Source organism: Sphingomonas sp. NPDC092440, from assembly GCF_044754985.1.
GTDB lineage: Bacteria > Pseudomonadota > Alphaproteobacteria > Sphingomonadales > Sphingomonadaceae > Sphingomonas.
Window position 1 is genome coordinate 223884 of sequence record NZ_JBIVQA010000002.1, and the last position, 55028, is coordinate 278911.

Annotated in this window: 60 protein-coding genes and 1 pseudogene (2 of these 61 cut by a window edge); 36 read left to right on the plus strand and 25 right to left on the minus strand. The window is 64.6% G+C overall.

Annotated elements, in window-relative coordinates; translation table 11 throughout:
• The 7 genes from ACIQCS_RS03935 to ACIQCS_RS03965 all read right to left on the minus strand — a co-directional run.
• Window positions 1–161, minus strand: partial view of a recombinase family protein gene (locus tag ACIQCS_RS03935; RefSeq protein WP_345851971.1) — the beginning only. It extends 1537 nt beyond the left edge of the window; only the first 161 of its 1698 coding nucleotides appear in the window; its start codon is at window positions 159–161; the stop codon falls past the left edge of the window.
• Window positions 162–510: 349 nt separating this feature from the next.
• Entirely contained in the window at window positions 511–933 is a 423-nt protein-coding gene (locus tag ACIQCS_RS03940) for a type II toxin-antitoxin system VapC family toxin (protein ID WP_345846493.1), read from the minus strand.
• Window positions 930–1178, minus strand: a complete 249-nt coding sequence (locus ACIQCS_RS03945; protein ID WP_345846495.1) for a FitA-like ribbon-helix-helix domain-containing protein — start codon at window positions 1176–1178, stop codon at window positions 930–932. Before ACIQCS_RS03945 ends, ACIQCS_RS03940 begins: the two co-directional genes overlap by 4 nt.
• Window positions 1179–1928: 750 nt before the next feature.
• The gene (locus tag ACIQCS_RS03950) at window positions 1929–4232 is read right to left on the minus strand and encodes a nitric-oxide reductase large subunit (RefSeq protein ID WP_012115020.1); all 2304 of its coding nucleotides are present in this window, start codon (window positions 4230–4232) and stop codon (window positions 1929–1931) included.
• 18 nt (window positions 4233–4250) lie between these two features.
• Window positions 4251–4715, minus strand: a complete 465-nt coding sequence (locus ACIQCS_RS03955) for a membrane protein (RefSeq protein ID WP_041575668.1) — start codon at window positions 4713–4715, stop codon at window positions 4251–4253.
• A complete protein-coding gene (locus ACIQCS_RS03960; protein ID WP_012115018.1) occupies window positions 4708–5001 on the minus strand; it encodes a DUF1971 domain-containing protein in 294 nt (97 codons plus the stop codon). Before ACIQCS_RS03960 ends, ACIQCS_RS03955 begins: the two co-directional genes overlap by 8 nt.
• A complete protein-coding gene (locus ACIQCS_RS03965) occupies window positions 4998–5411 on the minus strand; it encodes a group III truncated hemoglobin (RefSeq protein WP_401530108.1) in 414 nt (137 codons plus the stop codon). The genes ACIQCS_RS03960 and ACIQCS_RS03965 overlap by 4 nt, the downstream gene beginning before the upstream one ends.
• A 119-nt stretch (window positions 5412–5530) precedes the next feature.
• On the opposite strand from ACIQCS_RS03965, the gene ACIQCS_RS03970 reads away from it, so the two are divergent.
• The 3 genes from ACIQCS_RS03970 (at window position 5531) to ACIQCS_RS03980 (ending at window position 10020) form a co-directional block, all read left to right on the plus strand.
• Entirely contained in the window at window positions 5531–5980 is a 450-nt protein-coding gene (locus ACIQCS_RS03970; protein WP_012115016.1) for an Rrf2 family transcriptional regulator, read from the plus strand.
• A gap of 166 nt (window positions 5981–6146) precedes the next feature.
• On the plus strand, window positions 6147–7568 hold the full coding sequence (locus tag ACIQCS_RS03975) for an IS1182 family transposase (RefSeq protein WP_012115015.1): 1422 nt from the start codon (window positions 6147–6149) through the stop codon (window positions 7566–7568).
• 373 nt (window positions 7569–7941) lie between these two features.
• Complete coding sequence (locus ACIQCS_RS03980) at window positions 7942–10020, plus strand: ParB/RepB/Spo0J family partition protein (protein ID WP_345846508.1); 2079 nt, start codon at window positions 7942–7944, stop codon at window positions 10018–10020.
• 102 nt (window positions 10021–10122) lie between these two features.
• Here ACIQCS_RS03980 and ACIQCS_RS03985 read toward each other — a convergent pair whose 3' ends face one another.
• Window positions 10123–11001 (minus strand): TIGR02391 family protein, encoded by an 879-nt coding sequence (locus ACIQCS_RS03985; RefSeq protein WP_345846510.1) that lies wholly within the window; start codon window positions 10999–11001, stop codon window positions 10123–10125.
• A gap of 304 nt (window positions 11002–11305) precedes the next feature.
• Between ACIQCS_RS03985 and ACIQCS_RS03990 the strand changes: the two genes are divergently transcribed.
• The 4 genes from ACIQCS_RS03990 to ACIQCS_RS04005 all read left to right on the plus strand — a co-directional run bounded on the left by ACIQCS_RS03990 (window position 11306) and on the right by ACIQCS_RS04005 (window position 14054).
• Window positions 11306–11605 (plus strand): DUF736 domain-containing protein, encoded by a 300-nt coding sequence (locus tag ACIQCS_RS03990; protein WP_345846511.1) that lies wholly within the window; start codon window positions 11306–11308, stop codon window positions 11603–11605.
• Window positions 11606–11721: 116 nt separating this feature from the next.
• A complete protein-coding gene (locus ACIQCS_RS03995; RefSeq protein WP_345846513.1) occupies window positions 11722–11997 on the plus strand; it encodes a metal/formaldehyde-sensitive transcriptional repressor in 276 nt (91 codons plus the stop codon).
• Between the two features lie 10 nt (window positions 11998–12007).
• Entirely contained in the window at window positions 12008–12958 is a 951-nt protein-coding gene (gene dmeF / locus ACIQCS_RS04000) for a CDF family Co(II)/Ni(II) efflux transporter DmeF (protein ID WP_345846515.1), read from the plus strand.
• A gap of 253 nt (window positions 12959–13211) precedes the next feature.
• The gene (locus ACIQCS_RS04005; protein WP_345846517.1) at window positions 13212–14054 is read left to right on the plus strand and encodes a DUF932 domain-containing protein; all 843 of its coding nucleotides are present in this window, start codon (window positions 13212–13214) and stop codon (window positions 14052–14054) included.
• Window positions 14055–14202: 148 nt separating this feature from the next.
• On the opposite strand, the gene ACIQCS_RS04010 is transcribed toward ACIQCS_RS04005, so the two are convergent.
• Window positions 14203–14430, minus strand: coding sequence for a helix-turn-helix transcriptional regulator (locus ACIQCS_RS04010; RefSeq protein WP_345846519.1), 228 nt, complete (start codon window positions 14428–14430; stop codon window positions 14203–14205).
• Between the two features lie 169 nt (window positions 14431–14599).
• Here ACIQCS_RS04010 and ACIQCS_RS04015 point away from each other — a divergent pair, with 169 nt between their 5' ends.
• The 11 genes from ACIQCS_RS04015 to ACIQCS_RS04065 all read left to right on the plus strand — a co-directional run bounded on the left by ACIQCS_RS04015 (window position 14600) and on the right by ACIQCS_RS04065 (window position 22972).
• On the plus strand, window positions 14600–14872 hold the full coding sequence (locus ACIQCS_RS04015; protein WP_345846522.1) for a DNA -binding domain-containing protein: 273 nt from the start codon (window positions 14600–14602) through the stop codon (window positions 14870–14872).
• Between the two features lie 145 nt (window positions 14873–15017).
• Window positions 15018–15239: a transcriptional regulator domain-containing protein gene (locus ACIQCS_RS04020; RefSeq protein WP_345846523.1), complete on the plus strand. Its 222-nt coding sequence runs from the start codon at window positions 15018–15020 to the stop codon at window positions 15237–15239.
• Window positions 15133–15801: a DUF2285 domain-containing protein gene (locus ACIQCS_RS04025; RefSeq protein WP_401530117.1), complete on the plus strand. Its 669-nt coding sequence runs from the start codon at window positions 15133–15135 to the stop codon at window positions 15799–15801. Before ACIQCS_RS04020 ends, ACIQCS_RS04025 begins: the two co-directional genes overlap by 107 nt.
• A gap of 129 nt (window positions 15802–15930) precedes the next feature.
• Window positions 15931–16197: an AlpA family transcriptional regulator gene (locus tag ACIQCS_RS04030; protein ID WP_015459426.1), complete on the plus strand. Its 267-nt coding sequence runs from the start codon at window positions 15931–15933 to the stop codon at window positions 16195–16197.
• Window positions 16194–16700 carry a DUF2840 domain-containing protein gene (locus ACIQCS_RS04035; RefSeq protein WP_345846547.1) on the plus strand — a complete coding sequence of 169 codons (507 nt, stop codon included), beginning with the start codon at window positions 16194–16196 and terminating at the stop codon, window positions 16698–16700. Before ACIQCS_RS04030 ends, ACIQCS_RS04035 begins: the two co-directional genes overlap by 4 nt.
• Entirely contained in the window at window positions 16697–17251 is a 555-nt protein-coding gene (locus ACIQCS_RS04040) for a S26 family signal peptidase (RefSeq protein WP_345846549.1), read from the plus strand. The genes ACIQCS_RS04035 and ACIQCS_RS04040 overlap by 4 nt, the downstream gene beginning before the upstream one ends.
• Window positions 17252–17287: 36 nt before the next feature.
• Window positions 17288–17623 carry a DUF736 domain-containing protein gene (locus ACIQCS_RS04045; protein ID WP_345846551.1) on the plus strand — a complete coding sequence of 112 codons (336 nt, stop codon included), beginning with the start codon at window positions 17288–17290 and terminating at the stop codon, window positions 17621–17623.
• A 187-nt stretch (window positions 17624–17810) separates the two neighbouring features.
• On the plus strand, window positions 17811–18539 hold the full coding sequence (locus ACIQCS_RS04050) for a lytic transglycosylase domain-containing protein (protein WP_345851973.1): 729 nt from the start codon (window positions 17811–17813) through the stop codon (window positions 18537–18539).
• 238 nt (window positions 18540–18777) lie between these two features.
• Complete coding sequence (locus ACIQCS_RS04055; protein WP_345846553.1) at window positions 18778–20535, plus strand: DUF3363 domain-containing protein; 1758 nt, start codon at window positions 18778–18780, stop codon at window positions 20533–20535.
• Between the two features lie 19 nt (window positions 20536–20554).
• Window positions 20555–22528: a conjugal transfer protein TraG gene (locus ACIQCS_RS04060; RefSeq protein WP_345846555.1), complete on the plus strand. Its 1974-nt coding sequence runs from the start codon at window positions 20555–20557 to the stop codon at window positions 22526–22528.
• 9 nt (window positions 22529–22537) lie between these two features.
• The gene (locus ACIQCS_RS04065) at window positions 22538–22972 is read left to right on the plus strand and encodes a CopG family transcriptional regulator (protein ID WP_345846556.1); all 435 of its coding nucleotides are present in this window, start codon (window positions 22538–22540) and stop codon (window positions 22970–22972) included.
• Here ACIQCS_RS04065 and ACIQCS_RS04070 read toward each other — a convergent pair.
• A complete protein-coding gene (locus ACIQCS_RS04070) occupies window positions 22969–23505 on the minus strand; it encodes an NYN domain-containing protein (RefSeq protein WP_345846557.1) in 537 nt (178 codons plus the stop codon). The genes ACIQCS_RS04065 and ACIQCS_RS04070 overlap by 4 nt on opposite strands.
• A gap of 289 nt (window positions 23506–23794) precedes the next feature.
• Between ACIQCS_RS04070 and trbB the strand changes: the two genes are divergently transcribed.
• From trbB to ACIQCS_RS04125, 11 genes are read left to right on the plus strand one after another with little or no spacing between them, the layout of a single operon-like run.
• A complete protein-coding gene (trbB, locus tag ACIQCS_RS04075; protein WP_345846559.1) occupies window positions 23795–24781 on the plus strand; it encodes a P-type conjugative transfer ATPase TrbB in 987 nt (328 codons plus the stop codon).
• Window positions 24778–25110 (plus strand): TrbC/VirB2 family protein, encoded by a 333-nt coding sequence (locus tag ACIQCS_RS04080; RefSeq protein ID WP_345846560.1) that lies wholly within the window; start codon window positions 24778–24780, stop codon window positions 25108–25110. The genes trbB and ACIQCS_RS04080 overlap by 4 nt, the downstream gene beginning before the upstream one ends.
• Window positions 25110–25379 carry a VirB3 family type IV secretion system protein gene (locus ACIQCS_RS04085; RefSeq protein WP_345846561.1) on the plus strand — a complete coding sequence of 90 codons (270 nt, stop codon included), beginning with the start codon at window positions 25110–25112 and terminating at the stop codon, window positions 25377–25379. The genes ACIQCS_RS04080 and ACIQCS_RS04085 overlap by 1 nt, the downstream gene beginning before the upstream one ends.
• Window positions 25376–27826, plus strand: coding sequence for a conjugal transfer protein TrbE (gene trbE / locus ACIQCS_RS04090; protein WP_345846562.1), 2451 nt, complete (start codon window positions 25376–25378; stop codon window positions 27824–27826). The genes ACIQCS_RS04085 and trbE overlap by 4 nt, the downstream gene beginning before the upstream one ends.
• A complete protein-coding gene (trbJ, locus tag ACIQCS_RS04095; protein ID WP_345846563.1) occupies window positions 27823–28545 on the plus strand; it encodes a P-type conjugative transfer protein TrbJ in 723 nt (240 codons plus the stop codon). The genes trbE and trbJ overlap by 4 nt, the downstream gene beginning before the upstream one ends.
• A 13-nt stretch (window positions 28546–28558) precedes the next feature.
• Complete coding sequence (trbK-alt, locus tag ACIQCS_RS04100; RefSeq protein ID WP_345846566.1) at window positions 28559–28876, plus strand: putative entry exclusion protein TrbK-alt; 318 nt, start codon at window positions 28559–28561, stop codon at window positions 28874–28876.
• Window positions 28873–30180 carry a P-type conjugative transfer protein TrbL gene (gene trbL / locus ACIQCS_RS04105; protein ID WP_345846567.1) on the plus strand — a complete coding sequence of 436 codons (1308 nt, stop codon included), beginning with the start codon at window positions 28873–28875 and terminating at the stop codon, window positions 30178–30180. The genes trbK-alt and trbL overlap by 4 nt, the downstream gene beginning before the upstream one ends.
• Before the next feature lie 6 nt (window positions 30181–30186).
• A complete protein-coding gene (gene trbF, locus ACIQCS_RS04110) occupies window positions 30187–30870 on the plus strand; it encodes a conjugal transfer protein TrbF (RefSeq protein ID WP_345846569.1) in 684 nt (227 codons plus the stop codon).
• A gap of 8 nt (window positions 30871–30878) precedes the next feature.
• Window positions 30879–31883: a P-type conjugative transfer protein TrbG gene (gene trbG / locus ACIQCS_RS04115; protein WP_345846572.1), complete on the plus strand. Its 1005-nt coding sequence runs from the start codon at window positions 30879–30881 to the stop codon at window positions 31881–31883.
• Window positions 31883–33094, plus strand: a complete 1212-nt coding sequence (locus ACIQCS_RS04120; protein ID WP_345846573.1) for a TrbI/VirB10 family protein — start codon at window positions 31883–31885, stop codon at window positions 33092–33094. The genes trbG and ACIQCS_RS04120 overlap by 1 nt, the downstream gene beginning before the upstream one ends.
• Window positions 33091–33312 (plus strand): DUF2274 domain-containing protein, encoded by a 222-nt coding sequence (locus ACIQCS_RS04125; protein ID WP_345846575.1) that lies wholly within the window; start codon window positions 33091–33093, stop codon window positions 33310–33312. Before ACIQCS_RS04120 ends, ACIQCS_RS04125 begins: the two co-directional genes overlap by 4 nt.
• Window positions 33313–33324: 12 nt before the next feature.
• On the opposite strand, the gene ACIQCS_RS04130 is transcribed toward ACIQCS_RS04125, so the two are convergent.
• The 13 genes from ACIQCS_RS04130 to katG all read right to left on the minus strand — a co-directional run bounded on the left by ACIQCS_RS04130 (window position 33325) and on the right by katG (window position 48526).
• Entirely contained in the window at window positions 33325–33633 is a 309-nt protein-coding gene (locus ACIQCS_RS04130; RefSeq protein WP_345846577.1) for a hypothetical protein, read from the minus strand.
• A 5-nt stretch (window positions 33634–33638) separates the two neighbouring features.
• A complete protein-coding gene (locus ACIQCS_RS04135; protein WP_345846579.1) occupies window positions 33639–34583 on the minus strand; it encodes a LysR family transcriptional regulator in 945 nt (314 codons plus the stop codon).
• A gap of 196 nt (window positions 34584–34779) precedes the next feature.
• Window positions 34780–35730: an MlaA family lipoprotein gene (locus ACIQCS_RS04140; RefSeq protein ID WP_401530130.1), complete on the minus strand. Its 951-nt coding sequence runs from the start codon at window positions 35728–35730 to the stop codon at window positions 34780–34782.
• 10 nt (window positions 35731–35740) lie between these two features.
• The gene (locus tag ACIQCS_RS04145) at window positions 35741–36979 is read right to left on the minus strand and encodes a TolC family protein (protein WP_345846583.1); all 1239 of its coding nucleotides are present in this window, start codon (window positions 36977–36979) and stop codon (window positions 35741–35743) included.
• Window positions 36979–37278: a DUF3240 family protein gene (locus ACIQCS_RS04150; protein WP_345846584.1), complete on the minus strand. Its 300-nt coding sequence runs from the start codon at window positions 37276–37278 to the stop codon at window positions 36979–36981. The genes ACIQCS_RS04145 and ACIQCS_RS04150 overlap by 1 nt, the downstream gene beginning before the upstream one ends.
• The gene (locus tag ACIQCS_RS04155; RefSeq protein WP_345846585.1) at window positions 37271–40342 is read right to left on the minus strand and encodes a CusA/CzcA family heavy metal efflux RND transporter; all 3072 of its coding nucleotides are present in this window, start codon (window positions 40340–40342) and stop codon (window positions 37271–37273) included. The genes ACIQCS_RS04150 and ACIQCS_RS04155 overlap by 8 nt, the downstream gene beginning before the upstream one ends.
• A 9-nt stretch (window positions 40343–40351) precedes the next feature.
• On the minus strand, window positions 40352–41461 hold the full coding sequence (locus tag ACIQCS_RS04160; protein ID WP_345846587.1) for an efflux RND transporter periplasmic adaptor subunit: 1110 nt from the start codon (window positions 41459–41461) through the stop codon (window positions 40352–40354).
• Window positions 41462–41525: 64 nt separating this feature from the next.
• Window positions 41526–42542 carry a HAMP domain-containing sensor histidine kinase gene (locus tag ACIQCS_RS04165; protein WP_345846589.1) on the minus strand — a complete coding sequence of 339 codons (1017 nt, stop codon included), beginning with the start codon at window positions 42540–42542 and terminating at the stop codon, window positions 41526–41528.
• Complete coding sequence (locus ACIQCS_RS04170; protein WP_345846590.1) at window positions 42539–43216, minus strand: response regulator transcription factor; 678 nt, start codon at window positions 43214–43216, stop codon at window positions 42539–42541. The genes ACIQCS_RS04165 and ACIQCS_RS04170 overlap by 4 nt, the downstream gene beginning before the upstream one ends.
• 74 nt (window positions 43217–43290) lie before the next feature.
• Window positions 43291–43980, minus strand: a complete 690-nt coding sequence (locus ACIQCS_RS04175; protein ID WP_345846591.1) for a cytochrome b/b6 domain-containing protein — start codon at window positions 43978–43980, stop codon at window positions 43291–43293.
• Between the two features lie 67 nt (window positions 43981–44047).
• Window positions 44048–44749 (minus strand): VIT family protein, encoded by a 702-nt coding sequence (locus ACIQCS_RS04180; protein WP_345846593.1) that lies wholly within the window; start codon window positions 44747–44749, stop codon window positions 44048–44050.
• Between the two features lie 199 nt (window positions 44750–44948).
• Window positions 44949–46184, minus strand: coding sequence for a DUF4010 domain-containing protein (locus ACIQCS_RS04185; RefSeq protein ID WP_345846594.1), 1236 nt, complete (start codon window positions 46182–46184; stop codon window positions 44949–44951).
• 179 nt (window positions 46185–46363) lie between these two features.
• Window positions 46364–48526 carry a catalase/peroxidase HPI gene (gene katG / locus ACIQCS_RS04190; RefSeq protein ID WP_401530137.1) on the minus strand — a complete coding sequence of 721 codons (2163 nt, stop codon included), beginning with the start codon at window positions 48524–48526 and terminating at the stop codon, window positions 46364–46366.
• Between the two features lie 406 nt (window positions 48527–48932).
• On the opposite strand from katG, the gene ACIQCS_RS04195 reads away from it, so the two are divergent.
• Window positions 48933–49538 carry a hypothetical protein gene (locus tag ACIQCS_RS04195; RefSeq protein ID WP_345846598.1) on the plus strand — a complete coding sequence of 202 codons (606 nt, stop codon included), beginning with the start codon at window positions 48933–48935 and terminating at the stop codon, window positions 49536–49538.
• A 417-nt stretch (window positions 49539–49955) separates the two neighbouring features.
• Here the strand turns inward: ACIQCS_RS04195 and ACIQCS_RS04200 are convergent.
• A pseudogene (locus tag ACIQCS_RS04200) lies at window positions 49956–50069 on the minus strand (IS630 family transposase); the annotation flags it as partial.
• Between the two features lie 349 nt (window positions 50070–50418).
• Complete coding sequence (locus tag ACIQCS_RS04205; RefSeq protein ID WP_345846602.1) at window positions 50419–51174, minus strand: NmrA family NAD(P)-binding protein; 756 nt, start codon at window positions 51172–51174, stop codon at window positions 50419–50421.
• A 115-nt stretch (window positions 51175–51289) separates the two neighbouring features.
• Here ACIQCS_RS04205 and ACIQCS_RS04210 point away from each other — a divergent pair, with 115 nt between their 5' ends.
• The 6 genes from ACIQCS_RS04210 to ACIQCS_RS04235 form a co-directional block, all read left to right on the plus strand.
• Window positions 51290–51685 carry a helix-turn-helix domain-containing protein gene (locus ACIQCS_RS04210; protein WP_345846604.1) on the plus strand — a complete coding sequence of 132 codons (396 nt, stop codon included), beginning with the start codon at window positions 51290–51292 and terminating at the stop codon, window positions 51683–51685.
• A gap of 99 nt (window positions 51686–51784) precedes the next feature.
• Window positions 51785–52474, plus strand: a complete 690-nt coding sequence (locus tag ACIQCS_RS04215) for a YafY family protein (protein WP_345846606.1) — start codon at window positions 51785–51787, stop codon at window positions 52472–52474.
• Between the two features lie 73 nt (window positions 52475–52547).
• Window positions 52548–52982, plus strand: coding sequence for a nuclear transport factor 2 family protein (locus ACIQCS_RS04220; RefSeq protein ID WP_345846608.1), 435 nt, complete (start codon window positions 52548–52550; stop codon window positions 52980–52982).
• A gap of 10 nt (window positions 52983–52992) precedes the next feature.
• Window positions 52993–53973 (plus strand): oxidoreductase, encoded by a 981-nt coding sequence (locus tag ACIQCS_RS04225; RefSeq protein WP_345846611.1) that lies wholly within the window; start codon window positions 52993–52995, stop codon window positions 53971–53973.
• 83 nt (window positions 53974–54056) lie between these two features.
• Window positions 54057–54317, plus strand: a complete 261-nt coding sequence (locus tag ACIQCS_RS04230) for a hypothetical protein (protein ID WP_345846612.1) — start codon at window positions 54057–54059, stop codon at window positions 54315–54317.
• Window positions 54318–54422: 105 nt separating this feature from the next.
• Window positions 54423–55028, plus strand: partial view of a divalent metal cation transporter gene (locus ACIQCS_RS04235; RefSeq protein WP_345846614.1) — the 5' end (the start) only. The gene runs 702 nt beyond the window's last position; the window shows 606 of its 1308 coding nt (coding positions 1–606); its start codon is at window positions 54423–54425; the stop codon falls past the right edge of the window.

Here is a 55028-nt window from a genome sequence, read left to right on the forward strand (position 1 = left end):
CAGCCGCGCGACAGGCAATAGCCTTCGATCTGGCGACGCTGATCGGGAATCGAAAGATCGCTCTCGGCCTGGCGGCCGGTGGAGACGCGCAGATAGAGCGCGGCGCGGGCCGTCGCCATGACCGGCGGTGTGTCCTCGACGCGAAGGGCGGCGTCGTTCATGGCATGATCCTCCTTATCTCACGGCAAGGGTCCGAACAGGTCGTCCAACTCCTTGCGCAAATGGCCCTCGATGACGCGCAACTCGGCGTCGCCGATCGGAACCCGCTCAGGCCAATCGTCCGTGATGACGATCGGTCCGCCGTCCTTGATGACGCGCGTGCGAGACGGCACCCGCCGCGGGGGCGCGTGCATGTAGTCATGAAGGTCTTCGAGACCTTCCGACCAATCGCAGGGTGCGCGGCGGCGGAGCTTGCGAGGAAGGGCCATCCCGACACGCTGCGTCGCGACAGCGCCTCGTGCAAAGGCTCTATCGCGGCGTAGCGCGGATAGGGGCGTGTTGCGGCAGGCGTCATGCTTCGCCCCACGGATCGACAACCGTGATCCCACAATCCGCGAAGTCGCGGACATTGCGAGTCGCCAGCCGCGCGCCGCGTGAGCGCACGATGGCGGCGATCTGCGCGTCGATCTGGCTGATCGGTTTGCCGCCCTGTTTCCGTCCCGCGGCGATCTCGGGAAAGGCAAGCGCCGCGTCAGTGTCAAACGGCAGGACGCGCCCCGCCAGATCGACGTCGAACATCGGACGTGCGGCCGCCAGCAGATCATCGCGGCGGCGTCCTTCGGGAAGCAGCGCCAGCCCGTAGAAGATTTCCGCCTGCGTCAGCGTCGTCGTGAACACGCCCGCCATCGGCTGGTCAGCAATCCACGCCATGACCCTGGGGTCAGGCTCGCGCCGCATCAACTCAGAGATGACGTTGGTGTCGAGGACGATCATTCGCCGAAGTCCGCCGGCTGCCGAATCGGCTCACGCCGAACGTCAAGCAGATCGATTCCACCCAGCTCGCCGAAGCGTTCGTTGATGGCCTGGCCCAGATTGCGAGGGCGCGGGATTTCGGTCGAAAGCGCCGACCGGAGAATGTCGCGCGCCTCGTCCTCCATCGACCGGCCGTGCATTGCCGCGCGCAGACGAAGGCGATTTTTGATCGCGTCGTCGATGTTTCGGATCGTCATGACCGCCATACTGGCCTCCATAAGTCAATGACTTCATGTTAGTCGATGACGCTGAAAATTGCAAGGTCGCGATGGGGAAGCTACATTTCCAGACAGTGAGTTTGACGCTGATGGGAAGATCGCTGACTGCATTATCAGGACCGCCGGGCAGAGCGGTGATCCGGGCGCTGGACAATGCGGCTGCGCTGGCGGCCTGGGCGCGCGGCGTAGGGTTTCGCGATCTACGCCCGTCTTTTTGGCATGTGACGGTTATATTCTCCCGCCACAGCCCTATGGCGCTCGACCCGGATGCTCTCCAGATCGAACCCTGTTCATCCCGGCGGGTTGAACGCATGGGAGGACTGATTACGCTATGTTTTCCGTCGCCCGCTCTGATGACTCGCCACCTTGTTCATCGGCAAGCCGGGGGTGTGTGGGATTTCCCCGCATACAGACCGCATGTGAGCTTCGCGCCTGATGATGGGCGGAATCTGCGAGATGTACGCCCTTTCGATGGAATGTTGATGTTCGGGCCTGAGATCGTCGGCTGAGATTTTGAGGAGGGGAAAGTCTCCCCCTGAGCGGGAGCCGTGGGTCTCCCGCTACCCCCTCTGCGGGGACACCCCCAGGCTGTGCTAAAACCCACGGATCAGGCAAGCCTGTCCGGCGATCCTGAAGCCGTTTCACGGACAAATGGCGTTGGCCGGGAGCGACCAACGCCCGAAATTAGCCGGCCGTCCGTTGAAAACCGGGGTACAGCCGGGAAGCGGAGTGGCGGATCTAAAGCGCCGGCTTTGGAATGGCCGCCGTTTCTGGAGTCGGCTTCCTGCCGTGCATGAACGCCTGAACCATGAACCATGCGAACGCGAAAACGCCGAGAGCGAACACGACATCGCCGGGCACCCTTGCCCAAACCAGCGCCTGCATGATCGGGCTATGGATGAACTCCGCTGAGCGCGCATAGGCATAGCCGTGCTCGATGCTGGCGTAGGTCTGCAGGATGCCCTGCGGGAGCAGCGACAGGAAAGTCATCATGCCAAGGCCGATATTGAGCGACCAGAAGGAGATCCTGATCCATTTTTGGTTCCACCGCGTGACGTCGGTCAGTCCACGCATGCAATAGAGCGTCAGCCCCAGGCCGAGCATGCCATAGACGCCGAACAGCGCGGCGTGGCCATGGTTCGCCGTCGTGTTCAGCCCCTGCATGTAATAGAGCGCGATCGGCGGATTGATGAGGAAGCCGAACAGCCCGGCGCCGACCAGATTCCAGAACAGGACGGCGGCGAAGAACATGAACGGCCAGTGATAGATCCGTTCCCACTCGGCCTCATGCTCGACCTTGTGCCGCGTATAGGCTTCGAAGCCGACAACCAGCAGCGGCACCACTTCGAGCGCCGAGATCATCGCGCCGACCGCAATCACCGACGTTGGCGTGCCGCTGAAATACAGGTGATGGAAGGTCCCGAGCACCCCGCCGAACAGGAAGATGATCGTCGCGAACAACACCATCACGGTGGCGGTGGAGGTTCGCAGGATGCCCATCTGGACGAACAGCAGCGAGATGATGGCCGTGGCGAAGACTTCGAAAATACCCTCGACCCACAAATGCACCACCCACCAGCGCCAATATTCCATGATGGCGATGTTCGTATGCTGGCCCCACATCAGCCCCGCGCCGTAGAGCAGCCCGATGGCGAGCGCTGACACCAGCACGAGATAGATGAGGGACTTTCCGCCTTCCCGTCGCAGCACGGGCCAGAGCGCGCGCACCACCAGCGCCACCCAGAGGAACAGGCCAATCAGGAGGTAGATCTGCCAGAAGCGGCCGAGATCGACATATTCATAGCCCTGATGACCGAACCAGAAATTCGCCGTCAGACTGGTGAAGAAGCGGTGGACGGCCGCCCATTGCCCGGCAAAGGAGCCGATGACGATGACCAGAAGGCTGACGAACAGAAAGTTGACGCCGAGCCGCTGGAACTTGGGGTCGCGTCCCCCGAGCATCGGCGCGACATAGAGCCCGGTCGCCAGCCATGCCGTGGCGATCCACAGCACCGCGAGTTGCGTGTGCCATGTGCGGGTGATCGTGTAGGGAAGATATTCTGCAAAAGGCAGGCCATAGAGCCCTTGTCCCTCGACCGCATAATGAGCGGTGACAATGCCCAGCAGCACCTGCCCCACGAACAACGCGCAGACGACCCAGAAATATTTCGCGGTAGCCCGCATCGACGGTGTGATGACGGCCTGTCCCAGAAGATCAGAGGTCGCCATGCCGCCCTCGGGCAGGATGTCGCCGCGCCAGACGTCGAACTGCTTGGCGTAATAGGCGATGAGTGCGCCTGCCGCCGCAAGCAGCAGGATGACCGACGCAAGGCTCCACAACAATGTACCGGTGGTTGGGCTATTGCCCACCAGGGGTTCGTGCGGCCAGTTGCTGGTATAAGTGATGTTCTGGCCCGGACGATCGGTGGTCGCCCCCCAGGCCGTCCAGAAATAGAAGGCGGTAAGCTGCCGGGCTTCCGCGGCCGACAGCTCGCCATAGACCGGGAAGGCATAGTCGCGGCGGAGCTTTAGCGAGGCAGGATCGCCGCCATCGTACAGGCTTACGAAATGCTGCTGTACCTGCCGGATCGCGCGCGCGCGGGTGTCGCTGACCGTGATGACGCCGGATGCAGGGTCGTAGGTGTTCCTACGCATCTCCTCCTGCAGCCCGGCCCTTCGCATAGCCTCCGCCTGCGTCGCGGACACGCCTGGGAGAGGTTGCGAGGCCGACAGGGCGAGCAATGCCTCCGCCTCGCGGTGCAGCCAGTCGGCGCTCCAGTCGGGCGCCAGATAGCTGCCATGGCCCCAGATCGAGCCCTGTTCCATGCCGCCGATCGACTGCCAGATATTCTGGCCGGTCTCGATGTCCGCGCGCGTGAACAATGTCTCGCCGCTTTGGGATTTCACCGCTTCGGGAATGGGCGGCGCCTGCTGGTAGATCTGCTGGCCCAGCAACAGTAGGATTCCGAACATGACCACCATGCCGACCGACAGGATGATCCACAGCCTTTTGATGCTGAATGTCGTTTGATAGCTCTTCATGCCCCAAACCCCCTCCGTTCAGAATAGTCCGTGACTACCGCCTACCGCGCCCAAAATTGTTATGATGCTGACGGCAAGTAATAACTGATGCAGCCGGATCATTCGAGCGAAATCCGCCTCTGGTGACTGTGTATTGGCGAGGCGGCGATGGAGATGCAGCGGCTCGATGACGAGCAACATCAGCGCAAACACGGTCCAGAGTGCGACCATCAGGTGCATCCACCAGAACCGGCCGTCGAGGAAGCGGCTCCACAGATCGGCGCGCGCCACCAGCCACAGGCCACTTGCGCCGGCAAGCAGAACCCACAGGCGTGCCTGCCAGGCAAAGCGCGCCTCCATCTGCTGAAAACGGCGCAAGCGATCCTGCGGCAGTTCCGTTGCCTTAAGCGTCGGCATCAGCACCCAGGTGACGAAACCGACGCCGCCTATCCAGAACAGGACCGCGACGACATGCACCGTGCGAGCAAGGGCGAAGTCATCCACGGTCCGCGTCTTCGACAAGCTCTGGGCGTTCCCGGTAGAACTCGACCTGCATCGTCATGGGGCCGAGCGGAACGACATGATGGGTTGCTTGCGGCGGGATGATCGCGGGCCTGTCGGGCGTCACGAGCTGCTCGCTCGGCGGATCGACGAAAACGAGCCGCACTTCGCCCTCCAGCATCCGCAGGAGGCCCCAGGTGCCTGCTTTGGTGCGATGATCGTTGCGCAGCGCGTCGGGTAGGCTTTGCTCATCGAAGATCGGCGATGCGCCGTAGGGGACCGGTGTCACGACGCGGCCCTCGCGGAAATGGCGGCCAGGCCGCCGCGGTCGATCTTGATGCCGGTCAGCAAGCTCTCGCCAATGCGCAGTGCCGCTTCGCGAAACCGATCCGCGACCGCAGCGTTCGGCGCGATCCGAGCAAGCGTCTGGTCCCAGAGCGACTGCCAGCGCGCGAAATGCGCCTCATCAAGCTCGCCGATCGCGATATGCTTGCGCATCGGATTGCCGCTGAACCGACCGGATTCGAGCATGATCGAGGCCCAGAAATCCTTCATCCGCGTCAGATGATGCGGCCAGTCGCCGATGCGCTCCGCAAAGATCGGGCCGAGCGTGTCGTCCTGGCGGACGGTGTCGTAGAAACTCTCCACAAGCTGCGAAATAAACGCATCATCGATCCCGCAGGCGAGCGCATCCGCCATCTTGCGTGCCCGCGCTTGCTCGGCATGGTTCGACGTCATTGCCTGCCTCGACTCGATTAAGATGTGTGCATGGTTTACGCGCCTTGGCGGATAAAACCAATATATGATATGCATCTTTTATGAGATTGTCCGTCCAGACCGACTATGCCCTTCGCACATTGATGTTCCTGGCCGTGAAGGACGGCCATCATTCGATCGCCGAGATCGCACACGCTTATGGCATCTCGAAGAACCATCTGATGAAAGTGGCGCAGCGACTGGCCGCGGAGGGATTTGTCGAGGGTGTGCGGGGCCGGAGCGGGGGCCTCAAGCTGGCGCGGCCCGCCAATGCCCTGAACGTCGGTTCGATCATGCGCATCATGGAAGACACCGGGACATTCGTCGAATGCTTCGACGCGGCGACCAACAGCTGCGTCGTGACGCCCGCATGCGGCTTGCGCCATGCCTTGGCAGGCGCGCTGGAAGCTTTCGCGCGACACCTCGATCAGTTCACCATCGCCGATCTCGTACCGGATTCCAAAAGCTACGGGTGGCAGCTCGACGCGCAAGCGGCCACTGCTTCGACGTAACGGAGAACCCGGCGATTCTGACCTCATCCTTCTCGGAAGCCCGCAACATCTGTAATGAGTTATTACGCCACCTAGCGCAGATGTTCAAAGCCAAGAACAAGCTTTTACTAATGAACCTGTCAGTGTAGAATCCAATTATCTTCCCATCTTCCGCGCCGGGGTGTGCATGAGTTTTATTGAGGGACTCGCGCGAGATCAGGTCAACCTGCTTCCTCCTTGTGTTGATGACTATGTTTCCCCGGACGCATTGGTCCGAGTCGTCGATGCTTTTGTTACCAGCTTGAACTTGGCTGAGCTTGGCTTCGGTCGCGCTATCGCTGCGGTCACCGGCCGCCCTGGATACCATCCAGGCGATATGCTCCGGCTGTACATCTGGGGCTACCTCAACCAGGTACGGTCCTCACGCCAATTGGAACGAGCGTGTGTCCGCGACCTCGAAGCGCTTTGGCTAATGCGCCGGCTCGCCCCGGATTACCGAACGATCGCCTCCTTTCGTCATGACAATCCGGAAGCCATTGTCGGCGCCAGCGCTGCATTCATCCAGTTCTGCCGCGAAACCGGCTTGATCAGCGGTCGATTGGTCGCGCTGGACGGGACGAAGATGCGCGCGGTCGCGAGCCCAAAGAACATCGCTGGCGCCGACCGGCTGGCCCGTGACGTTGCGCACACCGAAAAGGAGATCGCCTACTACCTTGAACGGCTCGACATCATAGATGAGGCAGTGGCCCAGGGGTTCGACGATCAGCCCAAACATCGGGAGGCGTTCACCACTGCGATGGAGACCCTCGGGCGCCGCAAGGACAGGCTCGTGCGCCGGCAGGACATCCTGAAGGATCGCGACGAGACGGCTTTGGTCTTTGGCGAGTCCGACGCGCGGCCGATGGGCTATGGACGTTCTCCCAAGACACCCTGCTACAACATGCAAAGCGTGGTCGATGTAGATAGCGGCCTGATCATACATCACGACGTGACCAACGAGGCAAACGACAGCCAGCTCCTGCATCCAATGTCGATGGCGACGATGGAGGTGCTTGAGGTTGACGAGCTCAAAGTCCTGGCCGACGGCGGTTACTCCAACGCCCAGGCGGTCGCGCAATGCGAGCGCGACCATATTGAGGTCGCGGCGCCGATCAAACGCGGCGCCATGAGCACCGACTTTTTCCGGCCAGCGCAGTTCGTGTATGATGAGGAGACCGACACAATCCGGTGCCCCGCCGGCAAGACGTTGAGACCATCCGGCAAACATACCCGCAACCGTGCGATCCGATATAGAACGCCCGCATGCAAAGACTGTCGGCTGAAGAGCCGATGCACGTCCGGCGCCCAACGGACCATCCATCGGTTGTTCGATCAGGCGGCGCTGGATCGTATGGAGGCCAGAATCTACGCGGATCCGAGCTTGATGGTGACCCGCCGATGTACTGTAGAGCACCCCTTCGGCACGATTAAACGGATGTCCGGCGGCGGAAGGTTCCTCACGCGAGGTCTCAGAGCGGTAAAGGCCGAAGCGGCTCTCTCGATTGTCGCCTTCAACATCCTCCATGCAGTAAATGCCTTCGGTGCCGAGCGACTGACGCCAGCGGGGTGAGACGCGCGTCGCGGTGCTGGCGGCGGCGGATTAGACGAATGAGTTTTTGCACAGCCTGCCCCGCAACGCCCCGCAGGCGCATCCGCGCCGATTGATAAATCCGCTGAGGCGGATTTCAGCTGTTCCAATGCTGTGGAGATCGGGCCAGGGCTGCGCCGGCCCGATCGCATGGTTTGTTTCTCTCCCCGTCGGTGGGGTGGGCGACGCTTCCCTTTAGGCCCGCCGCGCCGGGCCGCAACGCGCGGCAAGCCGCGCTTACCTCCTCTTCGTTCCGGCCCTGCGGGTGCTGCCCGGCTCCGCCGGCGGGCCTGCCGGTCCGCTTCTTCGCCGCCCACCCCATTCCGGGGTGAGTGCGGTTTTCAGGAGAAGTGTGATGAACGCTGTTACCGAAACCGTAGCCGCCGAGCCTGTGTCGGGCGTCGAGATTTTCGTGCCGCTCGCCAAGCTCAAGAAGTCCCCGCGCAATGCCCGCAAGGTGCCGCATGGGGAAGCCGCTATCGAGGCGCTGGCCGCTTCGATCCAGCACAAGGGGCTGATCCAGAACCTTGTCGTGGAGCCAGAAACCAAGGAGGACGGGACGCCGACCGGCTATTTCCTCGTCACCGCTGGCGAGGGCCGCAGGCTGGCGATGCTGCTGCGCGCCAAGCGCAAGCAGATCAAGAAATCCGAGCCGGTGCGCTGCTGGCTGGATACGCAAAACGACCCGTCCGAGATCAGTCTGGACGAGAACGTGACCCGGACGCCGATGCACCCCGCTGACCAGTTCGAGCGGTTCGCTGAGCTTTCCAACGACAAGGGTTGGGGCGCGCAGGAGATCGGGGCGCGATTCGGCGTGTCGGCTGGCGTGGTGAAGCAGCGGCTGCGCCTTGGCGCGGTCAGCCCCAAGCTATTGCAGGTCTATCGGGAGGACGGGTTGACCTTGGATCAGCTCATGGCCTTTGCGATCAACGAGGACCATGCCCGGCAGGAGCAGGTGTTCGAGGGTCTGCATCACAACCGCGAGCCGTGGATCATCCGGCGTGACATGACCGCGAGCAATGTTCCGGCGACCGACCGGCGCGCGGTGTTCGTCGGGGCCGACGCCTATGTCGAGGCGGGCGGGAACATCATCCGCGACCTGTTCAGCGAGGACCGGGGCGGATTCTTCGAGGATGCGGGCTTGCTCGACATGCTCGCCGCCGAGCGGCTGCGCGAGGTTGCGGGCGAGGTCGAGGCCGAGGGCTGGAAATGGACCGAGGCGCATATCGACTTTCCGCACAGCCACGGGCTGCGGCGCTTCTACCCGGAGCCGGTCACGCTGACCGACGAGGACGAGGCGCGGCTGGAGGCGCTGTCCGCCGAGCATGACGCGCTCGCCGAAGGCTACGAGTCCTACGACGAAATGCCCGAGGACGTGGCGGCGGGGCTGGAGGCGGTGTCCGACGAGATCGACGGCATTTCCGCCAAGCGTTCGGCGTTCGCGCCCAGCGTGATCGCCAACGGCGGCGCGTTCGTGATCCTCAATCACGACGGCACGGTGAAAATCGAGCGCGGGTTCGTCCGGGCCGAGGACGAGGCGCTGGCGGACCCGCAGCCGGAGCCGGAAGCCGATGGCGAACCGACCGAGCCGCAGACCGGCGAGGACGAGCAGCCAGAGGACGGCGACGAGGACGCGCAGGAGATCGAGGAGGACGAGGAACCCGGTAAGCCCATTTCCGACAGCCTCACCCGCGACCTGTCCGCTTATCGCACCCTTGCGTTGCGCGTTGCGCTGGCCGACCAGCCCGATACGGCGTTGATCGCGCTCACCCATACGCTCACCGTGCAACTGTTCTACAGCTATGCGGAGGCCGGATGCCTTGAGGTTCGTCCGACCGTGACCCCCTTGGGAAGCCATGCGGACGGGATCGAGGACACACCCTTGGCGGCGCGCGCGAGCGAGCAGCACGAGGCTTGGGCCGAGCGGATGCCGCGTGACGTGGCGGACCTGTGGGGCTTCATCGTCGGGCTGACAGACGAGCGGCGGACGGCGTTGCTGGCGCATTGCGCGGCCCGCACCGTCAACGCGCTGCGGCTGCCGTGGGATCGCAAGCCCCGGTCGCTGCAAACTGCCGACCGACTGGCGAGTGCGGTGGCGCTGGACGTGGCGAAGGACTGGACGCCCACCGTGGACAGCTACCTTGGCCGCGTCACCAAGGCTCATATCGTGGAAGCCGTGTCCGAAGGGGTGTCGGAGGACGCCGCGCGCCGTATCGCGGACATGAAGAAGCCGGACATGGCGCAGACCGCCGAGCAACTTCTGGCCGGTAGCGGCTGGCTTCCCCCCGTGCTGCGGACGCCAAAGGCCGAAACGGAGCAGCCCGCGCCCGTCGAGGCCGAAGACTTGGGGAGCGTGAAGCAGCCGTCCGAAGCGGAGGCTCCCGACACCGAAGCGGAGGACGGCGAAGCGTCCTTTGCCGTCGCCGCCGAATAGCGGCATGGGGCCGGGGTCGCGCGAGCGGTCCCGGCCTTCTTTCGTCGCCCGCAAAATCGCGGCCGCGCCCTGACCGGGCGCGGCCGCTTCCGTTGAGCGAGATCAGGGACGCGGCGGCATGTGGCTGGCGTCGAGCCGGCGATGGATGAGGGATACCAGGGTCAGGAGATCCTCGGCGTCGGTCTTGGTCATCGGCCAGTGGATGCGCGCTTCGTGGGCGGTCGTATTGCGGAACATGCCGAAGACGCCTTTGACGAGATTGGCGAAGCCGCTTTGTTCGCTACGCTCGCTCACCGTGCCGCGCGGATTGATCGCCAGCATCGGCGGATCGCCGCCCAACACGCGGTCCACCAGCGTTCCCCCATCATCGGTCAGACCCGTCATGACGCGCATCTTGTCGGCGACGCTTTTCACCGCTTCCTGGACCGCATGGAAATAGTTGTCGGCCAGCAGTTCCGCGCGGCAGAAGCGCAGCACATCGGGATGGACGCCTCGCGTCTCCAGATCGGTGCGCAGTTCTTTCGCGCGGCGCTGTGCTTCCGGCAGCGTCGTCGCCTGTTCGACGGTTTCGATCTTTCCCGCCTCGCTCACTACGAGGCCGGCGAAAGCCAGCGCCTGGTTGAGACTGGCACGCATCGACTCGTAGCGATGCGGCTCGCGGCTATAGCGGGCTGGTCTCATCGCATGGCGGATAAAGCCGAGGATGCGCGTGCGGTCCTGCCGTGCGTTCTGGCTGGCGGCGAAAGCGTTGTAGATGCGGTGCCGCTTGGTAATCTCGCCGGGATCGGTCATCTGACAGGTCGCGAACAGCATCGCGATCTCCGTCCCCTTGAGCCCCGTGTCCGTGTCGCCGAGTGCGCCGGCGATGGCTTCAAGCTGATCCTGCGAAAACAGTTGCGCCACCTTTTCCTTCTCCCCCTTGCGAACCTCCGCGGTCTCCTTGGTCGGATCGGCAATCACCTTGGAACGTAGGATGAACATCGCGCAAGGCTGTTGACAGAGGTGCCGACATAATCGCCGGTCATAAGAAACTCCCTACCTTCCGGGCCGAACACCCGGCGGCCTCCCCATGGCTTGTCTGACCGGAGCCGATCGCCATCCCGCAAAGGCGTCGTTCGGCTTTTTTCCGCCACCTTCGGCTTTGCATCGCGAAACAAAAAAGCCGCCCGCCGTCCAACCTCCTCTGCGTTCCGGCCGCAAGCGGTGCGGGGTCGATCGTGCCCCGGCCGACGCCGAGCCATCGAGGCCGCGATGGGCGCGGTCCGAGCAGACAGGAGATCACGACATGGCTACGATCGGCACCTTCACCGCCAACACCAAGGGCGAGTTCAACGGCGTCATCAAGACGCTCACCCTCAACACCAAGGCCACTCTTCGGCCGGTCGACAAGGAAGGCGAAAAGTCCCCTGACTTCCGGATCAGCGCCGCCAACATGGACATCGGCGCCGCCTGGAAGAAGACCAGCCGCGAAGGCCGGGACTACATCTCGGTCAAGCTGGACGATCCGAGTTTCCCAGCTCCGATCTACGCAACGCTGTCTGAGACCGAGACCACCGGGGAACACGCACTCATCTGGTCCCGCTGATCGGCGATGACGCCCCGCTCAACCGAGCGGGGCGTCTTCCCACCAAGTCGCAATGACATTCGGTCCTCCGACTCAGCACTTCCCTCCCGACGCCATATGGGATAGGGGGGTATCCTATGGCACACACTATCTCCAATAAGGACCAGCTCCTCGCCCGTGTACGGCGGATCGCCGGCCAGGTGGCCGCGATCGAGAAAGCCATCGCGAGCGAGGCCGGCTGCGCGACGATTCTCCATCAAGTCGCCGGCGTGCGCGGGGCGGTGGGCGGGCTCATGGATGAGCTGATCGAAGACCATGTGCGCGAGCATGTCGCCCGGCCAGACCTCAGCGACGATGCGCGCTCGGCGGGCGCGGAGGAACTGATCGCCGCAGTGCGCCGCTACGCCAAATGAGGACCTACAATTGAGCCTGCACGACGAGATCGACGCTCTGAGCCACGACCATGTGTTTCTGGGCGCCAGCCACGACAAAAATGCCCGCCGCACGCTGTGGGTGGTGGCGCTGACTTTCGTCATGATGGTCGGCGAGATCGTCGCCGGCACCGTCTTCAACTCGATGGCGCTGCTCGCGGACGGCTTCCACATGGCGACGCACGCGGGCGCGCTGACGGTTGCGGCGGCGGCATACGCCTTCGCACGTCGCCACGCCCACAGCCGCCGCTTCAGCTTCGGCACCGGCAAGGTGGGCGACCTTACCGGTTTCGCTTCCGCATTGGTCCTGGCGCTCATCGCGCTCGGGATCGGTGTGGAATCGGTTGGCCGACTATTGGACCCGCGCCCTGTCGCCTTCGGCGAAGCGACACTGGTTGCCGTGGTCGGCCTCGCGGTCAACTTGGTCAGCGCCTTCCTGCTGTCGGGCGGGCATGACCATCATGGGCATCACGCCGGTCACGCGCACGATCACGAGCATCATCACGACGGTCATAGCCACGAGAATCAGGCACGCCATCACGACAACAATCTGCGCTCGGCCTTCGTGCATGTTCTGGCCGATGCGCTGACTTCGGTGCTGGCCATCGCGGCCCTGCTGGCAGGGGCCTATCTCGGTTGGGTTTGGCTTGATCCCGTCATGGGCGTCGTCGGCGGCATTGTCATCGCCATTTGGTCGTGGAATCTCCTCCGCGACACCGCCGCCGTCCTTCTCGACAGTTCCGATCCTCATTTGGAAACCGAGGTCCGCGAGGAAGTCGAGGCCCAAGGGGATGCCCGGATCACCGACCTCCATCTCTGGCGCGTTGGGCCGAGCGCCCACGCCGCGATCGTCAGCTTCACCGGCAGCGCCAGCCCGGAGGATGTGCGGGGCCGGCTGCGTTCTGTCCACGAACTGGCCCACGTCACAGTCGAGGCGCGCTAGCGCTTTCAGCCAGTCCGGATCGGCCCATTGGGCCGGCAGGCTTTCGTCGGCGCCGCTCTCACGGCGCGGTGCTTGGGGCGCTGCCCCCAGCGCCCTTCGGAGCGGCTTCCGCCCAGCTTCCTCCACGCTTCGCGTTACGTGCAGCCGGTTCCCCGCGAAGCTGCCCACTCCGGTTGCACCCCCGGTCTCGCCGACGGGCAGGGTTTCAGCGCGGCGCTTCGCTGCGCGGAAACCCAAGCCCAAGGAGGCCCAAATGCACTATCAACTCGCCACCCGGTTCGGCCGCAACGCCCATCAGATCAGCGGCCGGGAGCCGCTCGACAACGAGGCGCTGTATCGCCACGTTCCGTCCATCTTCGCCCGCGAGGCACACGACAGCCGTTCGGATCGCTACGTCTATGTCCCCACCATCGACATAGTGGAGGGGCTGCGCCGAGAAGGATGGTTTCCGTTCTTCGCGGTGCAGTCGGTGCCGCGTGACGGCAGCCGCCACGGCCACGCAAAGCACATGCTGCGCCTGCGTCGGGATGACGGCATCGGCAAGCCCGAGGCCGCCGAAGTCATCATTGTGAACAGCCATGACGGGACCAGCGCCTATCAGATGTTCGCCGGGATGCTGCGCTTCGTCTGCACCAACAGCATGATTGCGGGCGAGCGGTTCGAGGAAGTGCGCGTGCCGCATAAGGGCAATATCGAGCACGACATTATCGAGGGCGTTTATACCGTCGCCGAGGACTTCCCCCGACTGATCGACGCCAGCGAGTCGATGAAGGCGATCCAGCTTTCGCCGGATGAGCAGCGCTTGCTTGGCGAGGTTAGCCTTGTTGCGCGCTATGGCGACGACGAAAGCCCGGTTCGGCCCGAGCAGATCATCGAACCGCGCCGCCGTGAGGATGTGGACCGCAGCCTGTGGACCACGTTCAACGTCATTCAGGAGAACGTCATTCGTGGCGGATTGCATGGCCGCAAGCGCAACGCCGAAGGCCGCATCCGCCGCAGCCAGACTCGCGCGATCAACGGGATCGACCAGAATGTCACTCTCAACCGCGCGCTGTGGACGCTGGCAGAGGGAATGCAGCGCTTGAAGGCGGCGTAAGCCGCACTGCCGTAGGGCCGGGCTTCGGTCCTACGGCGCTTTTCTGGACCAGCGAAATCGCGGCGCCCGCGCTCCCGAAGGTCGCGCGGGCGCCGCTACTAGCGCGCTCGCCGGGCTATGCCCGGCTCGCGATTTGAGAGGAAAAAGGTTAATCGCCGGCGGTCTGGTCGATTTCGGCGACAAGTTCAGCCGGCGTGATACCAAGTGGGGAGGCCAGGTGAAACAGCGTCACGACTGTAGGATTACGGCGGCCTCGTTCCAGATCGCTGACATATTGCTGCGTAAATCCCGACGTCTCGGCGAAACGCTCTTGGGTAAAGCCCTTCTCCTTCCTGAGTCGGGCGAAATTCAGTCCCACTAGGCGGCGCATATCCATGCGCGCCAAGCTGGACGATACACAATATCCGGTTTATCCCATATAAGGTGTATCGCAGGTTCAGCGCCGCCCTTCGCTGCGCCAGATGCAACGAACGATGCGAGATTTGCGCGTAGCCAGCGCATGTATTTGGTCTAGGTTGGTTAATGGGGAACATGACGGGGGCGCCATGAGCATCAGCCGTTTCGCGGATCGCGCGCCGGACGTATCGCAGCTCACCACTTATGACGAAAGCCATTTGGTGGATTATCTGCGCCTGCTCGATGCCAATGACGAGGGAGGTGATTGGCGCGAGGCTGCCGCCTGTATTCTCGGCATCGACGCCACCGCAGAACCGCACCGGGCGAAGACGATGCACGACAGCCATCTTGCGCGTGCGCGATGGATGACCGAGATTGGTTACGCCTATTTGCTCGGTTGTGAGCGACCGCTAAAGCGTTAAGATTCAATCCATTTCGGTGTATTTTGCTTCTGAAGGTGCGCCGCCATCGACATTGTTGAGTGCAACCTTCGCGCTATTGCATGACCTCTGACGCGGCAAAGTTGTCGCTCCCGAAATATGCGCCAAGCGCACCTGGGAGGATGCAATGCCGACGCCACCGGGACGGCGCCAGCGGCCCGCCGGCGGATTATCCGACGCGAGCGGACGCGCCGAAATAGCCGCCGAGTTCCTGCGGAGAAACCGCACGTACCGCGCCGAACATGCGCAGATGCAGCAACGCATCGCGGACGGTGCCGTCGCGAAGAACGCCGCAGAGGCGGCGTTCGCGCGGCGCTGGGGGTTGTCTTTTCGCTACGGCGCCGGATGACCTCTCAGACCCAGTCGTCTGGCGCCCGGAACTGACCGCCGTCACGGTCATTCTCGACACCGCGCCGGATGGGTTCGAGACCGCCGCCCCGGTCGATCCGCGCGCGCTCGGCGCGTTGCTCGCCGACCTGGCCGGGATCGACGGACGCCATATTATCGTCGGCGACGCGGCCGGCGAGCATCGGCTGTGGCTGCGCGACCCGATGCCCGGACGTTCGCTCGCTGCCGTCATTCCCCTCGACAAGGATTTCCTGACGCGCATCGCCAGCTTGTTGCGTTTCCACCGCCGCTTGCTCGGCCGCGCGGCGGGTCCGCTGCCGCGCGGCTGGCCGCTCACCGCCTACCGGCTGGCGCGCCTTGACCTGATTCTCCGTGCGCTCGACCTGCGCCACGGCGGCGCGACCTATCGCCAGATCGCGGCCGAGCTGGGGCGCGAAGATGCGACCAAGCTGTCCGCGAGCGACTGGAAGATGTCCGCGTCACGTTCGTTCGTGGTCCGGCTGGTCCGCGATGGTATCGCGATGATGAACGGCGACTACCGCAAACTGCTTCGCATCCGCTGATCCGCCTTCTTCGGCGATACCCTCTAGAGGGTGGTCGCATCCGTGCAGCCGCACATCTTCATACCCCACCCGGCCGCATCCATTCTGCCAGTTTCGCCTCCTGCCGCCACCGCCCGCAGGAGCCGTCACTTGTCTGATACGCCCACCAACCTGCCGCCCCGCTTCCTGCGCACGCCGGAAGCCGCTCGCTTCCTCGGCCTCTCCGGCCGCACGCTGGAGAAGCATCGCTATTTCGGAACCGGCCCGGCCTACCGCCGGATCGGCGGCCGCGTCGTCTATTCGGTCGATGACCTGCGCGCTTGGGCCGACATCGGCATCAAGCACTCGACCTCCGATCCCGGCCAAGACGACCTCATGCCCCGCGCAGATTCAGCCATCGCCCGGAGCCGGCGATGACCGTGCCGCCGTCACCCATCCGCCACCGCCAGCCGTCTGACGACGGCATGACGCGGGTGGAATTGACCTGGATCGAGAAGCGGGTCGAGCACTGGATCAGGTTCGGCCGGGTCGCGGTGGACGAGATCGTCGATCGCCGCCGTCGCATCGTTCGTTTCCGTCCCGGCGCGATCTTCGCCTTCGTCCGCTGGGCGGCGAACGACTATGGCACGGTCAGCTCGCGCATCGACATCGTGCGCGCGGTCGGCGCCGGCGAGCCGTTCACGACGCTCCCGTTCGTGCGGCCGGGCGGCGATATCCTGCTCAAGATCGAGGGCTGGCCTAAGGTCAGCCAAGTGCTCGCCGCGATCGACGCGACCGAGGCGGCCGGCGTCGATCCGTGCGACGCCGCGCCGGATCATTGGCGGCACGTCCACAACCGTATCGCCGCCGGACAACCGCCGCGGCCCTATACGATGGAGCGCCATCGCGCGTGGCTCAAACGCCGGGAGATTGAGCGATGACCCGCCGTGGATGGGCCATTGCGACGGTCGCCGCCGCAACGCTGTTCGGCGCATCTTTCGCCGCGATTGCAGTGCTCGACCCGCTGCCGCGCGTCGTCTGGAACGCCAGCGCCAGCGCGCCGATCGGGCTCTACCGCATCGAGCCGTTGCACGATCCGCCGCTCGGCGCACTCGGCGCACTCGTCGCCGTGACGCCGCCACCGGCGCTGGCGCGCTGGCTGGCGGAGCGCGGCTATCTCGGCGAGCGCGTGCCGCTGTTGAAGCATGTCGCGGCGCGGCCGGGGCAGATCGTGTGCCGCATCGACGCGGTGGTAAGCGTCGATGGGCGGCCCGTCGTCGTCGCCCGGCAGCGCGACGGCCGGGGCCGTCCGCTGCCGGTCTGGCAGGGCTGCCGAACGCTGCGCGCCGGCGAGCTGCTGATGCTCAACCCCGACCACGCCGACAGCATGGACGGCCGCTATTTCGGGCCGCTGCCGGCCTCGTCCGTGCTCGGCCGCGCCATCCCCATCCTCACCCGCGACACGCCCGACGCGCCGCTCATGTGGCGCTGACCCGCTTTTCCGCCTGCCAACCCAAAGGAGATTCCCATGCAGATCGGCAGCTTCTTCCGCACCGCCAACGGCTACGAAGGCATCATCGAGACGGCGACGCTCGACATCCGTATCTCGATCGTTCCGGCCGAGCAGAGCGACGCCGATAAGGCGCCAGACTGGCGCGTCCACCGCGGCGACAGCGGCGAAGGCCCGGAGATCGGCGCCGGCTGGAACGAGACCGGCGAACGCGCCGGGGATTACGTCTCGCTGCGCATCGACGATCCCGCGTTCGTGCAGCCGATCCGCGCCGCCCTGTTCCAGAGCACCGGCGACAAGTCGGCCTGGTCGCTGCGCTGGAACCGCCAGCCGAAGTCGCGCGAGCAGGATTGATCCCGTGCGGCCGATCATCATCCCTTTGTTCGCGGGAAAGCCGTCTCATCCCTTCGTCCCGCTCGGTCGCAGGCCGGCCGGGGCGCGCAGCGAAGGTCAAGGGCGGCCGGAGGCCGGCGCTTCGCGCGCACCCTTTACCGTAGCGAGCACGCTGGCAGGCTGGCGGCGGAGCGGAGTCGGATCGGCGGTGGTGGTTGCTGTCGTCCTGCTGTCCGGCGGCGCTGTGTCTGCCCCGGCGATGGCGCAAGATGTGCCGGCCGCGCGATCGGCAGCCGTCCATCCTTACGCTGGTCATGTCGCCGAAGCCGCGCGGCGGTTCGGCATTCCCGAGGCGTGGATATGGGCGGTGATGCGCGTCGAGAGCGGCGGCAATGCCCGCGCCGTCTCGCGCGCCGGGGCGATGGGCTTGATGCAGATCATGCCCGCGACCTGGGCAAGGCTGCGCACCCGCCACGGCCTCGGCTCCGATCCGTTCGACGTGCGCGACAACATCATGGCGGGCGCGGCCTATCTGCGCGAGATGCACGACCGCTACGGCAACGCCAGCGCGATGCTGGCGGCCTATAATGCGGGACCAGGGCGCTACGACGACTTCGTGTCGCGCGGCCGTCCGCTGCCGCCCGAGACGGTCGGCTATCTCGCCCAGCTCGCACCGATCACCGGCGCAGCGGGCGCAGTAGCGGTGACGGCGACCGCTACGCCTGATCCGTTTGCATGGCGTCGTGCGGCGCTGTTCGTCCGCACCGCCAGCGCCGCTTCGGACGCCGTGGGCGGGCAATCGGACGGCGACGAAGCCGCGTCCAAGCTATCGACCGACCGGCCGACAACCGGCAACGTTCGCGCTGGTGATCCGCCGGCCAATGAGCCGCGCGACACGCTGTTCGTGTCCCGCGCCCGCGCGGGCCGACCGAAATGATCGGCCTGTCGCTCCCTTCATCTGTCCGAAGCAGTAAGGGCGCTGGGGAGGAGGAAAACGGCAGGGACAGACGAGGGCAAGATACAAGCCGCACCCCGTTTCGCCGAAAAGCCGAGGCTTTTCATATGGCTAACGTGGGGGCGTTGGTCGGCGAGCGTGCCGCTCGGAAGGAAAAAGCCAGGTATTTCAACGCGCCGAACGGCACCACGGCCGGTTTTCGGCGGAAAGCGGCCCGGTCATGAGCGACCAGCGCGAGTTCCGCGTTCGGCCGGGCAAGGCGAAGCGCAGCAAGGCGCAGGGCCGCAATGCGCGCGGGCTTGTCGCCGAGGTGCTGCGCATCGCCGCGATGAGCGGCGGCAGCCAGCGCGGCGGCTGGGGCGGACCCAGCCGGCGCGGCCAATCGAGCTTCGGGAAGGGCCGCACGGCCTTCGCGCGCAGCCGCCTGTTCGGCTCTGGCCGGCGCGTACTGGTGAAGGCGCTGCCGGTGCGCCACCGTATCGGCGGCCGGCGCATGGCGCTGCTGTCCGCGCACACCGCTTACCTCAAGCGCGAAGGCGTCACCCGCGACGGCTCACCGACGCGCATGTTCGACGCCGAGTCTGACCGCGCCGATGATCGTGCGTTTGCCGATCGGTGTAAGGATGATCGGCATCATTTCCGCATCATCGTCTCGCCCGAGGATGCGAGCGAGCTGACCGACCTTCGCGAATATACCCGCGACCTTGTGCGCCAGATGGAGGCGGACCTGGGAACGCGGCTCGATTGGGTCGCGGTCGATCACTGGAACACCGACAACCCGCATGTCCATCTGCTGGTGCGTGGGCAGACCGACCAGGGCGCCGATCTCGTCATGGCCCGCGACTATATCAGCCACGGCCTGCGCTCGCGCGCCGAGGAGCTGGCCTTCGCCGAGCTGGGGCCGAAGCCCGAGCATGAAATCAGCCAAGCGCTCGACCGCGAGGTGGCGGCGGAGCGCTGGACTCGGCTCGACACCGAAATCCAGCGCACCGCCGACGAGCTGGGCGTCATTGACCTGCGCCCGGATCGGATCGGCCCTGACGACCCGCGCCTCCGCCGCTTGATGGTCGGCCGGTTGCTGCACCTTGAGACGATGGGGCTCGCCGCCGAGGGCGAGCCGGGCCGATGGGCGGTCGCCGAAGGCGCGCAAACCAAGCTGCGCGAGCTGGCCGCGCGCGGCGATATCATCCGCACAATCGGCCAGGCGCTCAAGGATCACGGTCAAGATCGACCGCTCGACAGCTATGCAGTCGTGGGCGCCACGCCCGAGAAACCGATCATCGGCCGGCTGATCGACAAGGGGCTGCACGATGAACTGACCGGCGCGGCCTATGCCGTGATCGACGGCACGGACGGCCGCGCGCACCATGTCCGCTTGCCCGGCATCGAGGCGCTGGAGCACAGCCCCAAGCTCGGCGGCATCGTCGAGCTGCGCGCGATCGGCAAACCCGGCGAGCCGAAGCCGAGCCTGATCCTCGCAACGCGATCGGACCTCGACCTGTCGGCGCAGGTCAAGGCGCCCGGCGCAACCTGGCTCGACCATCGCCTGATCGAGCGCGGCGCGGGCGTCGCGGACGGCGGGTTCGGCGCCGAGGTGCGCCGCGCGATGGACGCGCGCACCGACCATCTCGTTAAGGAAGGGCTGGCGCGCCGGTTCGGCGAGCGGGCCGTGTTCGAGCGCGGCCTGATCGACACCCTGCGGCGGCGCGAGCTGGACTCGGTTGGCGCGAAGATCGCGGGCGAGACCGGCCTTGCCTATCGGCCGACGCAAGCGGGTGAGAAGATCGCCGGCGTCGTTCGCCAGCGGCTCGCGCTCGCGTCCGGCCGCTTCGCCATGATCGACGACGGCCTCGGCTTCCGCCTCGTACCCTGGGCAAGCGCCCTCGAACAGCAGCTCGGCCGTCAGGTGTCCGGCGTGATCCGTGACGGCGGCGGGCTCGACCTGATGATGGGCCGCAAGCGCGGCCTCGGCCTCTAGCCAGCGCAAGGAGACAAGCATGTCCGCGACCAAGATATTGTGGGGCCAGGTCATCACCGTGTTCCTGATCGTGCTCGCCGCCGTGTGGGGCGCGACGCAATGGACGGCGGCCGCGCTCGCCTATCAGCCCGAGCTGGGGCCGCCCTGGTTCATGGCTTTCGGCTGGCGGGTCTATCCGCCACCGGCCTTCTTCTGGTGGTGGTTCTCGTTCGATGCCTATGCGCCGGCCATATTCCAGACCGGCGCGTTCATCGCTGCGTCGGGCGGGTTCGTGTCGATCGCCGTCGCCATCGGCATGTCCGTGTGGCGCGCGCGCGAGCTGAAGAACGCGGAGACATACGGCTCGGCGCGCTGGGCCAGCGAGAAGGAGGTCCGCGGCGCAGGGCTGCTGGGGCCGAACGGCGTCGTGCTCGGCAGGCTCGCGCGCGATTACCTGCGTCATGACGGTCCCGAGCATGTGCTGTGCTTCGCGCCGACACGGAGCGGCAAGGGCGTCGGTCTGGTCGTGCCGTCGCTGCTGACCTGGCCGGGATCGGCGATCGTCCATGACATCAAGGGTGAGAACTGGCAGCTCACCGCCGGCTTCCGGTCGCAGCATGGTCGTGTGTTGCTGTTCGATCCGACCAACGCTGCATCAGCCGCCTACAACCCCTTGCTGGAGGTCCGGCTCGGCCAGTGGGAGGTGCGCGACGTGCAGAATGTCGCCGACGTGCTGGTCGATCCAGAAGGCAGTCTCGAGCGTCGGAACCACTGGGAAAAAACTTCGCACTCGCTGCTGGTCGGCGCGATCCTCCACGTCCTCTATGCCGAGGCCGACAAGACGCTGGCCGGCGTGGCGTCGTTTCTCTCCGATCCGTCACGCACGATCGAGCAGACGCTGGCCGCGATGATGGCGACGCCGCACTTGGGCGAGGCCGGCGTGCATCCTGTCGTCGCCTCGGCCGCGCGCGAACTGCTGAACAAATCCGACAACGAGCGATCAGGCGTGCTCTCGACCGCCATGTCGTTTCTTGGGCTCTACCGCGATCCTGTCGTCGCGCAGGTCACGCGAGCGTGCCAGTGGCGCATATCGGATCTGGTCGAAGGCGAGAGGCCGGCGACACTCTATCTGGTCGTGCCGCCCAGCGACATCTCGCGGACCAAGCCGCTCATCCGGCTCATCCTCAACCAGATCGGGCGCCGACTGACCGAGGAACTGACGCCCAAGGGCAACCGCCAGCGCGTGCTGCTGATGCTCGACGAGTTCCCGGCTCTCGGCCGGCTCGACTTCTTCGAGTCCGCGCTGGCGTTCATGGCGGGCTACGGGTTGAAAGCGTTCCTGATCGCGCAGTCGCTCAACCAGATCGAGAAGGCATACGGGCCGAACAACGCGATCCTCGACAATTGCCATGTCCGGGTGAGCTTCGCCACCAACGACGAGCGCACCGCCAAGCGTGTGTCGGACGCGCTCGGCACCGCGACCGAGATGCGGGCGATGAAGAACTATGCCGGGCATCGCCTGTCGCCGTGGCTGGGGCATCTGATGGTGTCGCGATCGGAGACCGCGCGCCAGCTCCTCACCCCTGGCGAGGTGATGCAGCTTCCGCCTGACGACGAGATCGTGATGGTGGCGGGGGTCCATCCGATCCGTGCAAAGAAGGCGCGCTATTTTCAAGACCGCCGCCTGTCCGAGCGGATCACGGACGCGCCCAGGCCGATCGCAGGCGCGGCGCGTCCCGATGACTGGACCGGTCGCGCCGCCGCGGCTGATCCGGCCGACGTGGCGCGGATAATGCGGGCGCAGGAGGACGCCGCCAATGGCGGGCTCCGCCGTGAACCCGAGCTGCCCGAGCATGTCGCCATCGCGCCAGAGACGCCACCACCGCCGGCGCAGGAGTTCGCAATCGTCGATGACGAGCAGGACGATGCGGTCCGGCAGGCGGCCGTGCGCCGGCGAATGCAGGGGCTCGCGCGGCAGGCGTCGCTCGACCCCGGCGACGGCATCGAGTTGTAGGCAGCCGTCGTGCGCGTTCGGCTCAACGTCTATTTTCCGCCCACGCTCGCCAAGCAGATTGACGAGCTGGCGATCCGGCGACGTATCTCGCGATCGGCGATCGTGGAGGCGGCGGTCACATCCTATCTGTCGCCGGACGGCGCAGATCGGATGGAGGCGGCATTTGCCCGGCGGCTCGACCGACTGACGCGGCAGGTTCAGCGATTAGAGCGCAACACCGGCCTCACGACCGAGGCATTGGCGCTGTTTGTGCGGTTCTGGTTGTCGGTGACGCCGCCGTTGCCCGACGAGGACCAGGCGGCCGCGCAGGTGAAGGGGCGTAAGCGCTACGACGGGTTCGTCGAGACGCTGGGGCGGCGCTACGCCAGCGGCAAGAATTTGCTAGACGAGATATCCGAAGATGTATGGCCCAAGCCTGGATCCGATGAAGACGAGCGTCGTTAGACCCGCAGATTGTCGAGGTGATCGTCCAGCGGAATAAAATTCGACGCTGCCTCTCTCAGTTCACGACCGGCATGGTTCCAAAAGACAACATCCACTTGGAAGCCATCATCGCGCAACATTTGGACGGCGGGGACATAGTCGTTGTCCCCTGAAACCAAGGTGAAGACGTCGTCGGGCTTGGCATTGCGATAGGCATCGCGGCTCATCGCGGCGACGATCCCCGTATCTATTTTCTTTTCCTTGTTCGCCACGTTTCGATCCTCGACGTGAACTTCGAAGCCGGCCTCGTCGGCAATCTGCCAAATCACGTCGTTCTGCGGCGGGCGCGAGCCGAAGAGCATCGCGCGGGCGACATCAGCTCGATTGTCTCCAGCCACGAATCGATAGAGCTTGCCGAAGCTCATGCGATATTCGTTATCGAGGATACGATAATCGAAGGCACAGATGTTTGGGGCCAGTCCCTTCCGGACAGCGCTGACCCGTTTGCCCTCGATGAATACGTTAGAGTTGTCGACGTAAATCCAGTCAGCCATCACCGAATCCCAAAGCATCGATCGAATGGTGTCGTTGTGCGCGTTCAATCGCCGCACTCCGACGAAGCACGGCTTTAGTACATTTTCGCTCCGTCGCCGATCCCGATTCTCGCTGTGTGCACGTGTCGCGCGCAATTTCGACGCCGGGTGAAATCGCCATCGGCTACGTATCTACCGCCCCGTCTACTACTCCGCCAAGTAGCTGTTGCAGCGGCTGAATTTCTGGCTCTCTTGATGCGCTGCTGACGCCGGGCGGCGGTTCGCCCGACCCAAGTGAGGGGCCAGTTCCTTGACCGTCCACCCGATCCGATCCGAGGCGAAGTCACGCGGTGCGAGAATGCTGCGGACGGCTCTCGGATCGTCGATTGCAGCCTGGCTTGACGACCCGGCTGTGATCGAGGTCATGTTGAACCCCGATGGGCGGCTGTGGGTCGATCGCCTCGGCGAAGGGATCAGCGACACCGGAGAACTGCTGTCCGCCGCCGATGGCGAACGCATCGTCCGCCTGGTTGCACATCATATCGGCGTCGAGGTTCATGCCCGATCCCCGCGCGTCTCTGCGGAGCTGCCCGAAGGTGGTGAGCGGTTCGAGGGTCTTCTGCCGCCCGTGGTCGCTGCGCCTGCTTTCGCGATCCGCAAGCCCGCAGTCGCGGTATTCACGCTCGACGACTATGTAGCCGCCGGGATCATGTCGGCGGCCGAGGCGGCGGCGCTGCGCGATGGTGTCGCGGCCCGCGCCAACATCCTGGTCGCGGGCGGCACCGGCAGCGGCAAGACCACCCTGGTCAACGCGCTGCTCGCCGAGGTGGCGAAGACCGCCGACCGTATCGTTCTGATCGAAGATACGCGCGAGCTGCAATGCGCCGCGCCAAACCTCGTTGCCATGCGGACCAAGGATGGCGTCGTTTCGCTATCCGATCTCGTCCGATCCTCGCTTCGTCTGCGGCCTGATCGCATCCCGATCGGCGAGGTGCGCGGCGCGGAAGCGCTCGACCTGCTCAAGGCCTGGGGGACCGGACACCCCGGCGGCATCGGAACCATCCATGCCGGCACCGCGCTAGGCGCGCTCCGGCGCATGGAACAGCTCATTCAGGAGGCCGTCGTCACGGTCCCGCGCGCGCTGCTCGCCGAGACCATCGACCTGATCGCAGTCCTGGTCCGCGATGGGCACGGTCGCCGTCTCGCCGAGCTGGCGCGTGTCGAGGGGCTGCACCCCGCCACCGGCGACTACCGCATCGCTTCGCTTTCCCAACCCCAGCCAGGAGACGTCAAATGATCCGTGCCCTTCGGCATGGCGCACGCCGCGCCATGCTCACCACTTCCGCCGGCGTGATCGCGCTGACCGTCGCCGTTCCCGCTTATGCGTCGGGGTCGTCGATGCCGTGGGAAGCGCCGCTCCAATCGATCCTCCAATCGATCGAGGGACCGGTCGCCAAGATTATCGCGGTCATCATCATCATCGTGACGGGCCTGACGCTGGCGTTCGGGGATACCAGCGGCGGTTTCCGCCGGCTGATCCAGATCGTGTTCGGCCTGTCGATCGCATTCGCCGCGTCGAGCTTCTTCCTGTCGTTCTTCAGCTTCGGCGGCGGAGCGCTGGTCTGATGGAAGCGAGCGAGCCGATCGCGGGCTTCTCCGCTCCCGTCCACCGGGCGCTGACCGAGCCGATATTGCTCGGCGGCGCACCGCGGGCGCTCGCCATCGTGAATGGCACGCTGGCGGGCGCGATCGGTCTCGGCCTGCGCCTCTGGGTGGCGGGTCTCGTCATCTGGGCGATCGGTCACGCGCTCTCGGTCTGGGCCGCGCGCCGCGATCCGCAGTTCGTGGACGTCGCCCGACGCCACCTTCGCTATCCGACCTGGATGCAGCCATGATGAGCCTTCGCGAATACCGTGGGCATGCGGCCCATCTCGCCGACTTCCTGCCCTGGGCCGCACTGGTCGGTGCAGGCGTTGTTCTGAACAAGGACGGCAGCTTTCAGCGCACGGCCCATTTCCGCGGCCCCGATTTCGACAGCGCCACGCCGGCCGAGCTGGTCGCCACGACCGCACGGTTGAACAGCGCGCTGCGTCGGCTCGGGTCGGGCTGGGCGATCTTCGTCGAAGCCCAACGCACACCCGCGCTCGATTACCCGGAGGCGGAATTTCCCGATCCCGTGTCTTCGCTGGTCGATCTGGAGCGGCGCGAACAGTTCCGCGAGGAGGGCGCACACTTCGAGAGCCGCTATTTTCTGACGTTGCTGTGGATGCCGCCGGCCGAGGAAGCGGCACGCGCTGAAGGCTGGCTCTATGAAGGGAAGTCCACCAGCGGCGTCGATCCGTGGGAGCTGCTCAAGGGCTTCACCGATCGCAGCGACCGCGTTCTGAACTTGATCGAAGGCTTCGTGCCCGAGGTCCGCTGGCTCGATGACGCCGAGACGCTGACCTACCTGCACAGCACCATTTCTACCCGACGCCAGCGTGTGCGTGTTCCCGAAACGCCCATGCACCTCGACGCACTTCTCGCCGATGAGCCGCTGACCGGCGGGCTGGAACCGCGCCTGGGCGACCATCACCTCCGCACGCTTACCATCGTCGGATTCCCGAGCGTCACATTCCCCGGCCTGCTCGACGAGCTGAACCGGCTCGCCTTCGGGTATCGCTGGTCGACCCGCGCGATCATGCTCGACAAGACCGATGCGACAAGGCTGCTGACCAAGATCAGGCGGCAATGGTTCGCCAAGCGCAAGTCGGTCGCCGCCATATTGAAAGAGGTGATGACCAACGAGGCATCGACGCTGCTCGACAGTGATGCCTCGAACAAGGCCGCCGATGCCGACACCGCCCTGCAGGAGCTAGGTGCCGACTATGCCGGCATGGCCTACGTCACCGCGACGGTGACGGTGTGGGACCGCGATCCTGCCATTGCCGCCGAAAAGCTGCGGCTCGCCGAGAAGGTCATCCAGGGCCGCGATTTCACCGTGATCCCCGAGGGCATGAACGCGATCGAGGCGTGGCTGGGGAGTCTTCCCGGTCACACCTACGCCAATGTCCGCCAACCCCCGATTTCCACGCTCAATCTCGCCCACCTGATCCCCCTGTCAGCAGTATGGGCGGGGCCGGAACGGGACGAGCATTTCGGTGCTCCCCCCTTGCTCTACGGCAAGACCGAAGGCTCGACCCCGTTCCGGTTTTCCCTTCATGTCGGCGATGTTGGCCATACGCTGATCGTCGGGCCGACCGGCGCGGGCAAGTCGGTGCTGCTCGCGCTGATGGCGATGCAGTTCCGCCGTTACGAGAACGGCCAAGTATTCGCCTTCGATTTCGGCGGCAGCATCCGCGCTGCCGCGATCGGCATGGGCGGCGACTGGCAGGATCTCGGCGGGATGCTCGCCGACGAGGCCGGCGACGGCGTGCAGCTCCAGCCGCTCGCCCATATCGACGATCCCGCCGAACGGGCATGGGCGGCCGAATGGCTGGCCGCGATCTTCGCTTCCGAAGGCGTCGCGGTCGATCCGCAGGCCAAGGAGCATATCTGGTCGGCGCTCGGATCGCTGGCCTCGGCGCCGATCGGCGAACGCACGCTCACGGGTCTTGCCGTCCTGCTGCAATCCCAGCAGCTCAAGCAGGCGCTCGCCTCCTACTGCATCGGCGGGCCGTGGGGCCGTTTGCTCGACGCCGAAGCTGAACGGCTTGGGCAAGCGGCGGTTCAGGCTTTCGAGACCGAGGGCCTGGTCGGTGCTGGCTCGGCCGCAGCCGTCCTGTCCTACCTGTTCCACCGGATCGAAGGCCGGCTCGACGGCTCACCGACGCTCATCATCATTGACGAAGGCTGGCTGGTCCTCGACAGCCCCGACTTCGCGGCGCAACTCCGCGAATGGCTGAAGACGCTCAGGAAGAAGAACGCCAGCGTCATCTTCGCCACCCAGAGCCTCGCTGACATCGAAACGTCCAGCATCGCGCCGACCATTATCGAAAGCTGTCCGACGCGCATCTTCCTGCCCAACGAGCGCGCCGCCGAACCGCAGATCGCGGCTATCTATGAGCGCTTCGGCCTCAATGCCCGGCAGATCGAAATCCTTAGTCGGGCGACGCCGAAGCGTGACTATTATTGCCAGTCGCGGCGCGGCAACCGCCTGTTCGAGCTGGGCCTGGGCGAGGTCGCGCTGGCCTTCGCCGCCGCGTCCTCGAAAACCGACCAGCTCCGCATCGCCGAATTGATCGAGACCCATGGGGCGTCCGCCTTCGCGGCCGAGTGGCTGCGCCATCGCGGCTGCGCCTGGGCCGTCGAACTTCTTCCCCGCAATCCCCGGCATCAACCTCAGCAGGAGTTACCGCTATGACCAGAATGAATCTTCGCCGCGCCATCCTGGCCGGCATGCTCGCCGCCACGGCCATCGCGCCGGTGGTCGCTCCGATGCCGGCCTATGCGCAATTCGGTTTTGGCGGGATCGTCTATGACCCGACCAATTATGCGCAGAACGTGCTGACGGCGGCTCGCTCGCTTAGCCAAATCAACAACCAGATCCAGCAAATCCAGCAGCAGGCGACGAGCCTCATCAACGAAGCGAAGAATCTCGCCTCGCTGCCGTTCAGCCAGCTCCAGCAGTTGCAGCAGCAGGTTCAGCGCACCCAGCAGCTTCTCGGCCAGGCGCAGCGCATCGCCTACGATGTGCAGAACATCCAGCAGGCGTTCACCAGCCGCTACACCGGCTCGGCGCTGACCGGCACGCAGGCGCAGATGGTCGCCAACGCGAATGCGCGTTGGCAGGATAGTGTCGGCGCGTTCGAGGACTCGCTGAAGGTGCAGGCCGGCGTCGTCGGGAATATCGACGGCGCGCGCACGACGATGACCGGCCTGGTCTCGGCCAGCCAGTCGGCGACCGGCGCGCTTCAGGCCGCGCAGGCTGGCAATCAGCTTCTCGCACTGCAATCGCAGCAGCTTGCCGACCTGACTGCCGCCGTCGCGGCGCAAGGTCGCGCGCAGGCGCTCGAATCCGCGCGGCATACGGCCGAGGAGGCGGAGGGGCGCGAACGGTTCCGCCGCTTCATGGGCAACTGAGGACAAGCGTCCGATGCTGCACGCATCCTCGCGCACCGCCAAGATCGCGGGCGTCGCCGCGCTGGCAGGCTTGATGATGACGGTGGCGATCGTCGCCGCCGTTCACAAGCCTGATCCCGCACAAGCCCCGGCCGCCGCTGTGCGCGGGGAGGCGCGCCACGACCGGCTCGCACGCGAACTCGAACGCTGCGCGACGCTCACCATGCCGGACTCGGGCTGCGAAGCGGCCTGGGCCGAGAACCGCCGCCGCTTCTTCCGTCAGGATGCTCCCGCGCCCGCAGCGGATGCCAGCGAACCCGCAGCTCCCGCAACCGAGACCCCCGCGCCATGAACGACACCAGCGTCATCGACACGTTCCTCAATGTCTTCGCCCGCTACATCGACAGCGGATTCGGCCTGCTCGGCGGCGAGGTCAGCTTCCTTTCGACCACGCTGATCGCCATCGACGTGACGCTCGCCGGGCTGTTCTGGGCCTGGGGCGCCGACGAGGACGTGCTTCAGCGCCTCGTCAAGAAGACGCTCTACATCGGCGTCTTCGCGTTCATCATCGGCAATTTCTCCAGCCTGGCCAATATCGTGTTCCAGTCCTTCGCCGGCCTTGGCCTCAAGGCGAGCGGCGGGGCGATGTCGCTGGGCGATTTCATGAAACCCGGCACGATTGCGGCGACAGGCTTGCAAGCCGCCAAGCCGCTGATGGATGCGGCAGGGCAATTCTCCAACCTGTGGGCGGTGTTCTCGAACCTCGCATTGATCCTCGTCCTGTTGCTCGCCTGGGTCATCGTAGTGCTCGCCTTCTTCATCATCGCGGTGCAGGTCTTCATCACGCTGATCGAGTTCAAGCTGGTGACGCTGGCTGGCTTCGTGCTGCTGCCCTTCGCCTTCTTCAACAAGACCGCCTTCATGGCCGAACGGGTGCTCGGCCATATCGTCTCCACCGGCATCAAGGTGCTGGTGCTCGCTGTCATCACCGGCATCGGCACGACGCTGTTCAGCCAGTTCACCAGCGCAAACCTCGGCACGGCCCCCGACATCAATCAGGTCATGGCGATCGCGCTCGCTGCTCTGTCGCTGTTCGGCCTCGCCATCTTCGGCCCCGGTATCGCCAACGGTATCGTCTCGGGCGGTCCCGCGCTTGGCGCGGGCGCCGCGGCCGGAACCGCGCTTGCCGCCGGCGGTGCGCTCGTCGGTGGCGCAGCCGCCGCCCGTCTTGGCGTCGGCGCGGCTGCCGGCGTGATCGGCGGCGCGGCCAGAGGCGGTGCGTTCGCTTCGGGGGCGGCGAGCAGCGCCTATGCGCTCGGCTCGGCCGGCAAGACCGGCGGAGCGGCCGTTGCGGGCGGTGCCGCCGGCGTTGGCCGAGTGGCAGCGGGCGCGGCCATGTCGCCGCTCCGCAAGGCAGCAGCATCCCTAAAAGATAGCTATCGCTCGGGTGGCCGCGCGGCCGTGACCGCAACGGGCGGCACGATCTCGGGGGGCGCCTCGTCGCCCGCGCCGTCGCCTGATGGACCGCCCGCCTGGACAGCCAACATGAAACGCCGCTCGGAGCTAACCCACGGCGCCACCGTCGCCGCCCACACGCTGCGTTCCGGCGACGGTGGCGGGAGCGGTGCGTCCGTCGATCTCAGCCAGAAGGACTAACCGCCCATGTTCCGACGCCCAACCATCCGCTACGGCCAGACCCCCGAGCCGACCACACCCTATCAGCGCGCCGCCCAAGCCTGGGACGACAGGATCGGCTCGGCCCGCGTGCAGGCGAAGAACTGGCGGCTCGCCTTCTTTGGCGCGCTGGCGCTCTCGGGCGGACTTGCAGGTGGCCTCGTCTGGCAATCCGCGCGTGGTCATATCGTGCCGTGGGTCGTGCAGGTCGATAAGCTCGGCGACGCGCAGGCCGTCGCGCCCGCAGAGGCCGACTATCGTCCCACCGATCCGCAGACCGCGTTCCACCTCGCCCGGTTCATCGAGCAGGTGCGCAGCATCCCTGCCGATCCGATCATCGTCCGCCAGAATTGGCTTCGCGCCTACGACTTCACCACCGACAAAGGCGCGCTGTTCCTCAACGACTATGCGCGGGCGAACGACCCCTTCGCTCAGATCGGCAAGGTCCAGGTCGCGGTGGACGTGTCGAGCGTGATCCGTGCTTCGCCCGACAGCTTCCGGGTGGCCTGGACAGAGCGGCGCTATCAGGACGGCAGCCTTGCCGCCACCGAGCGCTGGTCGGCCATCCTCACCGTTGTTTTCGTGGCCCCGCGCACGCCCGACGCCCTGCGCAAGAACCCGCTCGGGGTCTTCGTCAACGCCCTCAACTGGTCAAAGGAGCTGTCGCAATGAGACGCCCAATGCTTCGTCGCGCCGCCTCGGCGGTCCTGCTCGCCACAACCTCCGTGCTCGCCGCTTGCGCCACCACGTCAGCCAAGCCGCCGGCCATCGCCTATGACAATCCGCCGCCGGCCGAGATCGCGGCCACTCCGGCGCCCGAGCCGCCCAAGCCGGTCGAGGTGGTGGCGATCCCCGAGCCGCTGCCGCTTCCAGGCCAGTTGAAGCCAGTCGGCGAAAGCCCGCGTCCGCCGGAATCCGCCGATCCGCGCAACCGTGTCGACGCGGCTAACGCGGCTGCCCGCATGCAGCCGGTGCGCGACGGCTTCCTCAATGCGATCCAGCAATATCCGTGGACGGACGGTGCGCTCTATCAGGTCTATGCCGCGCCCGGCCAGGTGACGGACATCGCGCTTCAGGAAGGCGAGCAGCTAGTCGGGGCCGGGCCGGTTGCGGCGGGCGATACCGTGCGCTGGATCATCGGCGATACGACCAGCGGCGCGGGCGCGACAGCTCGGGTGCATATCCTCGTTAAACCAACCCGGCCCGACCTTTCGACCAACCTCGTCATCAACACCGACCGGCGCACCTATCATTTGGAACTGCGCGCGGGTGCAGCAACCTACATGGCGTCGGTGAGCTGGACCTATCCGCGAGATGCGCTGATCGCTTTGCAGGGCCGCAACGCTGCTGCCGCGGCCACCGTGCCGGTCGCGGCTGGCGTGGACCTGGCAGCGCTCAATTTCCGCTACCGGATCGACGGCGATCGTGCGCCATGGCGGCCGGCCCGCGCCTTCGACGATGGCCGGCAGGTGTTCATCGAATTTCCGGCCGGGATCTCGCAGGGCGAGATGCCGCCGCTGTTCGTGACCGGCGCAGCCGGCGACGCCGAACTGGTCAATTACCGCGTGCAGGGCCGTTACATGGTGGTCGATCGCCTGTTTGCCGCCGCCGAGCTGCGCCTGGGCGACAAGCGCAGCGAGCGGCGCGTGCGGATCGTGCGCGACGATGGCCGGGAGCGGCGCTGATGAGCGATCCTTCCGACATCCCCGTCGCCGAAGCGGTCGCGCGTCCGGCCGATCGCCAGGCCTTCCAGCTCCGGGGCGATCCGCCGCGCGTCATGCGGCTTTCGCGCAAAGCGCTTGCCGTGGTGGGCGTCGCCGCCGGTCTCGGCATCGGCGGCTCGTTGATCTACGCCTTGCGGCCGGTCGGTCCGCATGAAGCGAAGGAACTCTACAACACCGACAGCCGCCCAGGGGAGGCGATCACATCCGGTCCCAAGGACTACGGCCATGCCCCAAAGCTCGGGCCGCCGCTCCCCGGTGATCTCGGGCGCCCGATCGTCTCCGCGCAGCAGCGCGGCGAGGCCGTTCCCGTGCCGCCGATCGGCGCGCAAGCCGGCCAGCCCGATGCCGGCGCGCGAGCCGAGGAAGCCGCCCGCCAGCGCATCAGCCAAGAGCGTGACGCAGCGCGAACCAGTTCGGTCTTCCTGGGCGGCGGCACGGCCGCCGTAGCCGGAGCGGCAGCGCAGCCCGTCGCCGCCGTGCCATCAGATACGCCGGCTCCCGCACAGCAGGCCGCCAGCCAGGGCGACCAGGCTGCAAAGCAGGCCTTCATGGCGCAGGCGTCCAACCAGCGGACGGTCAGCGTCGAGCGGCTGACCGCTTCGGCATCGCCCAACATCGTCCAGGCTGGCAGTATCATCCCGGCCGCGCTCATCACCGGCATCCGGTCGGACCTTCCCGGCCAGATCACCGCTCAGGTGACGCAGAACGTCTATGACAGCATCACCGGCCGAATCCTGCTCATCCCGCAGGGCGCGCGGCTGATCGGCGAATATGATAGTCAGATCACCGCCGGGCAGACCCGCGTGCTGCTCGCCTGGGATCGGCTGATCCTGCCGGATGGCCGCTCGATCGTTCTCGAACGCCAGCCAGGCACCGACGCCGCAGGATATGCGGGCTTGCAGGATCGCGTCGACCAGCATTGGGGCAACATGCTCAAGGCCGCCGCCATCTCCACGCTGCTCGGCATCGGGTCCGAGATGGCAACCAATAACAACAGCTCGCTGGTGCAGGCGCTTCGCTACGGGACGCAGGACACCATCAATCAGACGGGACAGCAGATCGTGCGCCGCCAACTCGACGTGCCGCCGACGCTCACCATCCGACCGGGCTATCCCCTGCGCATTGTCATCACCCGCGATCTCGTGCTCGAATCCATCGGAGGAACGCGATGACCAAATTGAAGCTGGGGCCACTCGCCGACGATAGGCCGGTCAAGCTCACGGTGGAGATACCCGCCACCGTCCATCGAGACTTGCAAGCCTATGCCGCGGCGCTGGCGGCCGAGACGGGCGGCTCGCCGGCCTCACCCGAAAAGCTGGTCGCGCCGATGCTCGCGCGGTTCATGGATACCGATCGCGGCTTTCGGCGGCGGCGCACAAAAAGCGATTGAAGCTTGTCGGCCTCAGTGGCCCATGAATTTCTTGAATCGTTCACGGCCTTCGGCTTCCGTCACGGCCTGCTGGGCGTTGGTGCATTCGTCGCCGCGCACCGAGCCGTCGCGGCATCCGGCGACCACGCGCCGCGCTTCGTCGAGGTTCGCGGCGAAATACTGCATACCACGCGCTGCCCCTGGTGCGGCGATCACGGGGGCAGGACTGACGGCCATCGCCGACGTGGCGGGCGGCATGATGATCGGACGCAGCGCAAATCCCGCGCCAAATCCGATGACGAGCATGGCGAGCGCGACGATGAATATCTTTACTTGCGTCATGATGTTTAGCTCCCAAGCAAATAACATTCCGCCGGACTCTCCGAGATTTTGAAGGATAGCGCGTAGCGAGTCTTTATGAAATGGAGGAAGCGCCGGAGTGCGGGATTACTATTGTCATCGTGCCAGTATCCTGAATATCCAATCAACATCGGCCCCTGTTCAGCATGAACAGGTCGATAAACCACGTCTGGATAGCGCGCGCCGGTGCTGCCTTCGCAGACAATGGTGAGGCCAAGTCCATCGCCGAGCAGGCTCAAGATTGTCTCGCGGCTGCATTGATGCATTCTGACACTTGCTTGCATTCCTCCGACAGACAGTCGGCCAAGTAGCATGTCGCGGATTTCCGGGCCGGGGTCCGTTGTGGGGAGAAGAAAACGCTCACCGCGTAGATCGGTCCAATGCACTATCTCGCGTTCGGCCAAGGGATGGCTGGCAGGTAATGCGACCAGTACGCGCTCGCTCCAGAACGGCTCACGTCGATAGCCGTCGTGGTCCGCTTCCCCCGCCAGAATGGCGATATCTATCTCCCCAATATCAAGGCCAGCAAGCAGGACGGCTCGTTCTGCTTCTACTCCATCCAAGTCGACGTCCGGATGAGCACCGCGCCAGCCAATCACAGTGGCCCGCAGATTACCGGCCGACAATGAACAATAATGTCCGATCATCAACCCGCCAGCGCGACCCTGACCAGCGGCGCGTGTCACGGCGATCAGTTTATCTGCACCAGCGACCATCGGCCTAGCACCCCGAATAAAGTCTTTTCCTGCGATGGTTGCGCTAACTCCCGAACGAGACCGCTCAAAGATTTGGACTCCGATTACTCGCTCTAACCTGGCGACGTTTCGACTCAGTGTGGATTGTTCCACGCCCAATGCCCGCGCCGCCTTGTAGAAGCTACCATGATCGGCGGCGGCGATGGCATGGCGGAGCAGGCGGATATCGAAGGGCATTCATTTACTGCCAGCTTCGATAATATTGGGGCGAGGATATATCTCCAGATATTTCCCCGCCCCGCTCGCTAGCGATTTGTTCTTATTGCCAGCGAGCCCTGACCGTCCAGCTTTCCTCTGGGGGCGAGGAGATAGCAATGGACGGCCGGTCAATGTTTCGATGCGGTTTGGACGATCAGCGCGCATTTCAGTGCTTTCATAGCTCATCAATGCTTTTATGAGCGTCCGGCGTGGAGGCAGCCATCTTTCGATTCCCGCGCAGCACATCGATTTCATCCTGCCGGCGTCGCAGATAGTATTCGCGCGCTGTGACGTAGGGCTGTGCCTGTGCCCGTTGCTCGCGAAGTTCTGCGTCAAACCGGATACGCCGGTCGAGCGCGCGCGGCACGCCGGTCCCTGCGCTGTAGGCCAGCCGGTTGAACGGAACGCCGATGGCGGTGGGCAGCACCATACGATCCATCAGGCCGCCAATCAGATCCCGGACAGTCGTCGGCCCAACCACTGGCAAAAACAGGAATGCTCCGGGCTTTACGCCATAGAACCCGAAGCTGTCGGCGAACCCGTTGGGACGATGCGGGAGGCGAAATGGTTTTCGCTTGGCAATATCGAATAGTCCCGCTGCGCCAAGCGCCATGTTGACTGCGAAGCGGCCGACGGTCTCGGCGGCCTTGCCGACCTTGTGCTGGATCAGGAAATTCAGAAAGACGACAGGTTCGTCGAGATTGGCGAATGCGTTGTGCAGGCCATCACGTATTGGTCCGGGGATGATATGCCGATAGCCCATGGCCACTGGCGCCACCACCGCATGATCGACAGACTGCGTGATTTCAAACGACTTGAGATTGGCTGGTTCCAGCGGGTCGACGCGGGCTGAGCGCGACGAGGCTGTGACGACAATTGTGTCTTTTGCGTCCGCTGTACCATTCTGGATTGATGCGTCCTGGCTTGCTGGGCCTTCTTGCTCAACGGGCGACTGTGGGGCCGATGGCGCCAGATCGAGCGCCGGTGGCGTGATGGCGGGCTGTGTCGCGTCTGATGCGGGGCGCGCGACGGCCGAATTTGGCTGCACCGGCGCCGACGCGACTTGATCTGGTCCGAGAAATGGCGGCGGTGAAGAAACTTCGCTCGCGACCGAGGCAAGGAACAAGCTTAGCATCTTATCTTTTCTCCTCGTCCGGTGCCCAGATGCTGTGTGAATCGATCTGAAGCTTGAGGAGCGCCCGGTCGGCTTCCGACCGGGCATCAATTTCCAGGCGGTGCGCCTCCTGCGCCTGCCGCCGGGCATAAAGAAGATCGGTCAGATCGATCTGGCCGAGTTGATATCCTCGCGCCATCTTGGCGGCCGCGTCGGCGGCGCTGCGCATCGATAGATCGGCGTTGCGCCAGGCATCGTAGCGGGTGCGGGCGTTGGAAAGGTCCGCATTGGCGATGGCCTGGATATTGCGTTGTATCGCCGCCAATTCCATGCGCGCGGCGTTGGCCTCGGCTGAGGCTTGATCCGCCGCTGCCCGGCGATAACCGCCGCCAAGCGGGATCGAGGCGACGACACCCGCGCCCTTTTCCAGGCCGCCGCGCTCGCTGAACAAACGGACGCCGAACGACGGATCAGCGATACGATCCGCCCGAACCCGCTGAGCCGTGACGCCGAGGCGCTGCGCTTCCTTGTCCGCTGCACGGATCTCGTGGCTGCGCTCGATCACGAGATCGCGCATCGTCTCCAGCCCCACATCGGGAAGCGTCGGGGGCGCAAGTTCCGGGGGCTCGGATGGCAAGGGAATGTCGGGGAAGGCCGCGGCGAGGGTGACACGCGCCTGCTCGCGGATAGAGAGGGACGATGCCGCCTGCGCGCGGGCCTGAGCGAGCGCTGCTTGCGCCTGGTCAAGATCGAGCTGGGCGGCGTCACGCAGCGCGACTCGCCGTTTCACCGCCGCGATCGATTCTTCCAGCCCCCTGACCGTGTCCATATCGTTTCGATAATGAGTCCCGGCAGTCAGCCAGTCGTGCCAGAGGCTCGACAGGATCAGCGCCGTCTGGTGACGGACATCCTCCATCTGGTTCTCGGCCACCTCGATCCCCAAGGTGCCAGCCTTGCGGTCCAGCGCGGCCTTGCCCGGCAGGCGGAAAGGGCGGCTGATCGTTGTGTCGAACTCGTCGAAACCGCCTTCGCGATCCACCGTGCGGCGGATGTAGCTACCGCTCACCGTCACTTCATGCGGGCCTTTGCGAAGCATGTCGCCGCGCGCTCGCGCAGCCTCGACACGGGCGAGGGCAGCGGCAACGCTGGGATGACTGTCGAGCACCTCGTTGACCTTCTCTGCTGGCGGCAGGTCGGCGCGCTGGGCGAGCGCAGGCGTTGCGCCAAATGCGAGGCAACAGGCAAAGGCGACGACCCGCATCAGGCGATCCTTCCCTGATCGACGAGCGGAACGGTTCGCCACCGCACTGGCAGGTCGCGCCTTGCCTCTTTCACTGCGCGAAGCAAATCCGGCACCATGTCCTCGCCGACGATCAGTTCGACTGTCGTGCGCTTGAGTTCGCCGGAAACCCGCTCGGCGGTCCCGGCATCGTCGAAGTCACGACCACGCACAGCCTCTGCCCGGATATGGATCGGCGCCCGGGAGACGGTACGAATGGCGTCGATCAACGCTTCGGCGTCGGGGACAGCGCAATGCAGGGTGAACAGGAGATCAGGCATTTTCGGTTTCTCCGGCGCTTTCGCCAAAGCGCTCGAACAGGATCGGCAGCAGGATCAGCGTCAGCAGAGTGGACGTGATGAGGCCGCCGATGACGACGATGGCGAGCGGACGCTGGATTTCCGATCCCGGCCCGCTGGCGAACAAGAGCGGCACGAGGCCGAAGGCGGTGATGCTGGCGGTCATCAGCACGGGCCGCAGTCGCCGCTGCGCGCCGAGCCGTACCGCCTCGGCCATGCCTAGCCCTTCCGTGCGGAGCTGCCGGAAATAGGCGACGAGCACCAGCCCGTTGAGCACCGCGATGCCGAGCAGGGCGATGAACCCGACCGAGGCGGGGACCGAAAGATATTCGCCCGACACCCAGAGCGAGATCAGTCCGCCGACCATGGCGAAGGGAATATTGGCGAGGATCAGCAGCGACGCGCGGAGCGAGCGCAGAGTCGCCAACAGCACGAGGAGGATCAGTCCCAGCGCGATCGGGATCACCGTCATCAGCCGTGCCGAGGCGCGCTGCTGATTTTCGAACTGGCCGCCCCAGACGATGCTGTATCCTGCCGGAAGCCGTACCTTCGCTGCCACGGCCGCCTTCGCCTCATCGACATAGCCGACCAGATCGCGCCCGGAGACGAACGCCTGCACCAGCGCAAAGCGTGAGCCGTTTTCGTGATCGAGCTTCACCGGCCCCTGCGTGCGCTCCACCCGCGCCATGTCGTTGACGCGCGCGAGCGTGCCATCAGGCGTGCGCAATTGCAGATCGGCGAAGCGCGCGGCGTCCTTGCGAAGGCTCTCATCGCCGCGGATGACGATCGGCGTCCGCTTCTGCCCTTCCGCCACGACACCCGCGCGCATCCCCTCGACCTGAGCGCGCAAGGCATCCTGCATCTGGTCGACCGGCATTCCGAACCGCCCGGCCGCCGCGCGGTCGATGTCGAGCTGAAGATAATCCACGCTGTCGTTGGCGACCGTCAGCACTTCGGACGCGCCGCGCACGCCGGACAGCGTGTGCTGGATCTGGCCGGCGAGATCGGCGAGTGTGTTGAGGTCGGGGCCGAATATCTTGACCGCGAGATCCCCGCGCGCGCCGGTCAGCATCTCGGACACGCGCATCTCGATCGGCTGGGTGTAGCTGGGAGTGATGCCGGGAAGCCCCTCCAGCGCCTTGCGGATTTCCTCGATGACAAAATCCTTGTTGCCGCGCCATTCGGAGCGTGGCTTCAATCGGACGAAGCTGTCGGTCTCGTTGAGGCCCATCGGATCGAGGCCGATTTCGTCCGAACCGACGCGGGCGATCACGTCCTCGACCTCGGGCACGGCCCGGAGCGCGCGTTGCACGGCCAGATCACCGGCAACCGACTGGTCGAGGTTGATCGAAGGCAGCTTGGTGAGTTGGACGATGACCGAGCCCTCGTCCATCGTCGGCATGAAGGTCTTGCCAACCGCGCCATAGGCTATGCCAGCCAGCACCAGTCCCAGAGCAGAGAGGCCATAGACCAGCTTTTTGCGCGCGAACGCGCCGTCCAGCAGCACGCGGTAGCGCGGGCCAAGCTGGCGCATGATCCACGGCTCGCCATGGTGGCCGCTTTTGAGGCCGAAGGAGGACAGTACCGGCACCAGCGTCAGCGCCAGCAGGAGAGAGCCTGCGAGCGCGAAGACGATGGTGAGCGCGACAGGGGCGAACAATTTGCCCTCCAACCCTTGCAATGAGAGCAACGGCAGGAACACCAGCGCGATGATGAGGATGCCGGCCGAGACCGGGACGATCACTTCGCTGGTCGCACGAAACACATGGTTGAGCCGGGGCGTATCTCCATCGTGATCGCGGCCGAGCCGTTCGACCACATTCTCGACCACTACCACCGCGCCATCGACCAGCATCCCGATCGCGATCGCAAGCCCGCCAAGGCTCATCAGATTGGCGGAGAGGCCCATGCCGCGCATGAAGAGGAAGGTGATGAGCGCGGCCATCGGCAAGGTCGCGGCGACGATCGCGGCCGCGCGCCAGTCGCCCAGGAACAGGATCAGCAGCACGACGACGAGGACGGTCGCTTCGAGCAGCGCCTCCTCGACGGTGCCCACCGCCCGTTCGATCAGGTCAGAGCGATCATAGAACACATTGATATGCGTGCCTGCGGGCAAGCCGCGCTCGACCTCGGCGAGGCGCGTGCGAACGCCGTCCACCACCTGCCGGGCGTCCGCCCCGCGCAGCGCGATTACCAACCCTTCGACCGCTTCGGCCTTGCCGTTCTTGGTCACCGCGCCATAGCGGGTGAGGCTGCCAGTTCCGACCGTGGCGACGTCGCCAAGATGCACGATCCGCCCATCACGGCTGGCAACGACGAGCGATTGCAGGTCTTCGACATTGCGGATCGCGCCAACCGCGCGGACGATCAGCGCTTCCTCGCCATTGGCGAGGCGACCCGCACCATCGTTGCGATTGCCGCTTTCGATTGCCGCACGCAGATCGGCAATCGAAAGCTTCGCGGAGGCCAACGCCACCGGATCGGGCCTCACTTCGAAGGTGCGGACATAGCCGCCGAGCGCGTTGACGTCCGCGACGCCGGGCACGGTGCGCAGCGCCGGGCGGATCGTCCAGTCGAGTAGCTCACGCTTCTGCTGGAGCGACAGCGGCCCTTCGATCGTAAACATGTAGACGTCGGAAAGCGGCGTGGAGATCGGCGCCAGACCGCCCGTCACCGATGCGGGTAGATCGCCCATCACGCCCGACAACCGCTCGGCGACCTGTTGGCGCGCCCAATAGATGTCGGTGCCATCGGTGAAATCGATGGTGATGTCGGCGATGGCATATTTGGCCGCTGAGCGCAGGATCGCCTGATTGGGGATGCCGAGCATCTCCTGCTCGATCGGCGTGATGACCCGGCTTTCCACTTCCTCCGGCGTCATCCCGGGGGCTTTCAGGATCAGTTTCACCTGTGTCTGGGCGATGTTTGGATAGGCGTCGACCGGCAAGTTGACGAAGGCCCATATCCCTAGCCCTGCCGTCACAGCGGCGAGCAGCAGGACGAGCAGGCGGTAGGACAGCGCGGTGGCGACGAGCGAACGCAGCATCGGCCAGGCCTAGCGCGCCGCGGCGAGCGCCTTGAGCGCGCTCGTGCCGGAGGTCACCACCTGTTCACCGGGCTTTACACCTGAGAGCAGAACGATCCGGCCGTTGCTGGCCGTTCCGCTCGTCACGGGGCGAACCGCGTAACCGCCCTGCGCTGCCACGAATACGGCCGACCTGCCGTCGATCATTGTGACGGCGGTCTCCGACACGCTGACCGCGCCCGCCGGTGCGGGACCGGAAATCACGATGCTGGTCGCCCGGCCCGCGACGACGCCTGGCCCTGCCGGGATTTCCGCCTTGAGGCTGGCCGAGCGCGTTGCGGGATCGATCGTCGAACCGACGGCGATAATCCGGCCGGAAATGTCAGGTGGCAGATGCACGGTCATGCCAAGCCGCACCTGACCGATCAGCCGTTCGGGCAGTTGCCCGATGACTTCATAGCGGTTTGCGGCATCGATCACATAAGGCGCGGTGGTGCCGTCGACCGGATTGCCTGTCTGGATGGCCGCGCTGGTCACGCGGCCCGCGATCGGCGCGGTCAGCGTATAGGAGCCGCTGCCGCCATGGCCGCCCACCATGCGCAGGATACGCGCCTTTTCCGATACGTCCGCATTGCTCTCGGCGGCGATGGCGCGCGCCTCGTCCGCGCGGGCTGGAGCGATGATGCCCTCCCGGCTGAGCTGCGACAGGCGCGCCGCATTGGACTGCGCAACGCCCGCACGCGCATGGGCGCGGGTGAGGTCCGAGCCGAGCGTCAGCACTTCGCGACTGGCGACGGTTGCAAGCGCCTGTCCCTGCCGCACGCTGTCGCCTTCCACCACATACGTCCGGGTGACGACACCGGGGAAGGTCGCGGCCACCGCCACGCGGGCGTTGGCTGGAGGCTGGATCACCGCTGGAATAGTGACGAGCGGGGCTTCCTCGGCAACGGTCGCGGCGGTTAGACGAATGCCCATTTGCGCCGCGCGCTTTGCATCAACGACCAACACCCCCGCGGCAGTCTGCGCTTTATCGGCAGGCGCTTTCGCGGCGGTGGGTTCGGAATGCGGCGCAAGCCACCAAAAGGCCGCCAAAGCGAGCGGAACCGCCACGCCTGCAATCGGATAATATCGTCTGGACATGCCATCCGGCTAGGCGGCGAGTCTGACGGAACCCTGACGAGACAGGCGACAGGTCAATCGGCAGTCAGGGTTCGGGGAAGCGCAGTATCAATTCATGGCGATCGGGATCGGTCTCGAGCGTGCCTTCGTGCGCGGCCATGATCCGCTCGACGATGGCGAGGCCAAGCCCAGCGCCGTCCTTGCTGGCATGATCGGCGCGGCGATGGCGTTGCACGAGATTGCGTAGCCGGTCTGGCGGCAGGCCAGGCCCTTCGTCACGCACGCTGATGCTTGCACCCGGACCAACAAGCACCTGGATGGCGCCGCCGGCCGGAGTCACCCGCACGGCGTTCTCGATGAGGTTGCGCAGCGCCGCCGAAATCGCCTCGCGCCGACCCCGCGTGACGGGCGCGTGAATGCCAGTCACGAGTTCAATGGTCTTGCCTCCGGCAATGATGGCCGGTGCGGCCGCCCCGACGACATCGCTTGCCACATCGCTCAGCGATATCTGCGCCAGCGGAATCTGGGCGACTGCATCGGCATCGATCTGCGCCAGCAGCATGAGCTGATCGATCAGCCGACGCATTGCCGCAACATCCTTTTTGAGCCGCTCCGCATCGTCATGCTCCAACCGATCGAGTTCGAGGGACAGCAAGGCGAGCGGTGTGCGCAGTTCGTGCGCGACATCGGCGGCGAAGGCTTCCTGGCGCTTCGCCGCTTCGTCGAGGCGCGCGAGCAGGTCGTTGACGGCGCTAGTGAAAGGCAGCGTTTCGGTAGGCATCTGCGAATTGTCGATACGGAAGCCGCGCTCATGGCCTTGCACCGCCTCGATCTCCGCCGCTGCCTCTTCGAGCGGTCGGAATGCCTGGCGGATCACGCGAAGCACAAGCACGGTAACGGGGATCATCAGAATCGCCACCGGCAGCGCAACATGCTCAAGCATTTCGCGGCTGGCGCGCGCCATCGCCGCTTGCGCATCGAGATGGGCGAAGGTGAAACTGTAGAAGAAGACGACAGCAGCCAGCAGCAGGAAGGTGCCGACCAGACCGATCAGGCCCAGGCCGCGTTTGAGGCGTCGCGATACGGATCGGCGATCGGTCACGCGCCATTGTCCTTCAGCATATAGCCAACGCCTCGAACGGTATGGAGCGCGCCGGTGACGTGAGCATCCTCCAGCTTGCGCCGCACCCGCGAGATCGTGGCCTCGATAGCATTGGGCGTCACAGGATCGCTGAAACTATAAAGGGCATTCTCAATCACGGCGCGATGCACGACCGTTCCCGCGTGCCGCATCAGCAATTCCAGCAGATCGGCTTCGCGGCGCGACAGATCGATCTCCTGATCGCAAGCGCGGGCGGTGCGGTTGGCGACGTCGAAATATAGTCGTCCTACCTCGATCACCGGCTGTATCCGCACGCCGGGCCGCCGTAGCAGCGCGCGGATGCGCGCTGCAAGTTCATCGATCTCGACCGGCTTCACGAGATAGTCATCCGCTCCGGCATCGAGGCCCGTGATGCGATCCTCCAATGCCCCGCGCGCGGTCAGCATGATCGCGGGCGGCATCTCGTGATATTTTCGGCGGCTCGTAAGCCAGTCGGTTCCGTCTCCATCGGGTAGCCCAAGGTCGAGCACGATCGCGTCATAGGTTGCGCCGCCCATCGCATCCTCGGCCGCTGCAAGGCTATGGGCGACATCACACACGAAGTTCCGGCGCTGGAGGCCGTCTGCGACCAGCGCTGCCATTCGCGCATTATCTTCGATGACGAGAAGACGCATGAATCACTGGAACCTTCGAGGGAGATGATGATCGCTGGCCATGATCCGTTCTAGCAGGGGGCCGTCAGAAGTCTTCAATCCTTGTCCTCGTGATGTTCATGGGCGCCATCGCGCATATGCGGTGTGAACGCGGTCGGCTCGCTCCGAAGGATCAGGATCACCGCCAGGATGATGGTGGCGCTGCCGACCAGCAGCGCAAGTGCTCCGGGCGCCCGCGCGTCACGAGTATCAGGATGAAGACCGGCTCTCTTGCGGCCGGTGACCATCGCGCGAACCAGATTTTCACGAGTGAGAAACGACATCAGGACAACGGCGCCGACATGGAGGGCGACGAGCGCCAGCAAGCCATAGGCAAGCGTTTCGTGGAAATCCTTGTCGAGCTTGTGCGCCGCGACGCTAACACCGCTCCAAAGGACGATTCCGGTCAGGCCAAGCAGGGCGAGGACGGCGATCGCTCCGAGCGGATTGTGTCCGACGGAGCGTTCCGGACGGCCGGCGAACAGCTCGCGCACATGCGAGCCGATCGCCGTCGGTTTGATGAAACGCGCAAAGCGGGCATGTTCGCCGCCGACCAGGCCCCAGACCAAGCGAAACGCCAGCAGCACAGCGGCGCACCATCCTGCCACCATATGCCAACTGGCGATCGGGCTGTCGTCTTCGGACGATAGAAAAGCCGCCAGAATGGCCAGAACGAGCAGCCAATGGAACAATCGCAGCGGCGCGTCCCAGACCTTCAACGTGTCCGCCTGAGCGAGATTTGTCATACAATTCTTCCTTCCCGAAGGAAGGGCTAGGCAGATTGTCTGACCGAATCCTGACGAGAGCGAGGGGCTATACGACCGTCCCGAACAGCCGCCCGATCCCTGCTGTTGCCGCCATGGCGAGCGCCCCCCAGAATGTCACCCGCAAGACCGAGCGCACCGGCTGCGCGCCACCGGCCCATGCGCCGAGCGCACCGAGCAGTATGAGGAACAGCAATGTCGCGGCGATCTCGATCGGCACGAGACTGGCGCGCGGCGCGACAGCGACCAGTGCCAGCGGCATGAGCGCGCCCGTACTGAAGGTCGCCGCGGAGGTGAGCGCCGCCTGGAGTGGACGGGCGGTCACGACTTCGGAAATGCCAAGTTCATCGCGCGCATGGGCGCCCAGCGCATCGCTGGCCATGAGCTCATCCGCCACGCGAAGCGCCAAATCCTTGTCGAGCCCGCGCGCCACGTAAATCTCGGCCAGTTCATTGCGCTCAAGGTCTGGTTGACCGGCCAACTCGCCGCCTTCTCGGGCGAGATCGGCTTTCTCCGTATCGGCCTGCGAACTCACCGACACATATTCCCCGGCGGCCATGGACATCGCGCCCGCGACCAGCGCTGCGGCGCCGGCTACCAATATTCCTGACTTTTCGGCTCCCGAAGCGGCAACGCCGACGATCAAGCTAGCGGTGGACACGATCCCGTCGTTGGCGCCGAGTACAGCCGCGCGCAGCCAGCCGATGCGTGACACCGCATGGCGCTCGGGATGGGATCGCAATCTGCTCATTATGTCCTCGCAAAGCGTTGGGTGGTTGCCAAACTTTCCTGACTGAACCCTGACGACCAATATCGTCCATTGGCATGGACCAGGTGGGCGCCAGCGCGACAGTCCTGGTCGTCATCTCATCGGAGTTACGCCCCTCGTCTGCCTGATGCGCTTCGAGGTTCGCGGGCATGGATCTGTCGCTCGGACTGTTCACATCGTGTCAGCCAATAAAAATCATCAGCCACGCCGCGCCGATGACCAGTAACTGGGCGGGAATGACGCGGACGGCAAAGGCTCGTGTTCCTACCGTTGCGGAAAAGAAAATCTTGGCGAGGGTGCTGGTGGTACAGGCGGTCAGGACAGGGAGGACGGCCTGTGAGTGGGGCATCGTGCCGTCGGCCACTTGTGCCGCGATCGAAATCACCGCGGCATGAACGTCCAGCACCCCGCCGATCGCGGCCACGGCGAGGAGCCCGACATCCCCGAACCAGGCTCTGAGGGCCGCCGCCGATATCAGCATGATCGCCACGGTCGCGGCAAAGGTCAGCGCCATCAGCAGATTGAAGGATCTGCTCATTCTTGGTGGCTCGACGGCACCCTCCCGCCAGGCCGAGAGGGTCAACCATCCGCCCGACAAAAGTGCGGCCAGCCCGGCTGCGCCCACCGGCAGGATGGTGGCAAGAAAGGTGCGATGGTCCGTCGCCTCGATTACAACGGCCATTTGCGCATAATTGGCGACGGTCGACAGAACCGCCGCCGCGGCACCCGCCGCGACTGAGGCGGGATTGGCGCGAACCCAGGCACCCATGGCCCCGATAGTTGCCGAGCTGGAAACGAGCCCCGAGATGAGGCCTAGTGCGGGCACCCCCAGCCGCGCACCCAAAAGCCGCGTGGCCAGTTCGCCCAGCGCATTGATCCCGAGGATCATGACGACGACCATCCAGATCGAATGGAGGTTGAGCGCGTTGAATGGTCCCAGTTGCCGGTCCGGCAGCATTGGCAGCACAATCAGGGTGGCGCCGGCGATCAACAGGACGTCAGCGGTCTCGTCTGCGCTGATCGTCTGATCGACGAAGCGATGGAGCGGATCGCGGGCTGCAAGCATGATCGCGATCAGCACCGCAAGGGCTCCTGCCAGCAAGGGCGCAGTTACCGCGAGGGCTCCGAGCAGCGTAGTGGCGACGAGGGTAACTTCCGTGGTTATGCCGGGATCGATCGCGTTGCGCCTGCGCCAACTGCTCAGCAGGGCCAGCGCGGTCATGCACAGCATCACGATCGCGATCATCCACTGCTGCGGCATCAGAGCTGCACCACAGCCCAGTAAGGCAGCGATCGTGAAGGTGCGCAGCCCCGCTGCGGCCGGACGGTGGACCTTGCGCCGCTCGCGCTCCGCTCCGATCAACAGGCCGATGCCCAGCGCAACCGGGAGGTGGTGAATGAGGCCGACGTCGTCCATGGACAGGGTTCTGTGCTCCTACGCGCCGAGCTAGAGGCAAGCACTTCAAAACCCCTCGCCACGATGCACTGACAATCAACTCGGACCACTCGGTGGCGGCTGGCCACGGGAGGATCGGGAGCGGCGGCGCCAGGGGGCAACGCCGCCGCTCCACGTCCAACCAATAGCTAGAAGGTCGCCTAACTACGGTCGGCGTTCATGACCTTGGTCCAGGCCCGCACGAAGTCGTCCACAAACTTCTGCTTCGCATCGTCCGAGGCATAGACTTCGGACACCGCGCGCAGCTCTGAATTGGAGCCGAACACGAGATCGACCGGGGTGGCCGTCCACTTCGCGGCGCCGGACGCGCGGTCCTTGCCTTCGTAGAGCCCCGGCGAGCCGACCGACTTCACCCAGACCGTGTTCATCGACAGCAGGTTGACAAAGAAGTCGTTGGACAGGTTGCCGGGGCGAGCGGTGAAGACACCATGTCGAGTGTTTCCGGCATTGGCGCCGAGCGAGCGCATACCACCGACGAGTACCGTCATTTCGGCGACCGTCAGGCCAAGGCTATCGGCCTTGTCGACCAGCGATTCAGCCGGGCCGAGATCGGCCCTGGCCGAATAGTAGTTGCGGAATCCATCGGCCTTCGGTTCGAGGAAGGCGAAGGAGGCAACGTCGGTCTGTGTCTGCAATGCATCGACCCGGCCCGGCGTGAAGGGGACCGAAACCCGCTGTCCTGCCCGATCCGCCGCCTGCTCGACAGCGGTGTTCCCGCCCAGCACGATGAGATCAGCCAGCGACACTTGCTTACCGTCCTTGCGGCCCTTGATGAAGTCCGCCTGGATGCGCGTGTAAGCCGCCAGCACCTTCTTCAGCTCTGCCGGATCGTTGACCACCCAATTGCGTTGCGGGTCGAGGCCGACGCGAGCGCCATTGGCGCCACCGCGGCCATCTGTGTCCCGGTAGGTCGAGGCCGAGGCCCAAGCCGCACGCACCAGTTCGCCGGTGGAGAGGCCGGAAGCGACGATCTTGGCCTTGAGCTGCGCGACATCGTTATTGTCGATCATCGCATAGTCAGCCTTGGGCAGCGGGTCTTGCCAGACGAAGGTCTGGTTCGGGACGTCCTTTCCGAGATAGCGGGTCTGCGGCCCGACGTCGCGGTGGGTCAGCTTGAACCAGGCGCGAGCGAAGGCGACGGCGAATTCTTCCGGATGCTCGCGCCAGCGCGAGGTGATCTTCCGGAAGCCCGGATCTTCCCGCATCGCGATGTCGGTGGTGAACATGATCGGCGCGTGCGTTTTGCCCGCGACATGGGCGTCGGGCACTAGGGCCGTCGCTGCCGGGTCGCTGGGCACCCACTGCACCGCGCCGGCGGGGCTCTTGGTCTTCACCCAGGTGAAGCCGTAGAGGTTGTCGAGATACTGCGTGGTGAAGGTGATCGGATTGGCCGACCATGCGCCTTCCAGGCCGCTGGAGACCGTATCTTCCGCATTGCCCTTACCGCATTTGTTGGCCCAGCCGAGGCCCTGCTGTTCGATCGGCGCGACGCCGGGATCGCCGCCGACGCAATCATCGGGTTTATGCGCGCCATGCGCTTTGCCGAAGGTATGGCCACCAGCGATCAGCGCGGCGGTTTCCTCGTCGTTCATTGCCATGGCTCCGAAGGCACGGCGAATATCAGCCGCCGCCGCCAACGGATCGGGATTACCGTTCGGACCTTCGGGATTGACGTAGATAAGACCCATCTGTGTCGCTGCCAGCGGTCCGCGAAGATTACCCTTCTCGTCCCGCCGTTCGTCCATCATCATCTTGGTTTCCGGTCCCCAGAAGACGAGGTCCGGCTGCCAGGCATCGACGCGGCCGCCCGCGAAGCCGATGGTCTTGAAGCCCATATCCTCTAGGGCGACGTTGCCGGTCAGAACCATCAGGTCGCCCCAGGAGAGCTTGCGGCCATATTTCTGCTTGATCGGCCAGATTAGCCGGCGCGCCTTGTCGAGGCTCACATTGTCGGGCCAGCTATTCAGCGGCTCGAAACGCTGCTCGCCACCACCGGCGCCGCCGCGGCCGTCCCCGGTGCGATAGGTGCCCGCACCATGCCAGGCCATGCGGATGAAGAAGGGGCCATAATGCCCATAATCCGCAGGCCACCACGGCTGCGAAGTGGTCAAAACCTTGCGGATGTCGGCTTTGACCGCATCGAGATCAAGCGAGGCGAATTCCTTCGCATAGTCATAGTCCGCACCATAGGGATTGGATTGCGCTTCGTGCTGACGCAACGACCTCAGATCGAGGCTTTTGGGATACCATTCCTTGGCCGTCGGTGCCGCGCTTTGGGCGAAGGCGGCCGGCGAGATCGCCATGACTGCTATCGCCAATAAAGATATTGTTGTCCTACGCATTAGTCCTCCTGTTGTGGTTGAAGAAGTGGGAGTCCCGTGGACGGTTGGGCCGCCCGTGCCGCACGACAGCAGGCGCCGCCATACAAAATCGGAATTAGGGGAGGGGATGACGCGACCGTTCATTGGGCCGGGGATTTCAGGTAGGCGGTCAGCGCCGCGCGATCGGCGGGTTTCGACGGACCTATGATGGGATCGCAGTTTGCTCATCATGTCCTCACAAGGCGGCATGGGGATTCCAAACTTTCCTGACGGAACCCTGACGAGCCGTATCGTTCAATCATGTGGGCAACATTCGGGATGTAAGCCGACTTCTTGTCGGTCAGCATCGGAGCTTGAATTGGCGGGGATTTCCAATTCTAGCCGGATCATGACTTCCTTCCTCCTCTTGTTCCTGATCGTTTTGGGCATCAACCTTCTGCCTGCCTTCGGACCACCCACCTGGTCGATCATCGTCTTCTATGGTCTAAACAGTGATCTGCCGATCGCATCGATCGTCATCGTCAGTGCGCTTGCCGCCGCCTTGGGGCGGCTGTTGCTCGCCCATAGCTTCCGGTTTCTCGGCGGCCGCCTACCGGAAAAACAGAAGCGCAATCTCGGCGCTGCGCGCGAAGCGCTAGAAGCGCGGCCGCGCAATATGATCCTCGGGCTTGGTTTGTTTGCTCTGTCGCCCTTGCCATCAGCGCAATTGTTTGCCGCGGCGGGACTGGCAAAGGTACGCCTTCTTCACTTCACTGCCGCGTTTTTCGCAGGCCGCCTCGTCTCCTATTCGATCTACGCGGCGACCGCTAAGGGGCTCCGCGGAACCAGTCTCGGCGAATCATTCCTGGAAACGCTCAAAAGTCCCTGGGGCATCGCACTCCAGCTCGGAATGATCGGCGTAGTCATCCTGCTCGCGCAAATCGACTGGAGCAGATTCTTCCACGAGGATCACGACCAGGCATCGTCTCAGAACGATGTCAGCGAGCGCCCCTAAACCTTGGACGCGCAAGACGGCTGAATAGCGTAGATCATCCAGCGGTGTTCGAATGAGTCCCCAGCACCCGCGCGAAGGCCGCCACGCCGGAAGGCGCGGTCGGTGCGGTGCGCGGCGGTGCCACAATAAGCGGCTCAACGGTCCCCAGGACGTCGCGACGGTCCTGCTCGATCGCGTGGCCGGTCTTTTTTTGCGCGTGATCCCGTGACGCACGAAGAAGCGATGCACTGTGCCGATCCCGACCGGGGCGCCCCGCTCAATCAGCCGGGCCTGAACCTCGACCAGGGTCATGTCTCCCTGCGCGGCGATCAGCTCCCGGATGAAGCCGCCGTGGGCTTCGATCTTGCCCGAATGCCTGTCGCCACCGCGGGGCTTGGCCACAGCCTGACCATGCTCCAGCGCACGTCGCCGCCAGCGGATCGCGCTCGACACGCTGACCCCGAAACGGGCCGCCGCCGCCCGGCAGCTCAGCCCGCCATCAATCGCTGCGACAACCCGGTCCCGAAGATCCTGTGAAAGCGTTCGTGCCATCCATGCTGGCCTCCTGCCACCAGCAGGAAGTCTGAATCACAACGCCGCCGCAAAGGGAATCCCCGTCGATTCAGTTCGTGTGGAAACCGCTCTAATGCAAAATACGGCTCCGCGCCCGCATAGGCAGAATATTTTTTGTCAGACATTTCCGTTGCCTCATAGCATTCGATAATTGTGCAAGGCTTCCACGCCGTGCCGGCTGCGCGTCCAATCAGCCGACGGGCTGAAGAGCCCAGGCCACAGCGTTTCGTTCAGCGAAGTCGCGGAAGCTGGTCGCAGACCGACCCGTGACCCTTTCGACATCATCATTCGGGCGCGCGCCGTTGCCAGAGATGATCGTTCCGGTCAGCTACCGGAGCATCACGGCGTAATCGGCGGGCACGAACCCTGCTTCAACCGCGCCATTGATCCATGCATTCGGGTCAATGTCATTATGGGCGACAGGGCGACCGATGACGCTGCCAACGATGCCGGCGACCTCAGCCACCGTGAGCGCTTGAGGGCCGGTCGGAGCATATTGCGCCCCGGCATGGGCTTGAGGATCGACCAGCGTCTCGACGGCGACAGCGGCGATGTCTTGGGCATCGACAAACGCTTCCTTCCCGCCGCCGGTCGGCACCGTGAATGCATCGCCAATGAGCGGCAGATGCTGGTCACTGAAGTTCTGCATGACCCATGCCGGGCGCAAGATGGAGTGGCTGAAGGCGCTCCGTCGTTCGAGTTCGAGTTCAACGGCGCGGATATCGACTTCCGCTGGTGCCCGATCACCACCGTAGGCGCTCAGATAAGTCACATGGCGGACGCCGGACGCTGCAGCGAGATCGAGGAACTTCGCGACCTGATGGACGAACTTTGTCCGCATGACGGGCGTGACAAGGTACACGCGACCAGCCCCGTCCAATGCCGGAGCGTAGGTTGCTGTATCGTCCCAATCGAACTTCACATCCGCACCGCTGCGCGCCGCTGTCCGGGCACGTAGCCCGCGCTTGGTGAGTTCTCGCGCAATAAGCGCGCCGCTTCGCCCCGTACCACCCATCACAAGGACCGCCGGCAACAGCGGGGCGGCAATTTTGGCCTTATGGATAGCGCCGTTCTGGTTCGACATATCGAGCCTCCTTGCTCTCGCATATTTGCTTACTGAATGAGAGCAGCATATATTTGGGACGCTGATATCAAAGAAGAAGGCACTTTCACTTCAGTCACTAACATCGAGGTAAGCTATGAAGAAAACCGCCAGGCCGGTCCTCCTCGATCCCGCAGCTATCTGCAGAAGTTCGGACCCAATGGCGGTGCGAGAACTGCTTACCAAGGTAGGAGACAAGTGGACGATCTTCGTGATCCTCTCGCTGGACCTCCTTGGTGGTCGCGCGCGATTTTCCGAACTCGAGCGATCAGTCCCCGGTATTTCACAGCGAATGCTATCGACCACCTTGAAGAATCTCGAACGCGATGGGTTGGTTATCCGGGAGCTGTTTCCCGAAGTGCCGCCGCGCGTTGAATACGAGATCACCGATCTGGGAAAGAGCCTGCTACGTCCAACGCAAGGCCTGGTCGATTGGGCAAAAGACAATTGGATGCAGGTTAGAGAGGCTCAATCCAGATACGACGCTAGATAACGGCTCGCGACGAAGAGATCTGGGCGGCGACGGGAAACGAAGATCCCTGACAGTTTCTGTCAGCCCGCAGCGGATAAGACTCTTGTACGAGGATCATTCATGAGTCGCTCTACTCGCCTTCTAGCCCTGTTGCAGGCATTGCGAGGTCGCCGCCAGCCGGTGGCCGCCTCGGTCCTCGCATATGAACTGGGTGTCCACGAGCGAACGATCTATCGCGACATCGCGAGCCTCACAGCCGAAGGCGCTCCCATTCGGGGAGAAGGAGGGGTTGGATATGTCCTCGAAGCCGGGCTTTTCCTGCCGCCGTTGATGCTCAGCGAGGATGAAATCGACGCGGTTCTGTTGGGCCTTCGCTACGTCGATCAGCGCGGCGATATGGTCTTGCGGGCGGCCGCGGAAGCAGCGCGCGCCAAGATCGGCGCGGTGCTGCCCCCGGATGTCGCCGCGACCACCATGGCCCCGCTGTCGGCCGCTGGTCCTCACGACGGTCATTTCCCGGATACTTTGGTTTCGCTGGACCTGCTGCGCACGGCGATCCGCGAACAGAAGCGGCTCGCTATTCAATATGTCGATGAGGAGAAGGCACCCAGCGAGCGCGTGATCTGGCCGATCCAGCTCGGCTTCATGGAAAACGCCCGCGTCGTGACAGCGTGGTGCGAACTGCGCCAAGCATTCCGCTTCTTCAGGACAGACCGCATTTTGTCGGCGACGCTCGGTGAGCGCTATCCGAAACGGCGAGCCATGCTGCTGCGTGATTTCCAGCGCGGGATCGAGACCCATCCCGGATGACATCACCCTGACGGAAACTGTCAGGGTGCTACGGTAAGGTTCTCCATCCCAATCGAGTGGGAAGGAGAACCTCATGCCCAATTCGCACTATGCCGCATTTGCAGCACTCGATCCGTTCTTCGATGTCGTCATGCGGGGCATGGCCGACGACGTGGATGGCGATCATTATTTCGAAGCCATTGCCGATGATGCGATATTCGAATTTCGATATGAGTTCCCGAACTTCCCGACGAAGATCGTCGGTCGCGACGCCCTGATGGCGCTCTATTCCGGGTATGGGGACGGCACCATCCTGCACAGCGGCGACGGTCTTGTCGTCCACCGCTCGCAGGAGCCGGGCGTTCTAATCCTCGAATACGAGGTGCACGGGAAGAAGCTCCGCACCGGCAAAGCCTATGACAACCGCTTCGTCTCGGTGGTGACGATCAAGGATCGCAAGATCGTCCATTGGCGCGACTACATGGATTCGCTGGCGGCCTATGCCGCCGAGACCGACGCGGCATTGTGAGTTCGGGGTCATGCCGACACCCCAAGCGCCGATAGGCTCAGGTTTTGGTGCCGCCACGACCGCGGCTGACGTCATCGCGGGCATCGATCTTGGTGGCAAAGCCGCCATCGTGACCGGAGGGTATTCCGGCCTCGGCCGGGAGACCGTGCGGGCGCTGAAGGCAGCGGGCGCACGCGTCATCGTTCCTGCCCGTGACGTCGGGCGGTCAGCGGCGGCACTGGCTGGGCTCGATGCTGAAATCGAACCAATGGACTTGCTCGATCCAGCGTCGATCGACGCTTTCGCCGCGAAATTCCTGTCCTCTGCGCAACCGCTGCATATCCTGATCAACAGCGCCGGCATCATGGCCTGTCCGCTCAGCCGGGACGCGCGCGGCTATGAGGCTCAGTTTGCGACCAATCATCTCGGCCACTTTCAGCTAGCGCTCCGGCTGTGGCCGGCGCTGGTCCGGGCGGAGGGCGCGCGGGTCGTCTCGGTGTCATCATGGGGGCACCATTTCTCGCCGGTCATTTTCGACGATCCCAATTCCGAGCGCCGGGAATACGATCCCTGGTCGGCCTACGGACAGTCAAAGACGGCGAATATCCTGTTCGCCGTTGCGCTCGATGCGAGGGGCAAAGGGGACGGTATTCGGGCGTTCGCGGTTCATCCGGGAAGTATTCCGGGCACGGGTCTGCAAAAGCACATCCCTTTGGAGCAGCAGGTCGCAGCCGGCGTGCTTGGCGAACAAGGCGATCCGATCCGCGATCCTTCGAGAAACATCAAGACGGTCGAGCAGGGCGCGGCAAGCAGCGTCTGGTGCGCCATCAGCCACCAACTCGACGGTCTCGGCGGTGTCTATTGCGAGAATTGCGATATCGCGGTGCTGACAGAGGAAGGCACGCCGCTGAATCTAGATGATTCGAGCAAACAGTTCGGCGTCATGCCCTACGCCATCGACCCGCGTTCCGCCGATCGGCTTTGGAACCTCAGCGAGCGGCTCTCAGCTTGAGAGCACCTTGCGCGGTGCTGCGACGCGCGGCGATAGAGGAGCCAACGGCAGGATTGGGACATTGCCGGAATAGTTCTGACAATATGAGCTTCGAGAACCGGTATGTGGTGCGGCGCTTCATTCTCAAAGTCATCATATTGGCGGTATTCGCGGCGGTTCAGTGGCCTCATGGAATCTTGTTCACAATTGCGCTGCTGTTCGGTTTCGCAGGCGTGACTGACATCGGGTTGGCGCTACTGGCGCGAACTCCGTTCAGGCACACCTGTCTTACCTATTGGGATGAGGCTGCGGTTTTCCTGTCGTTGAACGCCTTCATGATCGGTGCCGCACATTATTCGCGCTAGGCTAACGCACCGACGTGCCGGGCGAATGATATTTGGGCGTTGCAGGCGGTGCGCATGCCGATATGTCGGGCGCGGAATAGCTAGACGCAGAATTCGGGAAGGTCGATGCACGACGGCAAGCGCAAACGAGAGCATCGGTTCCTCCGGTTTTTGAAGATACTGGGCCCGGGGTTGATCACCGGAGCGGCGGACGATGATCCCTCCGGCATCGCGACCTATTCGCAGACGGGCGCGCAATTCGGTTTCGGGCAGCTCTGGACGGCGCTGTACCAGATTCCGCTGCTACTTGCCGTGCAGGAAGCGAGCGGCCGCATCGGAGCAGCGACGGGCAAGGGCCTGGCGCAGGTTATCAAGGAACATTACTCGCGGCCGATCCTGCTGGGCGTCGTCGTCCTCGTCGTCGTCGCAAACACCATCAATATCGGCGCCGACATTGGGGCCGTGGCGGCGGCCGGCCAGCTCATATCGCCTCTGCCTTTCTGGTTCCTGGCAGGCTTGACCGCCGCTGTCGTGATCGGCCTGGAGGTGTTCGTCAGCTACCGGACCTATGCCAAGGTTCTCAAATGGATGGCGCTTGCCTTGCTCGCCTATCCGGCGACCGCGCTGCTCACCGAGCAGCCATGGTGGGAGATCATTCGTGCAACGCTCGTTCCGCATATCGAGTTGAGCTTTGCTTTCCTTTTCATCATTACCGGCGTGTTCGGCACATCG

Excerpts from the sequence above, each read along its gene's own strand:
- ACIQCS_RS04175 (WP_345846591.1), bottom strand. The coding sequence starts at position 43,980 with ATGACAAATCTCGCTCAGGCGGACACGTTGAAGGTCTGGGACGCGCCG.
- ACIQCS_RS04130 (WP_345846577.1), bottom strand. The coding sequence starts at position 33,633 with ATGACGCAAGTAAAGATATTCATCGTCGCGCTCGCCATGCTCGTCATC.
- ACIQCS_RS04195 (WP_345846598.1), top strand. The coding sequence starts at position 48,933 with ATGACTTCCTTCCTCCTCTTGTTCCTGATCGTTTTGGGCATCAACCTT.
- trbK-alt (WP_345846566.1), top strand. The coding sequence starts at position 28,559 with ATGCTGCACGCATCCTCGCGCACCGCCAAGATCGCGGGCGTCGCCGCG.
- katG (WP_401530137.1), bottom strand. The coding sequence starts at position 48,526 with ATGGCGATCTCGCCGGCCGCCTTCGCCCAAAGCGCGGCACCGACGGCC.
- ACIQCS_RS04005 (WP_345846517.1), top strand. The coding sequence starts at position 13,212 with ATGCACTATCAACTCGCCACCCGGTTCGGCCGCAACGCCCATCAGATC.
- ACIQCS_RS04160 (WP_345846587.1), bottom strand. The coding sequence starts at position 41,461 with ATGTCCAGACGATATTATCCGATTGCAGGCGTGGCGGTTCCGCTCGCT.
- ACIQCS_RS04220 (WP_345846608.1), top strand. The coding sequence starts at position 52,548 with ATGCCCAATTCGCACTATGCCGCATTTGCAGCACTCGATCCGTTCTTC.
- ACIQCS_RS04040 (WP_345846549.1), top strand. The coding sequence starts at position 16,697 with ATGACCCGCCGTGGATGGGCCATTGCGACGGTCGCCGCCGCAACGCTG.
- ACIQCS_RS04010 (WP_345846519.1), bottom strand. The coding sequence starts at position 14,430 with ATGGATATGCGCCGCCTAGTGGGACTGAATTTCGCCCGACTCAGGAAG.
- ACIQCS_RS04080 (WP_345846560.1), top strand. The coding sequence starts at position 24,778 with ATGATCCGTGCCCTTCGGCATGGCGCACGCCGCGCCATGCTCACCACT.
- ACIQCS_RS04150 (WP_345846584.1), bottom strand. The coding sequence starts at position 37,278 with ATGCCTGATCTCCTGTTCACCCTGCATTGCGCTGTCCCCGACGCCGAA.
- ACIQCS_RS04060 (WP_345846555.1), top strand. The coding sequence starts at position 20,555 with ATGTCCGCGACCAAGATATTGTGGGGCCAGGTCATCACCGTGTTCCTG.
- trbG (WP_345846572.1), top strand. The coding sequence starts at position 30,879 with ATGCTTCGTCGCGCCGCCTCGGCGGTCCTGCTCGCCACAACCTCCGTG.
- ACIQCS_RS04230 (WP_345846612.1), top strand. The coding sequence starts at position 54,057 with ATGAGCTTCGAGAACCGGTATGTGGTGCGGCGCTTCATTCTCAAAGTC.
- trbL (WP_345846567.1), top strand. The coding sequence starts at position 28,873 with ATGAACGACACCAGCGTCATCGACACGTTCCTCAATGTCTTCGCCCGC.
- ACIQCS_RS04170 (WP_345846590.1), bottom strand. The coding sequence starts at position 43,216 with ATGCGTCTTCTCGTCATCGAAGATAATGCGCGAATGGCAGCGCTGGTC.
- ACIQCS_RS03980 (WP_345846508.1), top strand. The coding sequence starts at position 7,942 with ATGAACGCTGTTACCGAAACCGTAGCCGCCGAGCCTGTGTCGGGCGTC.
- ACIQCS_RS03985 (WP_345846510.1), bottom strand. The coding sequence starts at position 11,001 with ATGTTCATCCTACGTTCCAAGGTGATTGCCGATCCGACCAAGGAGACC.
- ACIQCS_RS04225 (WP_345846611.1), top strand. The coding sequence starts at position 52,993 with ATGCCGACACCCCAAGCGCCGATAGGCTCAGGTTTTGGTGCCGCCACG.
- ACIQCS_RS04045 (WP_345846551.1), top strand. The coding sequence starts at position 17,288 with ATGCAGATCGGCAGCTTCTTCCGCACCGCCAACGGCTACGAAGGCATC.
- ACIQCS_RS03995 (WP_345846513.1), top strand. The coding sequence starts at position 11,722 with ATGGCACACACTATCTCCAATAAGGACCAGCTCCTCGCCCGTGTACGG.
- ACIQCS_RS03950 (WP_012115020.1), bottom strand. The coding sequence starts at position 4,232 with ATGAAGAGCTATCAAACGACATTCAGCATCAAAAGGCTGTGGATCATC.
- ACIQCS_RS04025 (WP_401530117.1), top strand. The coding sequence starts at position 15,133 with ATGCGCAGATGCAGCAACGCATCGCGGACGGTGCCGTCGCGAAGAACG.
- ACIQCS_RS04155 (WP_345846585.1), bottom strand. The coding sequence starts at position 40,342 with ATGCTGCGTTCGCTCGTCGCCACCGCGCTGTCCTACCGCCTGCTCGTC.
- trbE (WP_345846562.1), top strand. The coding sequence starts at position 25,376 with ATGATGAGCCTTCGCGAATACCGTGGGCATGCGGCCCATCTCGCCGAC.
- ACIQCS_RS03975 (WP_012115015.1), top strand. The coding sequence starts at position 6,147 with ATGAGTTTTATTGAGGGACTCGCGCGAGATCAGGTCAACCTGCTTCCT.
- ACIQCS_RS04135 (WP_345846579.1), bottom strand. The coding sequence starts at position 34,583 with ATGCCCTTCGATATCCGCCTGCTCCGCCATGCCATCGCCGCCGCCGAT.
- ACIQCS_RS04120 (WP_345846573.1), top strand. The coding sequence starts at position 31,883 with ATGAGCGATCCTTCCGACATCCCCGTCGCCGAAGCGGTCGCGCGTCCG.
- ACIQCS_RS04070 (WP_345846557.1), bottom strand. The coding sequence starts at position 23,505 with ATGGCTGACTGGATTTACGTCGACAACTCTAACGTATTCATCGAGGGC.
- ACIQCS_RS04020 (WP_345846523.1), top strand. The coding sequence starts at position 15,018 with ATGCCGACGCCACCGGGACGGCGCCAGCGGCCCGCCGGCGGATTATCC.
- ACIQCS_RS04015 (WP_345846522.1), top strand. The coding sequence starts at position 14,600 with ATGAGCATCAGCCGTTTCGCGGATCGCGCGCCGGACGTATCGCAGCTC.
- ACIQCS_RS03945 (WP_345846495.1), bottom strand. The coding sequence starts at position 1,178 with ATGGCGGTCATGACGATCCGAAACATCGACGACGCGATCAAAAATCGC.
- ACIQCS_RS03970 (WP_012115016.1), top strand. The coding sequence starts at position 5,531 with ATGAGATTGTCCGTCCAGACCGACTATGCCCTTCGCACATTGATGTTC.
- ACIQCS_RS04125 (WP_345846575.1), top strand. The coding sequence starts at position 33,091 with ATGACCAAATTGAAGCTGGGGCCACTCGCCGACGATAGGCCGGTCAAG.
- ACIQCS_RS03940 (WP_345846493.1), bottom strand. The coding sequence starts at position 933 with ATGATCGTCCTCGACACCAACGTCATCTCTGAGTTGATGCGGCGCGAG.
- ACIQCS_RS04185 (WP_345846594.1), bottom strand. The coding sequence starts at position 46,184 with ATGGACGACGTCGGCCTCATTCACCACCTCCCGGTTGCGCTGGGCATC.
- ACIQCS_RS04210 (WP_345846604.1), top strand. The coding sequence starts at position 51,290 with ATGAAGAAAACCGCCAGGCCGGTCCTCCTCGATCCCGCAGCTATCTGC.
- ACIQCS_RS04180 (WP_345846593.1), bottom strand. The coding sequence starts at position 44,749 with ATGAGCAGATTGCGATCCCATCCCGAGCGCCATGCGGTGTCACGCATC.
- ACIQCS_RS04055 (WP_345846553.1), top strand. The coding sequence starts at position 18,778 with ATGAGCGACCAGCGCGAGTTCCGCGTTCGGCCGGGCAAGGCGAAGCGC.
- ACIQCS_RS04145 (WP_345846583.1), bottom strand. The coding sequence starts at position 36,979 with ATGCGGGTCGTCGCCTTTGCCTGTTGCCTCGCATTTGGCGCAACGCCT.
- ACIQCS_RS04215 (WP_345846606.1), top strand. The coding sequence starts at position 51,785 with ATGAGTCGCTCTACTCGCCTTCTAGCCCTGTTGCAGGCATTGCGAGGT.
- ACIQCS_RS04035 (WP_345846547.1), top strand. The coding sequence starts at position 16,194 with ATGACCGTGCCGCCGTCACCCATCCGCCACCGCCAGCCGTCTGACGAC.
- ACIQCS_RS03965 (WP_401530108.1), bottom strand. The coding sequence starts at position 5,411 with ATGGCGGATGCGCTCGCCTGCGGGATCGATGATGCGTTTATTTCGCAG.
- trbJ (WP_345846563.1), top strand. The coding sequence starts at position 27,823 with ATGACCAGAATGAATCTTCGCCGCGCCATCCTGGCCGGCATGCTCGCC.
- ACIQCS_RS03990 (WP_345846511.1), top strand. The coding sequence starts at position 11,306 with ATGGCTACGATCGGCACCTTCACCGCCAACACCAAGGGCGAGTTCAAC.
- ACIQCS_RS04205 (WP_345846602.1), bottom strand. The coding sequence starts at position 51,174 with ATGTCGAACCAGAACGGCGCTATCCATAAGGCCAAAATTGCCGCCCCG.
- ACIQCS_RS04085 (WP_345846561.1), top strand. The coding sequence starts at position 25,110 with ATGGAAGCGAGCGAGCCGATCGCGGGCTTCTCCGCTCCCGTCCACCGG.
- trbF (WP_345846569.1), top strand. The coding sequence starts at position 30,187 with ATGTTCCGACGCCCAACCATCCGCTACGGCCAGACCCCCGAGCCGACC.